Consider the following 56186-nt stretch of genomic DNA (forward strand, 5'->3'; position numbering starts at 1 on the left):
TCGTGCTCGCCACGCGCAACGCCGGGAAGGTGCGCGAGCTGCGCGGCCTGCTCTCGGGAGCGCCCGAGCTGGCGGGCGTCGAGGTGGTCGGCGTGGGCGACCTCGAGGGGGTGCCCGAGGTCGCCGAGACCGGCGTGACCTTCGAGGAGAACGCCCGGTTGAAGTCCCAGGCGGTCGCACGGGCCACGAATCTGCCTGTGGTTGCTGACGACTCGGGGCTCGTCGTGGACGTGCTGGGCGCCGCACCCGGTGTGTGGAGCGCGATGTGGTCGGGGCGCACCGGTGACGACCAGGCCAACATCGACCTGCTGCAGGCGCAGCTCGGCGACGTCGACGAGGAGCGGCTGACGGCCTTCTTCACCAGCACGGTCGTGCTGACCCTGCCCGACGGGACCGAGCGGGTCGCGACCGGACGGGTCGACGGCCGGCTCACCCGGCAGCAGCGGGGGAGCAACGGGTTCGGCTACGACCCGATCTTCCAGCTGCCCGACGGGCGCACCCTCGCCGAGCTGACCGACGCGGAGAAGAACGCGATCTCCCACCGCGGCAACGCTTTTCGCGCGTTGCTCCCCGCGCTCGTCGAGCTGCTGGGCTGATCCCCGTGGTCTGGGTGCTGGGCGGGCTCGCGGCGGGGGCGATCACGGCCGGCCTCGCCGAGCTGCTGGCCGGCCTGCTGACCCGGCTGGGCTGGGTCGGGGGCGAGCCGTCGCCGGTGCTGGCCGTGGGTGCGGCGTTCATCGACCGCACGCCGCCGTGGCTGAAGGACTTCGCGATCAGCACCTTCGGCACGCACGACAAGACCGCGCTGCTCGTGGGCATGGCCGTGGTGCTGGTCGCGGCGTGCGCGGTGGTCGGGCTGCTGCTGCGCGCCCGTCCGCAGCTGGCGCTGGTCGTGCTCGCGCTGCTCGGGGTGGTCGGCCTCGCGGCCGTGCTGACGCGCCCGGGCGCGCAGCCGCTGGACGCGGTGCCGACCGTGCTCGGAGTGGCCGCCGGGCTGGCGCTGCTGACGGGCGTACGCCGAGCGCTGGTGCGCGAACCCGTCGCCGAGTCATCAGGCGCCACAAGGCGTTCCGCGCTCACCCTGGTCGGTCTGGGCGTGGCCGGTGGGGCGCTCACCGCGCTCGGCGGTCGCGCCCTCGCGGCGGGTCAGCGCACGGTGCAGGCCGCGCGCGAGCGGTTCGTCGTGCCGCGCGTCGCGCGTCCGGTGACGGTGCCTGCGGGCGCCGAGCTGGGCGTCCCCGGCAGCACGCCGTTCGTCGTGCCGCAGCGCGACTTCTATCGCATCGACACCGCGCTGGTGGTGCCGCAGGTCGACCCCGCGACGTGGCGGCTGCGCGTGCACGGGATGGTCGACCGCACCGTCGAGATCGACTGGGAGACACTGCTGTCCAAGCCCATGCAGGAGGCGATGGTCACGCTGATGTGCGTGTCCAACGAGGTGGGCGGCGACCTCAACGGCAACGCGATCTGGACCGGCTGGCCGGTGCGCGAGCTGCTGCGCGAGGCGGGGGTGCGGCCGGGCGCCGACATGGTGCTGTCGACCAGCACCGACGGCTTCACCGCGGGCACGCCGCTGGAGGCGCTCACCGACGAGCGCAACGCGCTGATCGCGATCGCCATGAACCGCGAGCCGCTGACTCCCGAGCACGGCTTCCCGGCGCGGCTCGTCGTGCCGGGGCTGTACGGCTACGTCAGCGCGACCAAGTGGGTTACCGACCTCAAGGTCACCCGGTTCGCCGACGACGAGGGCTACTGGACGCCGCGTGGCTGGTCGGCGCGCGGCCCGGTCAAGATGTCATCGCGCATCGACGTGCCCGGCGGGGGAGACCGCATCGCGGCCGGCACGGTCGCCGTCGCCGGGGTGGCCTGGGCGCAGCACACGGGGATCCGTGCGGTGCAGGTGCGCGTCGACGACGGACCGTGGCAGGCCGCCCGGCTGGGGGCCGACGCCACGGTCGACGCCTGGCGGCAGTGGGTGTTCTCCTGGCGTGCGACGCCGGGGGAGCACACCCTCGCCGTGCGCGCCCAGGACCGCACCGGCGCCTGGCAGACCGAGGAAGAAGCGCCCCCGGCTCCCGACGGCTCCACCGGCTACCACCGGATCTACGTCGTCGTGCAGTGACCACGGAGCCCGCTGGTCGAGTAGTGGCGAGGGACGAGCCGCGTATCGAGACCGCCCGAGCCACGCTGGTCGAGTAGTGGCGAGGGACGAGCCGCGTATCGAGACCACGACGACCGATCAGCGACCCTCCGGGCTGCCTCCGGCTCGCGGTGTGTACGCGACCAGCCGCTGACCGGGTGCTGCCGCCACCTCGAGGGTGACCCAGGCGAGCTCGATCTCCCGGTCGTCGAGGAGCAGCCGCTTGCACCCGTTCGTCCGCCGGCGCACGTCGGCACCAGCCCATAGCCGGGCGAACTGGTCGCTCGCCGTGCTCAGCTCGCCGACGAGGGCGACCAGGCGCGGATGGCGTACGTCCGTGCCGCCGAGGGCGCGCAGGTTTCCCACCACTTCCTCGGCGATCTCGTCGTGGTCCAGGTAGACGTCCGTGGCGTGCTCGCCGAGGAAGAACGCCCGGGCCATGTTGTCGCCGGGGTGCAGACCGAGCGCGTCGTGCAGCCCGCGGCCGGCGTCGTTGACGGCGAGCAGGTCGAGGAACCGGTTCATCACGATGGCTGGGTGCGGCCAGGTGTCCATCAGCTCCAGCAGCTCCGCGGGGACCACGTCGGACTCGTCGGCCAGGTCGGCGCGCAGATCGGCCAGGGCGGCGAGGTGGGCGCGCGCGTCGTCGTCGAGCAGCAGCGCCCGCGACAACGACTCGACGACCGCGGGTGAGGGATGCCGGTCGCGGCCCCGCTCGAGCCGCACGAGGTACTCGACGCTGATGCCCGAGAGGGTCGCCACCTCCTCGCGGCGCAACCCGGGCGTGCGTCGCAGCCCCACCGGGCGCAGCCCGACCTGCTGCGGCTCGACGCGCTCCCGCCTGGCTCGGAGGTAGGTCCCCAGCGCGTTCTCGCTCATCGTCGTCAGCGTATGGCGATGCGCTGGGGCGTGACAGGTAGCGGCACTACCCCGGACTCGCGCGGTCTCCCGACCCTGCTGCGACGGTGCGGACAGTGGTGCCATGACGACGACATCGAGAGCACCAGACGAAGCATCGAACGCCACCGCGCCCCTGCAGGGCCGGACGGCCGTGGTCACCGGGGCGGGCACCGGAATCGGTGCAGCCACCGCGACGGCGCTCGCCGAGCGCGGCGCCCACGTGGCCGTGCTGGGCCGGCGCCTCGAGCGGCTGGCGGCGACGGCTCAGTCCTTCGACGGGCTGGTGGTGCCGGCCGACGTCACGGATCCCGACTCGATCGCCGAGGCGGCCGGTCGCGTGCGAACAGTCTGGGGGCGGGTCGACCTGGTGGTCGTGAACTCCGGCTTCATGGCCGCCGCGCCCGTCACGGAAGCCGATCCGCGAGAGTGGCGGCAGATGCTGGACGTCAACGTCGCCGGGGCGCTGGAGACGACGCGCGTCGTCGTCCCGGACCTGTTGGCGGCGGCAGCCGACGGGCACGCCACCGACCTCGTGCTCGTCAGCTCGATCGGCGCTCACCTGGCGATGCCTGATCTGAGCGCCTACTTCGCGTCGAAGGCGGCAGTGACGCAGTTCGGTCGGTGCCTGCGCGCGGAGCTGGGGCCGCAGGGGGTCCGGGTGCGGGTGGTCGAGCCGGGCAACACCGCCTCGGACCTGGGCCAGGACATGGGGAACGGCGCCGCGCGAAGCCGGCTGGTGTCGTACGTCGAGCAGGCCCCGCCCATCCCGGCGGCGTCGGTCGGCGAGGCGATCGCGTGGTCCTGCGCGCTCCCGGCTGGCGTCAACCTCGCGGCCCTGGAGGTCCTGCCGACCGTGCAGGGCTGACGAGGGAGCGGCCGTGCGCGAGGCGGGACTTGAACCCGCACGCCCAGTGGGCACCAGGACCTAAACCTGGCGCGTCTGCCGATTCCGCCACTCGCGCGCCGGGCCAGCGTACGGGGCGGGGCCCGCCCGGCCGGCGCGGCCGTGCGCCCCGGGCAGCCTCAGGCGGCGATCTTCAGCGCCTTGCTCAGCGAGGCGACGTGGCCGGTGGCCTTGATGTTGTAGCGGGCGAGCTCGACCTTGCCCTCGCCGTCGAGCACGATCGTCGACCGGATGACGCCGACCACCGTCTTCCCGTAGAGCTTCTTCTCGCCGTAGGCGCCGTACGCCTCGAGCACCTTCTTATCCGGGTCGGACAGCAGCGGATAGGTCAGCGACTCCTGCTGCACGAACTCGCTCAGCTTCTCCGGCGAGTCGGGGGAGATGCCGACCACGGCGTACCCGGCCTGCTTGAGCGGCTCGAGCGAGTCGCGGAAGTCGCAGGCCTCCTTGGTGCAGCCGGGCGTCATGGCGGCGGGGTAGAAGAAGATCACGAGGCCGCTGCCGCGGAAGTCGGCGAGCGAGACGTCGTTGCCGTCCTGGTCGGGGAGCGTGAACTCCGGTGCGGTGTCGCCGGTCTCGAGTCGTGCCATGGGGCTGCCTCTCTACGCGCTGCGGGTGTGCTGGTGCTCGCCCTGCCTACGTTAGGGTCGCACCCAGGTCACGACACGAAGGAGACACCCCATGGCCGAGCAGCGTGCCCGGACTGCCAAGGAGATCGAGGCTGATCTCGCCGCTTCGCGGAACCGTCTCGCGGGGACCATCGACGAGCTGGCGTTCCGCGCCCAGCCCAAGGAGATCGCCAAGCGGCAGACCGAGAGCCTCAAGCTCGCGGTCAACGACGCGACGCACGACCCCGACGGTGAGCTCAACAACGAGAAGGTCGCGACCGTCCTCGGTGGCGTGTCCGGCTTCCTGCTCCTCCTGGGGTTGATCCGCCGCGCCCGTGGCTGAGCCCGCGACATCCGGCGACCTGCCGGTCCGGATGCTGCACGACCGGGTGCTCGTCTCCCAGGAAGGTGAGGGAGGCGAGCGCCGCTCCGGTGGCGGCATCGTCATCCCCGCGACGGCCAGCGTCGGCCGGCGCCTCGCCTGGGCCAAGGTGGTCGCCATCGGCGCGCACGTACGCCAGGTGCGGCTCGGCGATCGCGTCCTGTTCGATCCCGAGGACCGTGCCGAGGTCGAGCTGCAGTCGCGCGACTACGTGCTGCTGCGCGAGCGCGACATCCACGCCGTCGGCGAAGAGCGCCGCGCCGACTCGGGCAACACGGGCCTGTACCTGTAAACCCGCGGGCGACGCCCCGTCCTCGCCGGTCGCTACCTCGCGTGACTGTGCAGGACACGCGGTGCCGACGAGCACACGCACCACGTGTCCTGCACAGTCACGGATCGGTTCCGGCTGCCGTGAGGTCGGCGACGAGGCGCCAGCCGTCGGAGTCGCCCTCGAGGACGGCGTACGCGCAGTTGCCGATCTCGGTCGTCTCGGCTCGCCGTCCGACGAGGCCGGCGAGCGTCGCGATCATGGCGGCGCCGTGGCTGACGACCAGGACCGCCTCTCCGCGGTGCACGTCGGTGAGCTCGTCGAGCACGCCGCGCACCCGGGCTACCACGGCCGTGCCCGCCTCGCCCTGCGGCACGCGCCGCGTCAGGTCACCGGCGCTCCACGCCTCCATCACCGGACCCACGACCTCCAGGCTCGCGGGCTGTCCGACGAGGTCGCCGAGCCCGAGCTCGGCCAGGCCCTCGCGCGCCGTCGCCTCGGTGCCGAGCGCCGCGGCCGCCAGCTCGGCGGTCTGCACCGCGCGGGCGAGGGTGCTGGAGTAGACGTGCGCGATGCGCTCGTGCCGCAGCTGCTCGCCCAGCGCGCGGGCCTGCGCCCGGCCTGCGGGGGTCAGCGTGCCGCCGTGGTCGAGGAAGCGGTCGGTCTCGTACGCCGCCTCGCCGTGCCGCGCGAGGAACACCCGCAGGGGGCACTGCAGATCGCTCACGCTCCCACCGTACGTCCGCGCCGGGGTCTCGATATGGCCGCTCGTCCTCGCGGCCTACTCGACCAGCGTGGTGCCGACGCCATCGACCAGCGTCGGCCTACTCGACCAGCGTGGTGCCGACGACCTCGTCGCGCGCCGCCACGAACGCGTCGACGCACGCCCGAACGTCGTCCTCGCTGTGCGCCGCCGACAGCTGCACGCGGATGCGTGCCTGCCCCTTCGGCACGACCGGGTAGGAGAACGCGATGACGTAGACGCCACGTTGCAGCATCGCGTCCGCGACCTGGCCGGCCTCCCGAGCGCCGTCGTCACCGGGGAACATCACCGGGACGATCGGGTGGCTGCCGGGCAGCAGCTGGAAGCCGGCCTCGGTCATCAGCGACCGGAAGAGCTCGCTGTTGCGCCGCAACGCATCCCGCTGCTCGGTCGAGGTGCTCGCCAGCTCGAGCGCCTTCAGCGAGCCCGACACCACCGACGGCGCCACCGCGTTGGAGAACAGGTACGGCCGCGACCGCTGACGCAGCAGGTCGACGATCTCCTGGCGCGCCGCGATGTACCCGCCGGACGCGCCGCCGAGCGCCTTGCCCAGCGTCCCGCTGATGATGTCGATCCGGTCGAGCACACCCGCGAGTTCCGGTGTGCCACGGCCGTTCTCGCCGACGAACCCGACCGCGTGCGAGTCGTCGACCATCACCAGCGCCCCGAACTCCTCGGCCAGGTCGCAGATCTCGGCGAGCGGGGCGTAGTAGCCGTCCATCGAGAAGACGCCGTCGGTCACGATCACCGTGCGTCGCGCGCCCCTGGCCGCCTCGAGCTGGGTGCGCAGGTCGGCCATGTCGGCGTTGGCGTAGCGGAAGCGCTTGGCCTTCGACAGGCGCACGCCGTCGATGATGCTCGCGTGGTTCAGCGCGTCGGAGATGATCGCGTCGTCGGCGCCGAACAGCACCTCGAACAGTCCGCCGTTGGCGTCGAAGCACGACGAGTAGAGGATCGCCGCCTGCTGGCCGACGAAGTCCGCCAGCCGTCGCTCGAGCTCGGTGTGCTGGGTCTGCGTGCCGCAGATGAACCGCACCGACGCCATGCCAAAACCCCACTGCTCCAACGCATCTCGCGCCGCGGCGAGCACGTCGGGGTGGTCGGCCAGGCCGAGGTAGTTGTTCGCGCAGAAGTTCAGCGCCTCGCCCGCCACGGTGCTGACGTGCGCCGCCTGCGGCGTCGTCAGCTCGCGCTCTCGCTTGAGCAGGCCGGCCTGCTCGATCTCCTCGAGCTCGCCCCGCAGGTCGTCCTTGATCGCGTACGTCATCGCCGGCTCTCCCTCGGGGTCGCGTCCTCGTCGCTCCAGTCCATGATCACCTTGCCGCACTCGCCGCTGCGCGCCGCGGCGAACGCCTGCTCCCAGTCCTCGGCGGGGAAGCGGTGGGTGATCACCGACCGCACCGCCTGCTCCAGCTCGCGCGACGAGGCGAGCATCGCGCTCATGGCGTACCAGGTGTCGTACATCTCGCGGCCGTAGATGCCCTTGATCGTGAGCATGTGCGTGATGACCTTGCTCCAGTCCACCGGGAACGGACCGGCCGGCAGCCCGAGCATCGCGATGCGCCCGCCGTGGTTCATGTTGGCGATGAGTTCGTCCACGGCAGAAGGGTTTCCGCTCATCTCGAGGGCGATGTCGAAGCCCTCGACCATGCCGAGGCTGCGCTGCGCATCGGCGATCCGCTCACGGGTCACGTTGACCACGCGGTCGGCACCGGCGGCCTTCGCGAGGTCGAGCCGGTAGTCGCTCACGTCGGTGACGACGACGTACCGAGCGCCGACGTGCTTGGCGATCGCGGCCCCCATCACGCCGATCGGGCCGGCGCCGGTCACGAGCACGTCCTCGCCGGCGATCGGGAACGACAGCGCCGTGTGCGTCGCGTTGCCGAACGGGTCGAACACGGCGCCCACGTCGAGGTCGAGGTCGTCGGGCTGCACCCACACGTTGCTCGCGGGGATCACGACGTAGTCGGCGAACGCGCCGTCGCGGTTGACGCCGAGCCCGATCGTGCGGATGCACAGGTGGCGACGGCCGGCGCGGCAGTTGCGGCAGATGCCGCACACGATGTGGCCCTCGCCGGACGCCTTCTGTCCGACCCGGACGGACACCACGTTGGCGCCGACCTCGACCACCTCGCCGTAGAACTCGTGGCCGATGATCTGCGGCGGGTCGACCGTCGCGGCGGCCCAGGAGTCCCAGGCCTCGAGGTGCAGGTCGGTGCCGCACAGGCCCGCCCGGAGCACCCGGATCTTCACGTCGTCGGGACCGCACGTCGGCTCGGGAGCATCGATCAGCTCCAGACCAGCGGCGGCGGTGGTCTTGGCAAGGGCACGCACCCGGCCAGTGTGCCGGGTGGGGTGGGCGTGACGTCGCTCACCCCTGCTGCACCGGCCCCGGGATGCCGCGGCGTACGCCCGCCCGCCCGATTTCGTCCCGTCGCCGTCTCGCTGCTAAGGTTTCCTCTCGTTGCCGCGAGGCAGCCACTTTCCGCGCCATTAGCTCAATTGGCAGAGCAGCTGACTCTTAATCAGCGGGTTCGGGGTTCGAGTCCCTGATGGCGCACCACCTGCGAGAGGCCCGGCCGACATGGCCGGGCCTCTCGCATGCGGACTACCGTCGGTCCCATGTCGCTGACCATCGGTTACAAGGCCTCCGCCGAGCAGTTCGGCCCCCGCGAGCTGGTCGACTACGCCGTCCGTGCCGAGGAGCTCGGCCTCGACAGCGTGTGGACCTCCGACCACTTCCTGCCCTGGCGGCACGAGGGCGGCCACGCTCCGTTCGCGCTGTCCTGGATGGCCGCGGTGGGGGAGCGCACCAGCCGGGTCAAGATCGGCACCAGCGTGCTGACCCCGACCTTCCGCTACAACCCCGCCGTGATCGCGCAGGCGTTCGCCACCAACGCGCTGCTCACCGACGGCCGCGTCATCCTCGGGGCCGGCACCGGTGAGGCGCTCAACGAGATCGCCGTGTCCGGGCGCGAGTGGCCCGACTTCAAGGAGCGGTTCGCGCGGCTGCGCGAGGCCGTACGTCTGATCCGCCAGCTCTGGACGCAGGACTCGGTCGACTTCGACGGCGACTACTACACGCTCGTCGGCGCGCACATCTACGACCGGCCCGAGGAGCCGGTGCCGGTCTACATCGCCGCGGGCGGGCCGCAGGTCGCGAAGTACGCCGGCCGCATGGGCGACGGCGTCATCTGCACCTCCGGCAAGGGCATGGAGCTCTACACGGACAAGCTGATGCCCGCCGTGACCGAGGGGGAGGAGCTGCGCGGGCGTGAACCCGGCACGGTGGACAGGATGATCGAGGTGAAGCTGTCGTACGACCGCGACCCGTCGGCCGCGCTGGAGAACTGTCGCTTCTGGGCGCCGCTGTCGCTGACCGCCGAGCAGAAGCACACCGTCGACTCCGCCGAGGAGATGGAGCGGCTCGCCGACGAGCTGCCCATCGAGCAGGTCGCCAAGCGCTGGATCGTCGCGTCCGACCCCGACGAGGCGGTCGCGCAGATCAAGCCGTACGTCGACGCCGGGCTCAACCACCTGGTGTTCCACGGTCCGGGCGCCGACCAGGAGCGCTTCCTCGACCAGCTCACGACCGATCTGGTGCCGCGGTTGCGGGAGCTGTGAACGATTCCACCCCAACGCGCCGGTAACCCGTGGCCTGACTCAGGGGCCCGGCGCCGATAGGTTGCCCTGCAGTGCAGTTGTCGGCGAATCAGGAGCAGGTGGCGAGCATGACCGTCCAGACCGAGCTCGAGCTCGATCGGCCCACGGAGATCCCCGAGGTCGATGCCAAGCCCGCATGGGGCGTCGCGGTGAAGCGTGCCGCGGGCAAGTTCTCCCGCGACGGGTGCACCGACATCGCGGCGATGCTCACCTACTACGGCCTGTTCTCGCTGTTCCCGGCGATCGCGGCCCTGGTGTCGCTGATCGGCGTGTTCAACGTCAACCCCGACACGATCATCCAGATCCTCGCCGACCTCACCGGCAAGCAGACCTCGGACCCGTCGTTCGAGACCCCGCGCAGCATCATCGAGCGGTTCAGCAGCAGCAGGGGCGCCGGGTTCGCCCTGGTCATCGGTGTGCTCACCGCCCTGTGGTCGGCCTCCGGCTACGTCGGCGGGTTCAGCCGCGCGATGAACCGCATCTACGACGTCACCGAGGGGCGCCCGATCTGGAAGCTGCGGCCGTGGCTCTACCTCGTCACGCTCGTCGAGATGCTGATGATCCTCGTCGTGGTGCTCGCGATGGCGCTGTCCGGCGGCGTCGCCCGCTCGATCGGCAACCAGGTCGGCGTCGGCGAGCAGGCCGTGCAGGTCTGGGACATCGTCAAGTGGCCGTTCGTCGCGTTCATCGTCGTGACGATCATCGGGCTGCTCTACTGGGCCACGCCCAACGTGCGCAAGCCGAAGCGGATGTTCTTCAGCTGGGGCGCGCTGGTGGCGTTCGTCGTGTGGGTGCTCGGCACGCTCGCCTTCGCGCTGTACGTCACGCTCTCCGCGGGCGCGACCTACCAGAAGACGTACGGCGCCTTCGCGGCCGCCGTGCTGTTCCTGTTCTGGCTGTGGCTGACCAACCTGGCCCTGCTCTTCGGCGCCGAGCTCGACGCCGAGCTGGAGCGCACGCGCCAGCTGAAGTCGGGGCTGCCCGCCGAGAACATGGTGCTGCTGCCGGTGCGTGACGAGTCGGGTCTGGAGAGCCGCGCAGAGAAGGTCGAGGAGGCCGTCGACACCGCGCACGAGCTGCGCCTGGAGTCCGGCAAGGCCGAGGAGGGCGAGATCGAGCTGGTCGGCGACACGGCCGGCGCGACGACCGCGACGGCCACCCGCCGCGGCACCAAGACCGGCGCGAGCGGCGTGCCCGCGCTGGTGACCTCCGACCGCACCGCCAAGGACGGCCTCGGCCGCCCGCAGCCGACCGCGACCCGCGACGACGAGGGGCGGCCCTCGCGCGGCGGCTCGGACGACAAGGGCAAGCGCGACCGCGACGGCGGCGCCAAGACCCAGGGGCAGGCCAAGCAGGCCCTGACCCCGGCCGAGCAGGAGGAGCAGATCATCCGCGCCCGCGGCGAGCGCCGGGAGGCCGCCCTCAAGGAGGCCTCGCACCAGCGCCGCGTGCGTGAGCGGCTCGAGGCCCAGGAGCGCAAGGCGGCCGCCGCGCGCAAGAAGGCCGAGCAGAAGCGCCAGGCGGAGCGCAAGAAGGCCCAGCAGGCCGCCCAGCCCAGCCGCGAGGAGCGCTGGGACCAGGTCGAGCAGGCCCGCTCGCAGTACGTCCCGCGCACCAGCCCCGCCCGCGACGACGTCGAGCGGCAGCGCGCCGAGCGGCGTGCCTCGTTCCGCGCCCAGCAGTCGGAGAAGGCGGCGGCGCCGCCCGCGCCGAAGCCGACCAAGGTGCCCATGCCCAGCCCGCTGCGCGACGAGGTCGAGCAGCAGCGCTACGGCCGGCGCACGTCGCACTTCGAGGCGCACCCGCCGCGCAAGCAGGAAGAGGTCCCGCTGAAGTTCCGCCGCGACCGCAAGAGCGAGTCCTAGAGCCTTCCTCGGGCTCGGCTCACGGGATCGGCGTGAGCATCCGGTGCGGGGTGCGGAGCGCGACGGCGACCGGGTCGCTGCGGCGACTGCCGTGCGGACCGTCCGCCAGACGTACGACCAGGTCGGCGACGTCGGGCACCGTCTCGCAGGTGGGGCAGTGGCCGGCGTCGTCGAGGTCGGTGCCGCAGTCGGCGTGGCTGAACACCCGGGGCGGATGGTTGCCCGACAGGTGCTGCTCGCCCCACTTGCTCAGCGCATAGATGCTCGGCCACAGCGCGCGGCCTGCGTCGGTGAGGACGTACTCCACCGCCCGGCCCTGCGGCCGCCGCTCCAGCACGCCCGCGGCCACCAGCGCGTCGAGCCGCTCGGTCAGCACCCCGCGGGAGATGTCCAGGTGCGCCAGCAGGTCGCTGAAGTGCCGCACGCCGTAGAAGCAGTCGCGCAGGATCAGCAGCGTCCAGCGCTCGCCGACGACCTCCAGCGCCCGCGCGAGGAAGCACCCCTGCTGCTCGTACCCGTTGCCCAGTGCCACGTCCTGCAATCTACCCGATAAGTCTCGTCACGAGACTCATGCCGTGGTAGACAGGTCTGGTGACAAGACCGAACAGGCCGGGAGCGTACGGCGCGGTGCTGGCCCTCGTCGTGGCCAGCACCTTCTGGTCGATGGTCGCCTACGCCGGTCCGCTCGGGAACGCGGTGACGCTGTCCGCGGCGCTCGACGCGTCGGCCGCCGGCACCACCTGGGTGCTCGCGTCGATGAGCGTGGGCCTCGCGGTCACTCTGCTCGCCGCCGGAGTGGTCGCCGACGCGCTCGGCCGCGCTCGCGTATTCGCCCTGGGCGCAATGGTTTTCGCGGGGGCCAACGTCGTGTGCGCCGTCGTCGGCAGCACCTGGCCGTTCGTCGTCGCGCGGGTGGTGGTCGGCCTCGGCGCGGCCGGGATGATCGCGACCGGGCTCGGTCTGCTCGCCGCGGCCGACGGCGACGGGCGCCACCGCTCGACGTCCGCCGTCTGGTGGAGCGCCGCGATGGGCGCCGGCATCGCGCTCGGCCCACTGCTGACCGGTGTGCTCGACCTGGCCGGGGCGTGGCGCTGGTTCTACGTCGGGCTCGCGCTCGCCGGCACGCTGCTGTACGCCCTCGCCGGCCGGGTGCTGCCCGTCGAGCCAGCCGCCGAGCGAGCCCGGCGGCTCGACCTGGTCGGGTTCACCCTGCTCACCGCGTTCCTCGCGCTGCTGGTCACCGCCATCGTGCAGGTGCGGGCGGGCGGGCCGATGCTCGCAGCCGTGCTGCTCGGCGGGTCGGTGCTGCTGCTCGTGGCCCTCGGGCTCAGCCAGCGCCGACCGCAGCGCCTGGTCGACCCGGGCATCTTCACCCACCGCCCCTTCCTCGGCGCGACGATCGCCGGCCTGGGCACCGGGCTCGGCATCATCGCCGCCTCGTCGTTCCTGTGCACCGTGCTGGTGCGGGCGGTCGGGCTGAGCACGTTCCAGGCCGCGGGGGTGCTGGCCGCGTGGTCGGGCACCAGCGCCCTGGCCGCCCTGGCGCTCGTGCGGCACGGGCCGCGCATCCCCGGCCGCGTGCAGCTGACCGCGGGGCTCGTCGGCGTCGCGGTCGGGCTGGTGCTGCTCGCCGGCGTGGGCGACCCGGTCAGCGCGTGGCGGTTCGTGCCCGGCCTCGTGGTGTGCGGCTGCGCGTCGGGGCTGCTCAACGCCGGCCTCGCCCGGCAGGCGGTCGCGACCGTGCCGGGCGGGCTCGCCGCCACCGGGACCGCCGCCAACAACACCGCCCGCTATCTCGGTGCCGCGGTCGGCATCAGCGTCGCCAGCGTCACCGCCGGCACCGACCTGCTGGCCGGCTGGAACCGGGTGGCACTGCTCGCCGCGGCCTGCTCGCTGCTCGCGGCGCTGGCCGTCGCCTGGCTCTCCCGCGGCGAGCGGGCGCCCGGGGTGGCGGGCGCACGGACCGGCACCTGGCGTACAGCAGCAGAGTGATCCATCTCGATCGGAGGAGCCATGACCGCACCCGTCCCCATCAACAACGTCGCAGGGGCGATCTGCATCAGCATCCCGACGGTGCTGCTGGTTCAGACCTTCTGGCCACGCCGATCCCGTGACGACAACAGCTCCGACGGCGAGCCCGGGGCATAGTCGCCTGCTGCACCAGTTCGACTCCGTGCCAGTGGGCGGTGAGTCGCCGCGCCCGGGGAGCAGAACGACGAACGGCGGGCCCGGTTGCGGACCCGCCGTTCGGCTTGGGGTGAGTGACGGGACTTGAACCCGCGGCCCTCGCGACCACAACGCGATGCTCTACCAGCTGAGCTACACCCACCGTGCGCCGGAACCCTCCGGCACGGGGACTGCCTCCCCACGGGGAGGCAGCGCGGACCATCCTACAGGCTCACGGGCCGTGCTCCGAACCGGCAGGTCAGGCCCCGTCCTTGGGGACGGCGTGCCGGGCCGCGACCTTCTTGGCCGAGTCGGAGTCGGGGCCGGGCAGCGGCACGAACACCGTCTCGCGGTAGTAGCGCAGCTCGGCGATCGACTCCCGGATGTCGGCCAGCGCGCGGTGCCCGCCGACCTTCTCGGGGGCGGAGAAGTAGACCCGGGGGTACCACCGGCGCGACAGCTCCTTGATCGAGGAGACGTCGACGACGCGGTAGTGCAGGTATCCCTCCAGCTCGGGCATGTCCCGCGCCAGGAAGTTGCGGTCGGTGCCGACCGTGCTGCCGCCGAGCGGCGCCTTGCCGGCCTCGGGCACGAACTCGCGGACGTACGCCAGCACCTGGGCCTGTGCCTCCTCGAGCGTGACCCCGCCGTCGAGCTGGTCCAGCAGCCCCGACCTGGTGTGCATCTCGCGCACGAAGTCGCCCATCTGCTCCAGCGCCTCGGCCGGCGGCTTGATGACCACGTCGACGCCGTCGCCCAGTTGGTTGAGCTCGAAGTCGGTGACGAGCGCGGCGACCTCGATCGTCGCGTCGCGCTCGAGGTCGAGCCCGGTCATCTCGCAGTCGATCCACACGATGCGGTCGGACTGGCTGCGGGCGGGGGGAGTCGGGGTCTGGGCAGATTCGGTCACCACGCCACTCTATGGACTGAGTTAGCCTCCGGGGCCATGGCCTGGAACGCGACCCCCGACGTGCAGCCGGGTGGCGGTGCACCCGGCGCCGGGGCACACGGGCGGGCACCGGCGTACGTGCGGTTCCGGCCGATCCTGCGCCGGCTGCTGCTCCTCGGGGTGCTGACCGTGCTGTTCGGGTTCGGCGGGCTGGGCATGCTGGCGCTGGTCGGCGCGCAGGCCGGGCTGACCGCCACGGTGCTCGGCGTGACCCTGTCGGTCGTGGTCATCGGCATCGTCGTGCCGGTCTTCCTGTGGGTCGACCGGTTCGAGGCCGAGCCGCCGGGGATGCTGCTGTTCGCCTTCCTCTGGGGCGCGTGCATCGCCACGCTGGGCGCGGCCGTGCTCAACGACATCGGGGGCTACCTGCTCGGCGCCACCGACGAGGGCAACCCGTGGGTCGCGGTCGGTGTCGCCCCCGTCGTGGAGGAGTCGCTGAAGGGCCTGGCGCCGTTGCTGCTGCTGTGGTTCCGCCGCCGCGAGATCGACGGGGTCCTCGACGGCATCGTCTACGCCGGCCTCGCCGGCTGCGGCTTCGCCTTCGTCGAGAACATCCTCTACCTCGCCAACGGCTACGCCGAGTCCGGCGAGGAGGGGCTGCTCGGCACGTTCGTGCTGCGGGTGCTGATGAGCCCGTTCGCGCACCCGATGTTCACCATCTGCACGGGCATCGGCATCGGCGTCGCCGCGACCAGCCGCTCCTGGGCGGTGCGCATCGGCGCGCCGCTGCTCGGCTGGACCTGCGCGGTCGTGCTGCACGCCCTGTGGAACGCCGGAGCCCTCGTGTCCATGCGCGGCTGGCTCGTGGCGTACGCCCTCGTCCAGGTGCCCCTGTTCGTCGCCTTCGTCTCGCTCCTGGTCTGGGCGCGCCGGCGCGAGGGGCGCACGATCGGGCGCGAGCTGGGCCCGTACGCCGACCGCGGCTGGCTCACCCACGCTGAGGTCGCAATGCTCGCCTCGATGCCCGAGCGGCGCTACGCCCGGCAGTGGGCGGGGTCGCACGGGGGTCGCCCGGCCCGCCGGCGCATGCACGACTTCCAGGACGCCGCGAGCGAGCTGGCGCTGCTGCGCGCCCGGATGAACCGGGGCCAGGTCGACGAGGGCGCGCTGCGCGAGGAGCGCACCCTGCTCGACCTCATCGGCCGGCTGCGCCAGGAGTTCCTCGGCACCGCGATCTACCGCCGCTTCGAGGTGCTCGGGCACGTCTAGAACCGGGCCGTACGCCCGCGGCCGGGTCCGTAGAATCGTCTCGGCGGGCGCTGTCCGCCCCGCCCTCGTAGCTCAGCTGGACAGAGCAAGAGCCTTCTAATCTCTAGGTCGCAGGTTCGAGTCCTGCCGGGGGCGCCCTGCTCGATCGACGCGCGCGTCGGGCCCGGCGACACACGAAGGGGTGAGTTGTGCGCCGCTCCGGCGACAGGGAATGCTGGCCCCCGTGACCGACCACCCCGACACTGCGCCCCTGGTGGACGCGGTCCGACAGCTGCGGGGGGCGGTTGCCGCGAGCTCGCTGCCGCTCCCGGTCGAGCAGGTCTCGGCCGAACGCACCAACCGCGTCGAGCTGCTCAACCAGCTCGACGACTACGTCCTCCCGCGCCTCACCTCCATCGACGCCCCGCTGCTGTGCGTGGTCGGCGGCTCGACCGGAGCCGGCAAGTCGACGCTGGTCAACTCCCTCGTCGGCGACGTCGTCAGCCGCTCCGGCGTGCTGCGCCCGACCACCCGCGCGTCGGTGCTGATCCACAACCCCGACGACACCCGGTGGTTCGCCGACCAGCGCGTGCTGCCCGGCCTGGCCCGCCTCACCGGCGCGCCCACGCAGCAGGACGACCCGGGCCAGCTGCGCCTGGTCGCCTCGCGCAACATCCCGCCGGGCCTGGCGCTGCTCGACGCCCCCGACATCGACTCGGTCGTCGAGGCCAACCGCGACCTCGCGCGGCAGCTGCTCGCGGCGGCCGACCTGTGGCTGTTCGTCACCACCGCGACCCGTTATGCCGACGCCGTGCCGTGGGGTCTGCTGCAGCAGGCCACCGAGCGCGGCACCTCGGTCGCGGTCGTGCTCAACCGGGTGCCGGTCGACGCGATGGAAGAGGTGCGCGCCGACCTCGCGGGCATGCTGATGCAGCAGGGCCTCGGCCAGTCGCCCGTCTTCGCGGTGCTCGAGAGCCGGCTGTCCGAGCAGGGGCTGCTGCCCGCCGCTGAGGTCGAGCGGATGCGCAGCTGGCTGAGCTCGCTGGCCGCCGACTCCCGCGCCCGCTCGATCGTCATCCGCCGCACGCTCGACGGCGCCCTCGACTCCCTCACCGGCCGCGCCTCCGCGCTCGCCGGCGCCGTCACGGCGCAGGAGATGGCCGCCCAGGCGCTCGCCCAGGCCGCCCACGAGCCGTACGTCCGCGCCCGCGGCGAGATCGAGGAGGGCATCAGCGACGGCTCGCTGCTGCGCGGCGAGGTGCTCGCCCGCTGGCAGGAGTTCGTCGGCACGGGCGAGTGGTTCCGCCAGCTCGACGAGGGCGTGAGCCGGGTGCGCGACAAGATCGCCTCCGTGCTGCGCGGCCGCGGACGCGCCGCGCCCGTCGAGGACCTCGGCGAGGCGCTGCACACCGGCGTCGCCGCCCTGATCGCCTCGCACGGCGAGTCGGCGGCGATGGGCGCCGCGCGCAACTGGCGCTCGCTGCCCGGCGGCAGCGAGCTGCTCGCCGACGACCGCTCGCTCGCTCAGGTGTCGCCGCAGTTCGACGAGCGCGTGCAGCGGCTCGTGCGCGAGTGGCAGGGCGACGTGCTCGAGATGGTGCGCAGCGAGGCCGGGGGGCGGCGGACCACCGCGCGGTTGCTGGCGTTCGGCATCAACGGCATCGGCGTGATGCTCATGCTCGTGGTGTTCTCGGCGACCGGCGGCATGCTGGCCGGCGCCGAGATCGGCGTCGCCGGCGGCTCGGCCATCGTGGCCCAGCGGGTCCTCGAGGCCGTCTTCGGCGACCAGGCGGTGCGCTCGCTCGCCGCCAAGGCGCGCGAGCTGCTGCTGCGCCGGGTCGACGAGGTGCTCGCCGACGAGCGCGCCCGCTACGACCAGGCGCTCGGCCGCGTCGAGCTCGACCCCGGCGCCGCCGAGCAGCTCGACCGTGCGATCTCCCAGCTGAAGGCCGTCCGATGAAGCCCCTCGACAAGCTGCGCCGCCGCCAGGCGCTCCCGGCCGTCCCGCGCGAGGAGCTGCAGCGCCGCGGCGAGGCGCTGCGCACCGCGCTCGACACCGGCGGCCTGCACTTCCCGCCCGAGACGGCCGAGCGGGTCCGGGCGGTCGAGGCCAAGGTCGGGCAGCGTACGTCGCTGGCCGGCTCCCGCACGATCGCCGCCCTCGCGGGCGCGACCGGCAGCGGCAAGTCCAGCCTGTTCAACTACCTCGTCGGCGAGCCCGTGTCGCGCATCGGCGCCCGGCGCCCCACGACGTCGGCCACCAGCGCCGCGATCTGGGGCGAGGAGCCCAGCGCCGAGGTGCTCGACTGGCTGCAGGTCGACGCGCGCCACCACGTGTCCGACCGGCTCCCGCAGGCCGACGTGCTCGACGGCCTGGTGCTGCTCGACCTGCCCGACTTCGACTCCCGGGTCACCGCGCACCGCGCCGAGGCCGACCGGGTGCTGCGCCTGGTCGACGTCTTCGTCTGGGTCACCGACCCGCAGAAGTACGCCGACGCGATCCTGCACGACGAGTACGTCCGCGAGATGGCCTCGCACGCCGGCGTGACCATCGCGGTGATGAACCAGATCGACCGGCTCAGCGAGGCCGACGCCCAGGCCACCATCGAGGACCTCACCCGTCTGTTCGGGCGCGACGGGCTCACCGACGTGCGCGTGATCGGGACGTCCGTGGTCACCCACCAGGGGCTCGACGAGCTGGTCGCGGCGCTCGGCGAGGTGGTGCAGTCGCGCAACGCGGCCGAGCACCGACTCCTCGGCGACCTGCGCGAGCAGGCACGCGCGCTGCGCGCCCAGGTCGGTGACAGCGAGCCGCGGCTGCCGAAGAAGGTCGACGGCGAGCTGGTCGTCGCGCTCGAGAAGGCCGCCGGGGTGCCGGTCGTGCTCGACGCCGTCGAGCGCGACTACCGCCGGCACGCGGTCGAGGCGACCGGGTGGCCGTTCACCCGGTGGACCACCAAGCTGCGGCCCGCGCCGCTGCGCCGGCTCGGGCTGCAGGAGCTGATGCGCGACGAGGACATCCAGGGGATGAGCCGCTCGCAGGCCCGCGCCGCGACCGGACGCTCGTCGCTGCCGGCCCCGTCACCCGCCGCGCGCGCGGCGGTGGAGGTCACGACCCGGCGGCTGGGGGAGCGGGCCAGCGAGGGCCTGCCGCCGTCGTGGGCCGCCTCGGTGCAGGACGCCGCGACCCCCGACGATCGCTCGATGGTCGACGCGCTCGACCAGGCCGTCACCTCGACGCCGCTGGAGAGCAAGCGGCCCGCGTGGTGGGGCCTCGTCGGCTTCCTGCAGTGGGTGCTCGCCGCCGTCGCGGTCGCCGGCCTGGCCTGGCTGCTGCTGCTCATGGTGCTCGGCTGGGCCCAGATCGACGTGGGGGCTCCCACCTGGGGCCCGCTGCCGATCCCGCTGCTGATGCTGGTCGGCGGGCTGCTGCTCGGGGTCACCCTCGCCGCGCTGTCGCGGTGGTTGGCCGCCCGAGCGGCCCGCCGCCGCCGCCAGGCCCTGGCCAAGGAGCTGCGCGACAAGGTCTCCGGCGTCGCCCGCTCGCACATCCTGGCCCCGGTCGACGACGTGCTCGCCCGCCACGCGCGTACCCGCGAGGCGCTCGACACCGCCGCCGCCTGACCCGCCCCTGACGCGCCACCGGGTGGATACCGACCCGCCCTGCCCGCTGTCGTACGCCCCGATGTCGGGGGTTGTGACCTGGGATCGCGGCAGCGGGCCGTCACCAGCGCCGATATCGGGGGTTGTGACGTGAGGTGGGTGCGGCGGGCTGTCACAAGCGCCGATATCGGGGGTTGTGACGTGGGGTTGGTGCGGCGGGCTGTCACCAGCGCCGATGCCGGGGGTTGTGACGTACGGACGTCGGTCGTGCACAGGCATGTCGAGCGGCCGGGCGGGATCCACAGGTCGTCCTGCGGGTCTCGCGGCCGGGGTCGCGGTCCGGCGAACCTGGGGCCCGACCCGGCTCATCCGGAGCCGCGGACCTCGAAGGCGGGCAGACATGGCCAACAACAACAAGACGTACGTCACGATCCACGGCAACCTCGTGGCCGACCCCGAGCTGCGCACGACGCGCGACGGGGCGACCTACACGACCTTCCGCGTGGCGGTGACCTCACGCCAGTTCCTGCGCGAGGAGAACCAGTTCGTCGACGCCGAGACCAGCTACTACTCGGTGACGGCGTTCGGGGCCCTGGCGGTCAACGTGCTCAACTGCGCGAAGAAGGGGCAGCCGGTGATCGTGCACGCGGCGCAGACCATCAACGAGTGGCAGACCCGTGAGGGCGAGACCCGGCACGAGGTGCGGCTGACGGCTGAGCACATGGGGCACAGCCTGCGACTCGGGCGCAGCGAGTTCCGCAAGGACACCCGGCCGATCCTCGACGCCGTGGCGGCGCAGCAGCCGCAGGTCGACGACCGCCCGGCGGAGGCGTACGACCGGTCCGAGGGCGACGACACGGTCGCCTCGTCCGGGCCGCTGGTGCCGCCGGACGAGCACGACGCCCCCGACGAGGAGCCGGCGCCCGAGCGGGCCTACGAGGTGGTCAGCGCCTCCAGCTGAGGGCGGCGCCCGCGCCGGGCGGCGGGTGGGGCGGCTCGATTCGTGGGCAGGCCCGCCGCCCCGTTAGCCTGCGGCCATGGCGGAGTTCATCTACACCATGACCAAGGCCCGCAAGGCTGTGGGCGACAAGGTCATCCTCGACGACGTGAGCATGTCGTTCTTCCCGGGCGCGAAGATCGGCGTCGTCGGTCCCAACGGCGCCGGCAAGTCCACGATCCTGAAGATCATGGCCGGCCTGGACCAGCCCTCCAACGGCGAGGCGCGGCTCACGCCGGGCTTCAGCGTCGGCATCCTGCAGCAGGAGCCGCCGCTGGACGAGACCAAGGACGTGCGCGGCAACGTCGAGGAGGGGCTCGGGCAGATCAAGAAGGACCTCGACCGGTTCAACGAGATCTCCGAGCAGATGAGCGAGCCGGACGCCGACTTCGACGCGCTGATGGCCGAGATGGGCCAGCTGCAGGAGAAGATCGACGCCGCCGACGCCTGGGACCTCGACTCCCAGCTCGAGCAGGCGATGGACGCCCTGCGCTGCCCGCCCGGTGACGCCGACGTGAGCGTGCTCTCCGGTGGTGAGCGCCGCCGGGTCGCGCTGTGCAAGCTGCTGCTGAGCAAGCCCGACCTGCTGCTGCTCGACGAGCCCACCAACCACCTCGACGCCGAGTCGGTGCAGTGGCTCGAGCAGCACCTCGCGAGCTACGCCGGCGCCGTGCTGGCCGTCACCCACGACCGGTACTTCCTCGACAACGTCGCGGGCTGGATCTGCGAGGTCGACCGCGGCCGGCTCTACCCCTACGAGGGCAACTACTCGACCTACCTGGAGAAGAAGCAGGAGCGCCTGCAGGTCCAGGGCAAGAAGGACGCCAAGCTCGCCAAGCGGCTCAAGACCGAGCTGGAGTGGGTGCGCTCCAACGCCAAGGCCCGGCAGACCAAGAGCAAGGCCCGGCTGGCCCGCTACGAGGAGATGGCCGCCGAGGCCGAGCGCACCCGCAAGCTCGACTTCGAGGAGATCCAGATCCCGGCCGGCCCGCGCCTCGGCGCCCAGGTCATCGAGGTCACCGACCTCAAGAAGGGTTTCGGCGACCGCACCCTGATCGACGGGCTGTCCTTCACCCTGCCGCGCAACGGCATCGTGGGCGTGATCGGCCCCAACGGCGTCGGCAAGACCACGCTGTTCAAGACCATCGTCGGCTTCGAGGAGCCCGACGGCGGCGACGTGAAGATCGGCGAGACGGTCAAGATCAGCTACGTCGACCAGTCCCGCGCCGGCCTCGACGCCGAGAAGTCGCTGTGGGAGGTCGTCTCCGAGGGGCTGGACTTCATCCAGGTCGGCAACGTGGAGATCCCGTCGCGGGCGTACGTCTCGCAGTTCGGCTTCAAGGGCCCGGACCAGCAGAAGAAGGCCGGCGTGCTCTCCGGTGGCGAGCGCAACCGGCTCAACCTCGCGCTGACCCTCAAGCAGGGCGGCAACCTGCTGCTGCTCGACGAGCCCACCAACGACCTCGACGTCGAGACGCTCGGCTCGCTGGAGAACGCCCTGCTGGACTTCCCGGGCTGCGCCGTGGTCATCAGCCACGACCGGTGGTTCCTCGACCGTGTCGCGACGCACATCCTCGCCTACGAGGGCGACGAGCAGAACCCGGCCAAGTGGTACTGGTTCGAGGGCAACTTCGCGGCCTACGAGGAGAACAAGGTCGAGCGGCTCGGCCAGGAGGCGGCGCGGCCGCACCGGGTGACCTACCGCCGGCTCACCCGCGACTGAGCGGGACCGGGCCGCTCGGCTCGGAGCAGCACCGTCGGAGCGGGCGTGGCCTCAGGCCGCGCCCGCTCCGCGTTCGCTCGGCATCGAGTCGTGGTCGCCGGCGCGGTGCAGCGGCGAGCCGGCGGCCCCGTCGACGGTCTTGCCGTTGACGGGGGAGGCGTCGGCGCCGTTCTCGCTCGGCATGGAGCGCAGGCCGCCGGGGATCTGCATGAGGCAGCGCACGGCCTCGCGGGCCTGCGTGCGCGCGGCCGGCCAGCTGCCCCGGCGGGCCAGCTGGGCCGAGGTGCGGGTGGCGTACACGCTGGAGTAGACCAGCGCGCGCCGGATCGTGCTCGCACGCCGGTCGGCCGGGATGTACTGACTGATCAGCTTGATCGCGGTGACCCGCTCACGGATGTTGTCGCCGGTCTTCACCCGCGCCGCGGTGTCGGACGCCGCGTGCCGCCGGTATGCGGCCAGCACCTCGTCGACGAAGACGATCGGCCCGTTGGCGGCGAGCCGGGTCCAGGCCTCCCAGTCGGCGGCGTGCGGCAGGTCGGTGCGGAAGCCGCCGAACTCGGCGTAGGCGCCGGAGCGCACGACGATGCTGGGGGCGCGCACCCGGTTGGACACCGCGAACGACTCCAGCGCCTGCGGCCACACGCCCGTGCCGTGCCGGTATCGCCGGGAGGTGCCGTGCGGGGAGCTGTCGCCGTCGATGTACTGGGTGCGGCACATGGCGCCGAGGGCCGGGGTGTCGGCCAGCGCGGCCTCCATCGCCTCGTAGAAGCCGGGCAGCACCAGGTCGTCGCCGTGCAGGATGTGCACCAGCTCGCCGTCGGCCAGCTCGAGGCAACGGTTGAAGGTGCCGATCGCGCCCAGCCGCGAGGGGTTGGGGGAGTAGCGGACCTGCTCGTGACCGAGCGCCCGGACGACCGACTCGGGGTCGTCGGTGGAGCCGTCGTCGACGACCACGATCTCGGCGTCGGGGCGGGCGCCGAGCTGGGAGACCACCTCGGGCAGGGTCTCGGCGAGATAGTCGGCGCAGTTGTGGGCGGGGATCATCACCGACCACCGCTTCGTGGGCTGAGCGGTCACGGTCGACTGGTCGGTCATGAGCTCTGGTCCCCTCCTTCGCGCCGGCCGCTGGGCCGCTGCGCACCTTCCCCACTCGGCATCGGATCTGGACGGGCCGTGCGGGGCCCCTCCAAGGGTGACATGCCGCCCTCTGGGTGCGCGACTCGGCTCGCGACTAAGGTAGCCGCGTCCAGTCCGCACCGACCCGCAGAATCGGGGAGATCGAATGAAGTTCGGGATCGCCGGCGCCGGCTTCTCCGGCGCCGTCCTTGCTCGGGAGCTCGCCGAGGCGGGGCACAGCGCCGTCGTCTACGACAGCCGTGACCACATCGCCGGGAACTGCCACACCGAGCGCGACCCCGACACCGGGATCATGATCCACCGCTACGGCCCGCACATCTTCCACACGGGCAACGAGCGGGTGTGGGACTACGTCAACGGCTTCGGCACGATGCAGCCGTACAACCACCGGGTGCGCAGCACCGTGGGCGGGCGGGTCTACCTGCTGCCGGTCAACCTGCTGACGATCAACCAGCTGTTCGGCACCACCCTGAACCCGGCCGAGGCCAAGGAGTTCATCGCCGAGCAGGCCGACGACAGCATCGACGAGCCGCGCAACTTCGAGGAGCAGGCCCTGAAGATGATGGGCCGGCGTCTCTACGAGGCGTTCTTCGAGGGCTACACCCGCAAGCAGTGGGGCCTGCCGCCCACCCAGATCCCCGCGTCGGTGCTCAAGCGGCTGCCGCTGCGCTTCAACTACGACGACTCCTACTTCAACCACCCCTACCAGGCGATCCCGCGCGACGGCTACACCGCGATCGTCGCCAACATCCTCGACCACCCCGCGATCGAGGTCCGGCTCAGCACGCCGTACACCCCGGCCGAGCACGACGACTACGACCACTCGATCTGGACCGGCCCGCTGGACGCCTGGTTCGACTACCGCCACGGCCGCCTCGGCTACCGCACCCTCGACTTCGAGGAGATCCGCGCCGAGGGCGACTTCCAGGGCTGCTCGGTGATGAACTACGGCGACCTGGACGTGCCGTTCACCCGGATCAGCGAGCACAAGCACTTCGCGCCGTGGGAGGAGCACGAGGGCACCGTCGCCTTCCGCGAGTTCTCCCGCCTCGCGGAGGAGGACGACATCCCCTACTACCCGATCCGGCTCGCCGACGACCGCACCCTGCTGGACCAGTACCTCCAGGCGGCGGCCGAGGAGCCGCGGGTCACCTTCGCCGGCCGGCTCGGCACCTACCGCTACATGGACATGGACGTCACGATCGCCGAGGCGCTGTCCGCGGCCGACCAGATCAAGTCGGCCATCGCGGGCGGCGAGAAGATCCCGGCGCTGTTCAACAACTGACGCCCCCGCGCAGACGACGTACGCCCTGGCGGGCTGCCCGCCAGGGCGTACGTGCGTCGTGGGGCGAGCACGCCCGCGCCGGCTCCGCCGGCGCGGCTCAGTCGCGCTCGTCGCGCCCGGATCGCTGCTGCGACGCCTCGATGCGCGCGAGGCGCTGGTCGATCTGGTCCAGCTGCTGCTGCAGGATCGCGAGGCCGAACATCAGGTCCGCGTTGCTCTCGGTCGAGCGCCAGCTGAGCGGCCGAAGCTGCGACAGCCGGGTGCTGTCGCGCATCCGGTTGCGGGCGTAGTTGCGGGTGAGCTCGGCGGTCTTGCGCACGCCGGAGTAGCGCAGGTGGTGCACCGCGACCAGCGCCGGGTTGTTGGTCGCCGGGCGGCCGCCGATGACCAGCTCGTAGCGCGCGTAGTTCTGCTTGGCGATCGCGGTGGACAGGCGGCGGGCGTACTCGCCCTTGTTGCCCTCGTTGAGCGCCTGGATGATCAGCGGCAGGGTGTACTGGGCGAAGATCGGCTGCACGGTCTCGTACAGCGTCTTGCGCAGGTTCTGCGGGGTGCGCCGGGAGATCCACTCCAGCTGCGAGATGACCCACGACAGCAGCGTCGTCTGGTAGGTCTCCAGCAGCCCGCGGCTCTCCAGCCAGGCGTGGATCGTGTCGTGGTGGGCGAAGATCTTGAACAGCCGCTCGTCGGCGGTCGCCATCGTCTGACCGGCGCGCGCGACGCGGTGGTAGCACAGCACCTCGGGGACGATCGCGATCGACCCGGCGCTCACCAGCGAGAACCAGTGGAACGGGTTGTCCTCGTAGAAGTAGTCGCCCACCGGGAAGCGAATCCCGTTGTCCTCCAGCAGAGAACGGCGGTAGAGCTTGCGCCACGGCACGGCGATGAAGCGCAGGAACGTCTTGGTGCCCTCGGGGTCGAGCCGGTGCAGGCCGGGGCTCACCGAGTCCCAGCGGCGGGCGTCGGCCGGCTCCTTCGGCTGACCGGTGGCGTCGTCGACCTCGGAGTACTTGCACATCGACAGGTCGGCACCGGTGTCGGCGGCCGCGCGCAGCAGCTTCTCGAACATGTCGGGCTCGGCCCAGTCGTCGCCGTCGACGAAGCCGACCCACTCGCCGCGGGCGCGCTCGAGGCCGGCGTTGGCCGCGGTGGCCACGCCGCCGGGGCTGTTCTCCCCGAGCAGGACGGGGATGAATCGGCTGTCGCGGTCGGCGTACGCCTGGATCTTCTCGGGGGTGCTGTCGGACGAGCCGTCGTCGACGACCAGCGCCTCGAAGTCGGTGATCGTCTGGGCGGCGACGCTGTCGAGGCACTGCTCGATGTAGCTCTCGATGTTGTACGCCGTGACGATGATGCTGAGCTGGGGCATGGTTCCTCGTTCTGAGTTCGTTCTCGTCAGGCCAGGGCGCGGGAGGTGATCCGGTTGGCGAGGCTGGGGTCGCGTCGCTCCCGGATGCGCATGAACTCCACGATGCTCATCCGCAGCAGGTGCGCCTGCAGGCGGTATCGGGCCTCGTCGACGACCTCGGGGGAGATGCGGCTGATGGCCCAGTCGGTCACCCGCAGCGCGAAGTCCCAGTAGTGGTGGGAGTAGCGGTTCCGCAGCTCGGGGTTGCCGGAGATCATGTCGTACGTCTCGTCCAGCGCGTCGAACAGCGCGAGGCGCTCGCGGCCCATCCGGTTGGACAGGTTGGCGCCGCCCTCGCCGACGATGTGGGTGCAGATCTGCTCGTCCAGCAGCACGAGCTTGCGGGCCAGCAGCAGCGACATCCAGTGCCCGAGGATGTCGTTGTGCACGTGCACCTCGCCGAAGCGCAGCCCGGCGTCCTGGTAGCGGTCGGTGCGCAGCACCTTGTTCCAGGGGTAGTTGGAGAAGCCGAGCAGGCGCGGGACCTCGGTGAGCGGCGCCACCCGGTCGCTCATGCCCGACATGTAGCTGCGCCAGACGACCTCGTCGAAGGAGTTCATCCCGGTGTACTCGGTGCTGTGCCCGCGGCGATAGCTGTACGGCATCATCGCCAGGTCCGCGCCGGTCGAGTCCAGCTCGGAGATCGCCGACTCCAGCGCCTCGACGTGGATCTCGTCGTCGGCGTCGAAGAAGAGGGTGTATCGGCCGGTCGCCTGCGCGAAGCCGACGTTGCGGGCGTATCCCGCGCCGTGGTTGCTCTCGAGCTCGATGACGCTGATCGCGTCGCTACCGAGCGCGCGCAGGGCGTCGGGGGAGCCGTCGGTGGAGGCGTCGTCGATCGCGACGATCTGCACCTCGCGGTTGGGCAGCGACAGGATCTGCTGGGCCAGCTCGCCGACCGTGTCGGCGGCGTTGCACATCGGGATGACGACGGTCAGGTCGGGGGTGTTCGACGCGTTCTCGGGCACAGAACTGCTTTCTCGCAGACGACGGGGCGGGTGACCGGAGGGGGCCGCTCGACAGTACCCAACGGGAGGTAGCGCTCGGGAGTCGGCGCGCCGCGCCGGCCCGGGCGATCTGCGGTGGTCGGGGCGGATCTGAGCCGGTCGGGTCCGAGGTGAACCGGTCGGGTCCGACGCGAGCCGGTCGGGTCAGGCGCGGGCGCCGCGGCGGCGCAGCCGGTGCTGCAGCCCGCTGCGCACCGAGGGCCACTCGTGCGCCAGCACCGAGTAGACGCAGGTGTCGCGCAGGTCGCCGGTCTTCTCCAGCCGGTCGGCCCGCAGCACCCCGTCGAGCCGGGCGCCGAGGCGCTCGATGGCCTGCCGGGACTGCTGGTTGGACCAGCTGGTCTCGAACCGCACGCACCGCACGCCGAGCTGCTCGAAGGCGTGGGTCATCAGCAGCAGCTTCGACTCGGGGTTGGTGCCGGTGCCGTGCGCGGACTCCCGGTTCCAGGTGTAGCCGATCGACACGCGCGGGACGTCCGGGGAGATGTCGTAGAGCGTGGTGACGCCGAGCACCTGACCGTCGCGAGGGCGTACGGCGGTGAAGGGCAGCATCGTGCCCGCGCGCTGCAGGGCAAGGCGCTGCTCGACCTGCTCGGCCATGCGCTCGGGCGGGGCGACCCCGGTGTACCACCGGTCGGCCAGGTCGCCGTCGGCGCTCGCCTCGCGCAGCCCCTCGACGTGCTCCAGCGACAGCGGCTCGAGGCGGACCAGGTCTCCGGTGAGGGTCACCGGCTGCAGCGGCAGCTCCAGGCTCATGGCGCCAGTGTGCCGTCGAGCAGCGGAACGGGGCACCCGCGGGGTGGCTACCGGACGCCTGGCGGGGTGGCCGTTATGCTCCCCGCGTGCCGCCGACCATTGCCGCCATCGTGCCGTGCTACAACGAGGAAGCGGCGGTCGGCAAGGTCGTCGCAGACCTGCGGGCCGCCGTGCCCGAGATGACGGTCTACGTCTACGACAACAACAGCACCGACGACACCGCCCGGGTGGCCGCCGAGGCCGGCGCGATCGTGCGCGCCGAGGAGCGCAAGGGCAAGGGCAACGTCGTGCGCCGCGCCTTCGCCGACATCGACGCCGACGTCTACCTCATCATCGACGGCGACGACACCTACGACGCCGCCGCGGCCCCGGAGCTGATCAAGGCCCTGCTCGACGGCCCGTACGACCACATCCTCGGGGTGCGCACCCAGGACGCCGACGTCGAGAGCGCCTACCGGCCCGGTCACGAGCTCGGCAACAAGGCGTTCAACCGGCTGGTGACGGGGCTGTTCGGCGAGCCGGTCACCGACATGCTCAGCGGATACCGCGTCTTCTCCCGGCGCTTCGTGAAGTCCTTCCCGGCGCTGTCGCGCGAGTTCGAGACCGAGACCGAGCTGGCCGTGCACTCGGCCAACCTGCGCATCCCGCAGAAGGAGGTCCCGGTCGGCTTCCGCGACCGGCCGGAGGGCAGCGAGAGCAAGCTGCGCACCTATCACGACGGATTCCGGATCCTGCGCCTCATCCTGCGCCTGGTGCAGCACGAGCGGCCGCTGCTGGCGTACGGCACCGTGAGCGCCCTGTTCACCCTCGTGGCCCTGGTGCTCGGCCTGCCGGTCGTCGTCGACTTCTTCCGCACCGGGGTGGTCGAGCGGTTCCCGACCGCGTTCCTCGCCGCCTCGGTGATGATCCTGGCGATGCTGTCGCTGGTCGTCGGGCTGATCCTCAACGGGCTGCTGCACGCGCGCCAGGAGGCCGCCCGCCTCGCCTACCTGCGCTACAGCCCCGTCGCCCGCGAGACCGCGTGAGCAGCGTCGCCGAGCCGGGGGGATCGGTGACCACCGCAGCGCGGCGGCGCTCCGCGGTCGCCGTCGTCGGCGGGCTGCTCGGCGCGGCGGCGGTCTTCGTGCGCCCCCCGGGCACGAGCCCGGACGACCAGACGATCGGGACCGTCTCGATCACCACGGCGATCGTCGCGGTCGCCCTCGTGGTCGCCGGGCGCTGGCTGATCGGCGTCGTGCGGCCGCGCGTCTGGCGGCCGGCCCTGGCGCTGGGCGGCCTGTTCGCGCTGCTCGCGATCGTCGGCGACCTCATCGGCGGCGCCGAGCCGCAGCCCCTGTCCGACCTGACCCGGGTGCAGACCGCCCTGCTGCCCGTACGCCTGCTCGGCCTGGCCTGGATCTTCGCCGCCGTGCTCGCGGGCGTCTTCGAGGGGACCCTGCGCCAGCGCGACGCCACCGTGGTGAACGGGGCGGGGCGGCCCGGCGCGTTCCTGGCCGCGCTGCGCTCCGGCGCGTCGCGCCGGCCGGTGTGGCTGCTGTTCGCGGCGCTCGTGCTCGTGCGCGTCCCGGCGCTGGTCGTGTGGTTCCCCGGCGTCGTGCCGTTCGACACCTTCCGCAGCTACGCCCAGGTGCGCGGCACCGCCCCGTGGACGTCGTACGAGCCCGTCGGGCACACCGCGCTGGTGTGGGCGTACGAGCAGGTCGGCTCCGCGCTCTCGCTCGGCGACGTCGGCAAGGTCGCGATCGCCGTGATCGTGCAGATCGTCGCGATGGCCGCGGCCTGCACGTTCATGCTCGTGCGGATGGCCCGCTGGGGGGTGCACCGGTTCGTCTTCTGGGGGTCGCTCGCCTGGGTGGCGCTGTCGCCGGTCTTCGGGCTGTTCTCGGTGATCCAGGTCAAGGACGTGCCGTTCGCCCTCGCCGCGCTCGTGTTCTGCGTCGCCGTCGCCGAGGTGACCGTGCACGACTCCACCCGCGGCGAGCGCTGGCCGTGGGTGGTCATGGCGCTCGCCGGTGTGGCCACGATCCTGTTGCGCAACAACGGGATCCACGTGGTCGCGCTCACGCTCGTCGTGCTGGTCGTCGCGCTGCGCGGGCTCCGCAAGCCGCTGCTGGCGGTGCTCGCTGCGTGCCTCGTGGGCTACGCCGCCTACACCGGCCCGGTCTACTCCGCGCTGGGCATCGGGGAGTCGCGCCAGGTCGAGATGTTCTCCGCCCCGATCCAGCAGGTCGCGCGCATCGCGCTGGCGCACGGCGACGAGCTGGACGCCACCGACCGGCAGTGGATCGCCGACAACTTCGACGGCATGACGCCGGCCGAGCTCGGCGACGCCTACGACGAGGGGGTCTCCGACCCGCCCAAGGAGGCGGCGCTGTTCTCCTGGGACGACCACACCACCGGGGAGTTCGTCGCCGGGTGGGCCCGGCTGGTCCGGCAGTACCCCGAGACCGCCGTCGAGGCCTCGATCGCCGCCACCGTCGGGTACTGGGCCCCCGACGCACCGCTGCGCGACGTGTTCTACACCTGGTCGCGCAACGACATCCGCGACATCCACCTGGAGATCCCGTGGGGACCGCAGCCGCCCGGGCTGCGCAAGGAGCTCGTCGACGCCTCGCTGCTCAGCACCAACCCCGAGGACACCCGGCGCGGCATGACCACCAACCCCGGCTTCATGGGCCCGCAGTTCCGCACCCTCCCGGTGGTCGGCCAGGTGATCTCGCCGGGGCTGACCGTCTGGGTGTGGGTGACCTCGATCGTGGGGGTCGCGCTGCTCGGCCGGCGCCGCCGCTGGGCGGTCATGGTGCCCGCGGCCGTGCTCTTCCTGACCCTGCTTGCGAGCCCGGTGTCGGGGTCGCTGCGCTACTCGCTGCTGCTGTTCGCGGCGCTCCCGCTGGCCGTCGCGATGATCAGCACGCCGCCGCGCGTCAGGCCGGACGCCGAGCCCGCAGCCAGAACCGACGCTGCGTGAGCGCGATCTCGCCGCCCGCGCTGCGTTCGTGCAGCTCCAGCAGCGCGTCGGCGTAACCGTCCACCGAGAAGTCCTCCGGCACCTGCCACGGCACCCGCTGCAGGTAGGCCACGAGCGCGGCCACGTCGACGAACCGGTACGCGCCGGTGAACTCCTCGCCGTCGACCACGCGCAGACCCGCCGCCTCCGCGTCGGCGACGAACCCGTCGTACGTCACCGTCGGCTCCTCGGGCTCGGCACCCAGCAGCGCGTGCAGCTCCGGCAGCTCGCCGCTTCCGACCTGCTGGGTGAGCAGCACCCCGCCCGGGGCGAGCACCCGCGCGACCTCGCGCGGGCTGTACGCCTCGTGCCGGTTGAGCACCAGGTCGAACCGGCCCTCGGGGAAGGGCATGGGCGCCGAGTCGGGATCGTGGTCGGGCGCACCGAAGTCGGTCACCTGGATCCCGTGCGGTTCCAACGTCTTTCGGGCGACCGGCACGTTGGGCGGCCACCCCTCGGTGGCGACGACGTCGGCCGGCAGCAGCGCGCGGAAACGCAGCAGGTGCTCGCCGCCGCCGGTGCCCATGTCGAGCACGTGCTGCGCTGCGCCCAGCGCCTCGCCCCAGATCGCGTCCAGATCCCACGGTGGCGGGTCGGCCCACATCCGCCCGTCGAGCGCGGAGAAGTCCCAGCCCTCGGGCTGCTCACTCTCCTCGGCTCGCCAGCGCGCCAGGAGCTCCTCGCGAGCCCCGGTCACGAGTCCTTCACGCGCAGCATGCCCTCCTGGGCGACCGTGGCGACCAGCGTGCCGTCGGAGGCGAACATCTTGCCGATGCCGAGACCGCGTCCGCCCGAGGCCGACGGCGACTCCTGCTGGTAGAGCACCCAGTCGTCGACCCGCACCGGGCGGTGGAACCACATCGCGTGATCCAGGCTCGCCGCGCGCAGCCGCGGGTCGGACCACGCCATCCGGTGCCGACGCAGCACCGCCTCGAGCAGGGTGTAGTCGGAGGCGTACGCCAGGGCCGCCGCGTGCAGCAGCGGGTCGTCGGGCATCTGGTCGCGCACCTTCAGCCAGACGTTCTGGTTGGCCGCGGCCTGCTGGCCCGGCGCGAGGTAGATCGAGTTCTCGACGTGCCGCACGTCGACCGCTCGGCGGTAGGCCCAGTGGCGCGCGACGGGGTGGTCGATGTCACCGATCTCCTGGGCGACCGTCGGCAGCCGCTCGGGGTCGGGCGCGGCGGGCATCGCGGCCTGGTGGTCGAGACCCCCGGCCGCCTCCTGGAAGGACAGGATCATCGACATGATGACCTTGCCGTTCTGCAGGGCGTGCACCCGACGGGCCGAGAACGAGCGGCCGTCGCGCATCCGCTCCACCGCGAACCGGATCGGCTGCATCGAGTCGCCGGCCCGCAGGAAGTACCCGTGCAGCGAGTGCACGTGGCGGCTGCCGGTGCCGTCCTGGAGCCCTTCGACCGTCCGCCCGGCCGCCACGACGCACTGCGCCAGCACCTGACCGCCGAACACGCGCCCGTGCGGCTGCGGCTGGCTGCGGCCGACGAAGATGTCGACGTGGTCGCTGCCGAGGTCGACCGGGTTGTCCTCGCCGGGTGCGGACTCGACGGTGATCGTCGACTGTCCGGCCTCTTGCAGGTCGAGGACGTCGAGCAGGTCGGCGACCGGATCGCCCTCGGGCAGGGGGGTGTCAGGACTCACGCGGTGGACTCTAGTGCGGCACCTGGCTGTTCGCGTCCCGAGCACCGCGGCCTCCCGGCATGTGGCCCTTGCCATGATGAGCGGTATGCCGAACCGCCCGTACTACGTCGACGTCCCGCTCCGCTGGTCCGACATGGACGCCCTGCGCCACGTGAACAACGTGCAGATCGTCCGCCTGCTCGAGGAGGCGCGCGTCGCCGCCCTGCGCGAGTGGTTCCGCGACAGCGAGGGGGAGTCGCACCGCCCGGCCCTGCTGATCGCGCGCCAGGAGATCGACTACGTCGCGCAGCTGCACTACCGCCCCGAACCGGTCGTCGTCGCGATCTGGGTGTCGAAGATCAGCGGCGCCTCGTTCGACATCTCCTACGAGGTGCGCGACTCCCGCGACGACGACTCGCCCGTCTTTGCCGCCGCCGAGAGCACCCAGGTCGTGTTCGACATGGAAACTCAACGGCCGCAACGCATCTCGGCTGAGGACAAGGCCTATCTCGAGCGGGTCAGCGGTGACCCCGTCGAGCTGAAGCGTCGACCCGTCGGCCACCTGTGAACGCACCCGAGCTGCACCTGGGTGACGCCGAGACGGTCGCCGACCTGACGACGTACGTCGGGCGCGCGCGGGTGCTCGACCCCGACGGCGCCGTACGCCTGCAGGCCTCCGCGCGCACGCTCGCGGTGTGGGTGGGCGTGCTGCGGGGGAGGGGCCTGACCGGGGAGGGCACGGTGCTCGGGCTGCGGGTGCTCCCGCTGGCCGCCGACGCCGAGGTCGACGAGATCGTGCCGCTCGCAGGGGTCTCCGACCGTCTCGCACGCGGACTCGCGGGCGGCACCCGGCTGCCGGTGCCGCCGACCACCGTGCGCGCCGGGTGGGCGGCGGTGTCGCCGCCGCGCTCGGGGTGGCAGCCGCTCGGCGAGGTGAGCACGACCGTGCTGGCCCAGGCCGCCCGTGACGGCATCGCCGAGGTCGCCCAGGGCGTACCCGACGGGGCCGGCAGCGCCGCGGTCGACCAGCTGCGCGCGCGGGTGTGGGGCAGGGCGCTGCCCACCGGTGGCGGCCCCGACGGGCTCCCGGCAGGTGTCGCGCTCGGCGCCCACGCCCTCGGCTTCCTGGTCGGCGACACCGCCCGGGTGTTCGCCGCCGGCCGCTGGTTCCGACTGAGCACCCCCGCCGGCCACGTCCTCGTCCGCTGAGCCTTCTCCTGCCCCTCCCTCCCGGGCATGAAACCGGGTTACGTGCGTTTGACCCTGATCGATCAAGGTCAAACGCACGTAACCCGGTTTCATGCGGGGAAGGGGGCGGTGGGTCAGGCCGTGAACCACACCGCCGTGTCGGACGGGACCCGGGTGCCGTCGAGGGCGCCCGAGGCCACCAGCACCTGCGCGCCGTCGGGCAGGTCGACCGGGTCGGTGCCGAGGTTGGCGACGACCTGCACCCGGGCCTCGCGGGCGTCGTTGACCATGCGCACGACGTCGCCGGTCGACTCCTCCAGCAGCAGCGACCCCTGACCCATGCTGAGCTCGCGGCGCACCTGCAGCATCCGCCGGTACAGCTCCAGCGTCGACCCGGGCACCCCGGCCTGCTGGTCGGCGGCCAGCGCCCGGTAGCTCTCCGGCTGCGGCAGCCAGGTCTGCTCGCTCGGGCCGAAGCCCAGGCCCGGCCGGTCGGCCTCCCACGGCATCGGCACGCGGCAGCCGTCCCGCCCCTTCTCGGTGTGCCCGCTGCGCTCCCAGGTCGGGTCCTGGCGCACCTCGTCGGGCATCGTCGTGTGGTCGGGGAGCCCGAGCTCCTCGCCCTGATAGATGTACGCCCCGCCCGGCAGCGCGAGCATGAGCGTCGTCGCCGCGCGGGCTCGGCGCAGACCCAGCTCGGTGTCGGGCTGGGGGTCCTCGGCACCGATGCCGTTCGGTCGCGGCTGGTCGATCGGCAGCCCGAGCCGGGAGGCGTGCCGCACGACGTCGTGGTTGGACAGCACCCACGTCGTCGGGGCGCCCACCGAGTCGTTGGCGGCGTAGGACGCCCGGATGACCTCGCGCAGCTTGTCGGCGTGCCAGTGGGTCTCGAGGAAGTCGAAGTTGAACGCCTGGTGGAACTCGGTCTCGCGGACGTACCGCGCGGCCCGCTCGACCGGGGTCACCCACGCCTCCGCGCACATGATGCGGTCGCCCGCGGAGTCACCGGTCTCGTTGTAGGAGTTGAGGATCCGGCGCCAGGACTCGTACACCTCGTGCACGCCGTCCTGGTCCCACATCGGGGGACGGCGGTCGGTGCTCTCGCCCTTGAGGCCGGCACCCAGCAGGTGCAGCTCGGCGTCCCAGTCGGGCAGGCCCGCCTCCTTGATGAGGCCGTGCGCGACGTCGACCCGGAAGCCGTCGACGCCGAGGTCGAGCCAGAAGCGCAGGATCGACTCGAACTCCTCGCGCACCTCCGGCAGCTCCCAGTTGAGGTCGGGCTGCTTGGGGTCGAACAGGTGGAGGTACCACTGGCCGGGGGAGCCGTCGGGCTCGGTGACCCGGGTCCAGGCGCGGCCGCCGAAGACGCTCTCCCAGTTGTTCGGCGGCTCGGAGCCGTCCGGGCCCTTCCCGTCGCGGAACATGTAGCGCTCGCGCTCCGGCGACCCCGGCGCGGCGGCGAGCGCCGCGCGGAACCACTCGTGCTCGTCGGAGGTGTGGTTGGGCACCAGGTCGACGATCACTCGCAGGCCCAGCTCGTGCGCGCGGGCCACCATGGCCTTGGCGTCCTCGAGCCGGCCGAACAGCGGGTCGACCGCGCGGTAGTCGGAGACGTCGTACCCCGCGTCGGCCTGGGGCGAGGCGTAGAAGGGGGAGAGCCACACCGCGTCGACGCCGAGGTCACGCAGGTAGGGCAGGCGTGAGGTGATGCCGACCAGGTCGCCCATGCCGTCGCCGTCGTGGTCGGCGAACGAGCGCGGATAGATCTGGTAGATCACGGCGCTGCGCCACCACGCGTCGGCGTGGCGGCTCCCGTCGTGGACCAGCTGTGCGGCCGGTGCGGTCGAGGTCGGGGTGGTGGGGTTCTGCGTCACGGGCAACCAGTCTGGGGCAGACCGGGCCCGGGACGAAAACGTTTCAGCCCGTGGGCTCTTCGTGCCGGTTGACGAGCATGTACGCCGCGCGCGTCAGGTAGTCGCGCAGCGCCGCGTCGTGCGCCTCGTCCAGGTCGAGCGTGTCGACCGCGTTCATCATGTGCAGCAGCCACCGGTCGCGCATGTCGGGCGTGACGGCGAACGGCACGTGCCGCATCCGCAGCCGCGGGTGACCGCGCTGCTCGGAGTAGGTCTTCGGGCCGCCCCAGTACTGCTCGAGGAACATCCGCAGCCGGACCTCGGCCGGCCCGAGGTCCTCCTCGGGGTAGAGCGCGCGCAGCGGCGGGTCGCTCGCGACCCCGCGGTAGAACTCGCGCACCAGCTGCACGAACGTCTCGTGCCCGCCGACCTCGTCGTAGAAGGTGTTGCTCACACCCTCGATCCTCTCAGGCGCGCCCGCGCCCTCAGGCACCCGTGCCGCCGACCGGGGGCGGGCCGTACGGCGTGAGGGCCGGTCCGCGGATGCCGGCCGCGTCGAGCGCGACCTTGCTGCGCTCGCGCAGCTCGCGCGAGACCGAGAAGTTCTCGTTGGGTGCGCACTTGGCGATGATCCGCATCGTCATCACGCCGCCGCTCACCGACTCGACACCGGCGACCTCGGGTTCCTCGAGAAGCCTTTCGTCCCAAGGGGATTCGTCACGGATGTGCACGGTCACCGTGCGCAGGACCGCCAGCACCTTCTCCACGGGCTGGTCGTAGGCGACGGGGATGTCGACCAGCGCGGTCGACCAGCCCTGCGAACGGTTGCCGATGCGGATGATCTCGCCGTTGCGGATGTACCAGATCACCCCGTTGGCGTCGCGCAGGCGCGTCACCCGCAGCGTGACCTCCTCGACCGTCCCGATCGCCTCGCCGGTGTCGATGACGTCACCGACGCCGTACTGGTCCTCCAGGATCATGAACACGCCGGACAGGAAGTCCTTGACCAGGCTCTGCGCGCCGAAGCCGAGGGCGACGCCGCCGACGCCGGCGGAGGCCATGAGCGGCCCGAGCGGCACCCCGAGCGTGGCCAGCACCGTGAGCACCGCGATGGTGCTGAGCACGATCGTCGTCGCCGACTTCAGCACCGACCCCATCGTCGCAGCCCGCTGCCGGCGCCGCTCCTCGTCGAGCCCGGTGGCCTCGCGCAGCATCCGGGTCGCCCGGCCGCCCTCGCCGGTGCGCTGCTCCATCGCGCTCACCGCCTTGTCGATCGCGCGGTGGACGAGCCAGCGGGCGACCATGGTCAGGGCGAGGACGAGCACGATGGTGAGCGGGGCGCCGGCGAACCACGTCCCGACCTGGTCCCAGGTCAGGTCGCCGACCGCCTGGGGGAGCGCGGCGAGCGTCAGGGCGAAAGACATGGCCCACATCCTCTCGTGCGCCGGGTGCTGGGCAGTGAGACAGTAGGGGCGACCTCGCCTCACCCGTGCCCGAAAGCAGGACTTGCCGGTGCCTTCTGCCCCCAGCTCGACCCTCCAGGACCTGGCGCACGCGCATGACATCGCCACGGAGTACTGGGACTGGAAGGGCAACCACGTCAAGGTCAGCGACGACACGCTGCGCAGCGTCCTCGCCGCGCTCGACGTGCCCGCCGAGGGCGACGAGCAGGTCGCGCAGGCGATGGCCCGCAAGCGCGACGAGGCGTGGCGGCGCACGCTGCCCCCGGTCGTCGTGCTGCGCGAGGGCTGGACCCCGTGGGTCGCCGTGCACGTGCCCGACGGCGCCGAGATCAGCGCCGTGGTGCGGCTCGAGGACGGCACCGAGCGAGGGGTCACCTTCCCCGACAACCCGGTCCAGCCGCGCGACGTCGACGGCGCCCGGCTGGCCGAGATCACCGTCGAGCTGCCCGGCGACCTGCCGCTCGGCTACCACGAGCTGGTCGTCACCCGCGAGACCAGCGGCGGCTTCGCCCGCTGCCCGGTGATCGTGACCCCCGAGCGGGTCGCGCTGCCCGAGGCGGTGCGCTCCTCCCCGGCGTGGGGCCTGATGACCCAGCTGTACTCCGTGCGCTCCGAGCAGTCCTGGGGCATCGGCGACGCGGCCGACCTCGCCGAGCTGGGGTCGTGGGGCGCGCGGCAGGGCGCCGACTTCGTGCTGGTCAACCCGATGCACGCCGCCGAGCCGGTCCCGACGATGGAGCCCTCGCCCTACCTGCCGACGACCCGGCGCTTCCTCAACCCGATGTACATCCGCGTCGAGGAGGTGCCCGAGATGGGGTACCTGTCCTCGGCCGAGCACCAGATGATCGAGTGGCACGGCGACGACGCGCGCCGCCTCAACGGCCTGGCCGACCTCGACCGCGACAGCAGCTGGGAGGCCAAGCAGGCCGCGCTGCGCATCGTCTTCCGGCAGCGGCGCACCCAGCGTCGGCACCGCGACTTCGAGGAGTTCTGCGAGCGGGCCGGGCAGGGCCTGGTCGACTACGCCACCTGGTGCGCGATCGTCGTCGACCGCGGGCTGCCGTGGTCCGACTGGCCCGAGGCGCTGCAGGACCCGCGCAGCCCCGAGACCGCCGCGGAGCGCCAGCGCCTCGCCGACGAGGTCGAGTTCCACAGCTGGCTGCAGTGGATCGTGCAGCGGCAGTTCGCCGACGCCCAGCGCGAGCTGACCGCGGCCGGCATGTCCGTCGGCGTCGTCCACGACCTGGCCGTGGGCGTGCACCCGGGCGGGTCCGACTCCTGGGCGCTCGCCGACGTGCTGGCCGGCGGGGTGCGCGTCGGGGCCCCGCCGGACGACTACAACGCGGCCGGTCAGAACTGGAGCCAGCCGCCGTGGCGACCCGACCGCCTGGCCGAGCAGGCGTACGCCCCCTATCGCGACATGCTGCGCACCTTGCTGCAGCTGTCGGGCGGGCTGCGCGTCGACCACATCATCGGGCTGTTCCGGCTGTGGTGGATCCCGCTCGGGAAGTCGGCGACCGAGGGCACGTACGTCCGCTACGACCACGAGGCGCTCGTCGGGATCCTCGCGCTCGAGGCGCACCGCGCCGGCGCGATCGTCATCGGCGAGGACCTCGGCACGGTCGAGGACTGGGTGCGCGACTACCTCACCGAGCGGGGTCTGCTCGGCACCTCGATCCTGTGGTTCGAGCGCAAGGACGGCTCGGCCCCGCGCGCGCCCGAGACCTATCGCGAGCTGTGCCTGGCGTCGGTGACCACGCACGACCTGCCGCCCACCGCCGGATACCTGCAGGGCGAGCACATCACGGTGCGCGACGAGCTGGGGCTGCTGCCCGACAGCCTCGAGGAGACGATGGTCGAGGACGAGCGCCAGCGCGAGGCGGTGCTGAGCGACCTGCGCTCGCGCGGCCTCATCGGCGAGCAGGCGACGGTCGAGGAGCAGGTCAACGCCCTCTACCGCTACCTCACGTTCAGCCCCGCCCGGCTGCTCGGCGTCGCCGTGCCCGACCTGGTCGGCGACGTGCGCACGATCAACCAGCCCGGCACCGACGAGGAGTACCCCAACTGGCGGCTGCCGCTGGCCAACGCCGACCGCGAGCCGCTGATGCTCGAGGACGTCATGGTCAGCCGTCGCGCCAAGCGGTTGATCCGCGCCGTCGGCAGCCGCCGCTGACGCGCACGCCCCGCCCCCGCCGTACGCCCTCGGCCCCGCCCGCGGACGTCGCGGACGGGGCCGATGGCTGGGTCAGCCGGGGACGGCCGAGGCCGGCTCAGGCGTCGCGCTGGGCGTCGCAGGCCTGCGCCTGCACCGCGCGCAGCACGCCGTCGCGGTTCTCCGCGACCAGGCGCCGCGCCCCGGCCGGGACCGCCGGGTCGCTGTCGAGCCAGGTCTGCGACGCGTCGGCCAGCTGCTGGTCGGCGAGCGACCCCGGATACATCAGCACCGTGACGTCGCCGGCGGTCGAGCTGGTGAGCTCGCGCCACACCGGCGTGAGCGCCTCGTGGTAGCGCGCGACGTAGGGCTGCAGCAGCGAACGGTCGTGCGCGACCTGGAAGCCGTGGGCGGTCGCGCGCCGGGTCTGGTTGGGCGTGGTCGGGTCCAGCGCCCGCTGCCAGGCCTCGTCCTTCGCCTCGGCGGTGGGCCGGGCCGCGAGGGCGCGCGCCGCCCGCTCGGCGCCGGTCGAGGTGCGGTCGCGCTGCAGCTCGGCGTCGATGTCGGCGGCCTGTGCGACACCGGCCGCGGCCAGCGAGGTCAGCAGGGTCCAGCGCATCTCGGTGTCGACCGCGAGCCCCGGCAGCGGGTCCTCGCCGGAGAGCCAGCCGCGCACGACCGCGGCGTGCTCGTCGCTGCCGGCCTGCCCGGCGAACGCCTGCACCAGCTGCAGCTGGGCGTCGCTGCCCGGCTCGGCGGACCGGGCCAGGTCGAGCAGGCCCGCGGCGAACCGCCCGCGCGTGGTGTCGCGGTGCTGCGGCGCGACGAAGCGCGAGGCGGCCAGCGTGGCGTGCTGCAGCAGCGTGCGCACCAGGTTGGAGTCGGTCTCGCCGGGCAGCGTCGCCAGCGCCAGGTCGACGAAGTCGCGCGCCGGCAGCTCGGCGTCGCGCGTCATGTCCCACGCGGCGCCGACGAGGATCGCGCGGGGGAGCGGGTCGACGAAGCCGCGCGGGTTGGCCAGCGCCGTCGCGAGCGACTCACCGTCCAGGCGCACCTTGGCGTAGGCCAGGTCGTCGTCGTTGACCAGCACCAGGTCGCCGCGGCGCATCCCGACCAGCGCGGGCACCTCGGTGCGCTCGCCGTCCACGTCGGCCTCGACCCGCTCGCGCCGGACGAGCCGGCCGCCGTCGAGGTCGTACAGGCCGATCGCGAGGCGGTGCGGCCGCAGCGTCGGGTAGTCCGCAGGAGCGGTCTGCTCGACGGCGAACGAGGTGATGACGCCGTCGGCGTCGGTCTCGATCAGCGGGCGCAGCGTGTTGACGCCGGCGGTCTCCAGCCACAGCTGCGACCAGGTGCTCAGGTCGCGGCCGCTGGTGGCCTCCAGCTCGGTCAGCAGGTCGGCCAGGCGGGTGTTGCCCCACGCGTGCTTGGCGAAGTACGCGCGCAGCCCGGCCTCGAACGGCTCGCGCCCGACGTACGCCACGAGCTGCTTGAGCACGGACGCGCCCTTGGCGTAGGTGATCCCGTCGAAGTTCTCCTCGACCGACTCCAGGTCCACCATGTCGGCGGCGATGGGGTGGGTCGAGGACAGCTGGTCCTGGTTGTAGGCCCACGCCTTCTCACCCATCGCGAAGGTGGTCCAGCCGGTCTCCCAGCGGGTCGCCTCGGCCTGGCTGGTGATCGCGGCCCACTCGGCGAACGACTCGTTGAGCCACAGGTCGTCCCACCAGCGCATCGTCACGAGGTTGCCGAACCACATGTGCGCCAGCTCGTGCAGGATCGTGCCCGCCCGACGCTCGACGACCGCCTCGGGCACCTTGGCGCGGAAGACGTACACCTCGGAGAAGGTCACGCAGCCGGCGTTCTCCATCGCGCCGGCGTTGTACTCCGGGGTGAAGATCTGGTCGTACTTCGCGAACGGGTAGGGCGCGTCGAAGTGCTCCTCGAAGAACGCGAAGCCCTGCTTGGTCACCTCGAAGATGTTCTCCGGGTCGAGGAACTCCCGCAGCGAGCGGCGGCAGAACAGCCCGAGCGGCACCACGCCGGCCCGCGTGCTGACCTCGTCGCGCACGACGTCGTACGGCCCCGCCACCAGCGCGGTGATGTAGCAGCTGATCCGCGGGGTCGGCTCGAACGCCCACGTCGCGACCGGCGCGGACTCGCCGCGCTCGTTGGTCCAGGACCCCTCGGCCGGGGTCGGCTCGGGCGTCGGCTGGTTGCTGAGCATCGTCCACGCGGCCGGGGCGGTGACGGTGAAGGCGAACGTGGCCTTTAGGTCGGGCTGCTCGAAGACGGGGAACATGCGCCGGCAGTCGGCCACCTCGAACTGGGTGTAGAGGTAGACCTCCTGGTCGGTCGGGTCGACCATCCGGTGCAGGCCCTCGCCGGTGTTCATGTAGCGGCCGGTGCCGGTCACGACCAGCGTGTTCTCGGCGGCCAGGCCAGGCAGCCGGACGCGGCTGTCGGCGAAGTGCTCGGCCGGGTCCAGCGAGGTGCCGTTGAGCACGATCTCCTCGACGCTGTCGCCGATGAAGTCGATGAAGGTCTCGGCGCCGGGCTCGGTCGCGGTGAACCTGACCTCGCTGCGGGTGCGGAAGGTCTCCGGGCCGGTGGTCAGGTCGAGCGAGACGGAGTAGGACTCCACCTCGATCAGCTGGGACCTGGCCTGGGCCTCGTCGCGGGTGAGGTTCTGTCCGGGCACGACGGCTCCTTCGCGCGTCAGGGGTGGAAGCGGCCTCATCGTGGCACAGGGCCGGGTGGCAGGATGAGCGGGTGACGACTTCACCGAGCTCCACCAGCAGCGGCCGCACGTCGGCCGAGATGTTCTTCGACCCGCTGTGCCCGTGGGCCTGGATGACCTCCCGCTGGCTGATCGAGGCCGCGAAGGTGCGCGACCTCGACATCACCTGGACGGTCATGAGCCTCTCGGTGCTCAACGAGGGACGTGACCTCGACGAGAAGTACCGCGCGCTCATGGACCGCGGCTGGGGCCCGGTCCGGGTGCTCGTCAAGGCCGCCCAGGACCACGGCCCGGAGGTGCTGGGCGACCTCTACACCGCGATCGGCACCCGCCGCCACCCCGGTGGCCGCGGCGGTGACGACGCCGACATGAAGGCGGTCGTCGAGGAGTCGCTGGCCGAGGTCGGGCTCCCGGCCGAGCTCATCGAGGTCTGGGAGAACGTCCCGGGCGACGACGTCGACAAGGCGCTGCGGGCCAGCCACCAGCGCGCCATCGACCTGGTGGGCGACGACGTCGGCACCCCCGTGGTCGCCGTGGAGGGCGTCGCCTTCTTCGGCCCCGTGGTCACCCCGGCGCCCAAGGGCGAGGCCGCGGGACGGCTCTGGGACGGCTGCCTGCTCGTCGCCGGGACGCCCGGCTTCTACGAGCTCAAGCGCAGCCGCGACGCCGAGCCCGACTTCAGCTGAGGGGCGGGCCGATGCGCGTTCACGTCGGTGGCGACCACGCCGCCTTCGAGCTGCAGCAGCACCTGGTGACCTGGCTCGCCGAGCAGGGCCACGAGGTCATCGACCACGGGCCGACCGAGCTCGACCCGCAGGACGACTACCCGGTCTACGTCCTGCGCGCCGCCGAGGCGGTGCGCGACGACCCGGGGTCGCTCGGCATCGTGCTGGGCGGGTCGGGCAACGGTGAGCAGATGGCCGCCAACAAGGTCGAGGGCATCCGCGCCGCGCTGTGCTCCACGGTCGAGCTGGCCCGGCTGTCGCGGGAGCACAACGACGCCCAGGTGCTCTCCATCGGCGGCCGCTTCACCGCCCCCGAGCTGGCCGAGGAGATGGTCGCGACCTTCCTCGGCACGCCGTTCACCGGGGAGGCGCGTCACCAGCGCCGCATCGACATGGTGCGGGCGTACGAGGCCGACGGCACCCTGCCGCCGCTGTCCTGACCGACCGGCTCGCTCCGCCCGTACGCCCGTGCGGGTGGAGCGCGGGCCCTTATACCCGCCTCGAATGCATAGGGTCGGGAAAGCATGCTTAAAGGGTTGGTAAAGACCTCACGGATCGACGCCCTCGCGTCGCTACGTTGCCCGCGTGAGCATCGATCTGACGGCCCGGGCCCGTCGCACCCGCCACGCGGTTGCGACGTCGAGCCTGCCCGAGCCGTTCCAGGCGGGCCTGCGCCGCGAGCGTTGGCTCACCACGCTCCTGCTCGTGCTCACCGCGCTGATGACGCTCGCGTTCGTGCTGCGCCCGGTCAGCCTGACCCTCGCGCCGGTCGTGCCGCTCGTCGTGGCGGCGGGGCTGTTCCTGCACGCCGCGCGGATGTACGTCGTCTTCGCCGCCGTCGCGGCCGGGATGCTCGTCACCTCGCTCAACGCACCGGCGCCGCCGGTGACGCTCGCGGCCATCGCCGTCGTCATGCTGCTGATGCTCGCCGTCGAGCGCCGGCGGATGCGCGCGGGCATCCCGCAGGAGGTCGGCGTCAGCATCCTCACCGACCTGCGCGCCCAGCTCGAGCGCCAGGCGCAGGTCGGCGACGACCTGCCCGCCGGCTGGCACCTCGACAGCAGCGTCCGGGCGGCGCACGGCGAGGCGCTGTCGGGCGACTTCCTGCTCACCCACCGCTCCGAGGACGACCTGCTCGAGGTGCTGCTGGTCGACGTCGCCGGCAAGGGCCTGCAGACCGGCACCCGCTCGCTCATGCTCAGCGGCGCCTTCTCCGGGCTGCTCGGCTCGACCCCGCCCGAGGGTCTGCTCGCCGCCGCCAACCGCTACCTCGTCCGGCAGAGCTGGCCCGACGGCTATGCCACGGCCGTGCACCTCGCACTCGACCTGCGCACCGGCGACTACTCGCTCGCCAGCGCCGGCCACCCGGCCGCGATGCACCACCACGCCGGCGCCGGGCGCTGGCAGGAGCGCAGCGACGCCCGCGGCGTGATGCTCGGCGTGCTCGACTCCGGGCTGGTGAGCTACGAGCGGGTCAGCGGCCGGCTCGAGCGCGGCGATGCGCTGCTGCTCTACTCGGACGGCATGATCGAGAGCCCCGAGCTGGACCTGGGGCAGGGGATGGACCGGATGCTCGGCGCGGCCGACCGGGTCGTCGCCTGCGAGCCGGGCGCGGGGGAGGCGGCGCAGATCTGCGACTTCGCCTGCGCCGGCGAGGACGACGACCGCACCACGGTGCTGCTGCGCCGCGAGTGAGAGTGCGAGGGAGAGCCGGCGAGGTGCCGGTCCCTGCGGGAGCCGGCGAGGGCGTACGGCGGGACGGGAAAGGGCCGGGGCGTGCGCCCCGGCCCTTCGTGATGTCAGCGGCAGTGCTTACTGCTGCTGGCCGCCGTCCTGCTGCTGCCCGTCCTGCTGCTGGCCGGCGTCCTGCTGTGCGTCACCGCCGAGGCGCTCGTTGGCGAAGTCCTGACCCTGGTCGACCTTGTCGGCGTACTGGCCGCCGGTCTTCTCGTCGATGAAGTCGCCGCCCTTCTCGACACCCTGGGACACCTTGTCCGGGTTGTTGCCGAGGGCGTCCTTGGCGTTGTCCATCAGACCCATGGAGATCACTCCTGTTGTTGGGGGCACACATTGCAGCCGGCCGGTCCCGGCCGGCGTCGCCCAACCTACGCACGCGTCTACCGCCGGGACAAGGGTGGAGTCGGACTGCTCCGGCGCAGCGGGTACGATTGCCGCCGCACTGCGGATCGGCCGCCGACGGGCTCGGCCGGCACGAACGGGTGCACGCGGGTGTAGCTCAATGGTAGAGCCCCAGTCTTCCAAACTGGCTACGCGAGTTCGATTCTCGTCACCCGCTCCAGGTCTCGGCCACCCCTTGCGACCGTGACTCGAGGGGGACACGACGGGGTATGGCGCAGCTTGGTAGCGCGTCCGCTTTGGGAGCGGAAGGCCGCCGGTTCGAATCCGGCTACCCCGACCGTTAGCATGGGCGCTCGTGCTGCGCCCGGACTGACGCGCGCGCAAGCCGCAAGATCCCCGCGATCCGAAGCATCGATCCCAAGCAATCTGGAGTGCAGGCAGTGAAGAGTGCCGTCGAGAACCTCAACCCGACCCGCGTCAAGCTGAGCGTCGAGGTCCCCTACGACGAGCTCAAGCCGAGCCTCGACGAGGCCTACGCCGCGATCGGCCAGCAGATCCAGATCCCCGGCTTCCGCAAGGGCAAGGTCCCGGCGCGGATCATCGACCAGCGCGTCGGCCGCGAGGCCGTGCTGCAGGAGGCCATCAACGAGGCGCTGCCGGAGTTCTTCGGCAAGGCCGTCGACGAGCACGACCTGCAGCCGCTCGGCCAGCCCGAGGTGGAGATCACCGAGGTGCCCACCGACGAGAGCTCGGAGCTGAAGTTCACCGTCGAGGTCGACACCCGCCCCGAGATCACCCTGCCCGACTTCTCCGCCATCTCCGTCGAGGTCGACCCGCTCGAGGTCTCCGACGACGACGTCGAGGAGGGCCTGACGACCCTGCGCGAGCGTTTCGGCACCCTCGTCGGCGTCGAGCGCCCGGCCGCCCAGGGCGACTTCGTCTCCATCGACCTGACCGCCAAGGTCGGCGACCAGGAGGTCGACTCGGTCAACGGCGTGTCCTACGAGGTCGGCAGCGGCAACATGCTCCCCGGCATGGACGAGGCCATCGAGGGCCTGTCGGCCGGCGAGAGCAAGGAGTTCACCGCTCCGCTGGCCGGTGGCGACTTCGAGGGCCAGGACGCCGACTGCGTCGTCACGGTCGTCTCCGTCAAGGAGCGTCAGCTGCCCGAGCTCGACGACGACTTCGCCCAGCTGGCCTCCGAGCACGACACCATCGACGAGCTCAAGACCGAGGTGCGCGAGCAGGTCGAGCAGCGCAAGAAGTTCGAGCAGGGCATCCAGGCTCGCGACAAGGTGCTCGACCAGCTGCTCGACACCGTCGAGATCGGCGTGCCCGAGTCGATCGTCAAGGCCGAGGTCGACTCCCACCTCGAGGGCGAGAACCGCATGGACGACGACGAGCACCGCGGCGAGGTCGACGAGAGCACCCGGCGTGCGCTGAAGACCCAGTTCCTGCTCGACGAGATCGTCAAGCGCGACGAGGTCCAGGTGTCGCAGGAGGAGCTCATCGAGTACCTCATCATGAGCGCCCAGCAGTACGGCATGGACCCGAACCAGTTCGCCCAGGCCCTCGACAGCCAGGGCCAGGTGCCCGCCGTCATGGGTGAGGTCGCGCGGCGCAAGGCGCTGTCGACCGTGCTGGAGCAGGTCGCCGTGACCGACACCAACGGCCAGACCGTCGACCTCGGCGAGCTCGACGTCGAGGACGAGGCCGACGACGACGTCGCCGACGACGAGGCTCAGCCGGCCGACGACGACGCCGCGACCGCCGAGGCGACCGACGCCGACGCCACCGCCGGTGACGACGACGCGACCGACGCGGAGACGACCAAGGCCTGACCCCGAGCAGGCGAGACGTAAGGCCCCGGTGCGCACGGCGTACCGGGGCCTTCGCACGTGCCGACGCCCTCCGGTCGACCGCGCGATTGCGCCGTGGGCGAACACCGCCCGGGGCCGGGAGTTTCGCGCGCAGCCGTGACGTTAGGGTCCGGTGAAGAGGTCACCTGAGCCGCCAGGGACGGCGGCACGAGGAGATGGAGACGCAGTGACATCGATGGAGACCCAGCGCCCGGTCGCGGGGCTGGACGACCAGATCTACAACCGCCTGCTCAAGGAACGCATCATCTTCCTGGGCTCCGACGTGCGCGACGACAACGCCAACGCGATCTGCGCGCAGCTGCTTCTCCTGGCGGCGGAGGACCCCGAGAAGGACATCTGGCTCTACATCAACAGCCCGGGCGGATCGGTCACCGCCGGCATGGCGATCTTCGACACGATGCAGTGGGTGCCCAACGACGTGGCGACCGTGGCCATGGGTCTCGCGGCCAGCATGGGCCAGTTCCTGCTGTCGGCCGGTGCCCCCGGCAAGCGCTACGCCACGCCGCACGCGCGGATCATGATGCACCAGCCGCTGGGTGGCATCCAGGGCACGGCGTCCGACGTCAAGACCCAGGCCGAGCAGCTGCTGTTCATCAAGAAGCAGATGGCCGAGCTCATCGCCGAGCACACGGGTCAGTCGATCGAGCAGATCGAGGCCGACTCCGACCGTGACCGGTGGTTCAGCGCGACCGAGGCCAAGGAGTACGGCTTCGTCGACCACGTCTTCGAGCGCTCCACCGACCGCACCGACGCCACCGACGACGTCGACGCCGACGACGTCCGCAAGTGAGGAACGACATGACCAACCTGTACGACCACGCCGAAGGTCGCTATCGCGGCCCGCAGCCGACGAGTCGCTACATCCTCCCGCAGTTCGAGGAGCGCACCTCCTACGGCATGAAGCGGACCGACCCCTACACCAAGCTGTTCGAGGACCGGATCATCTTCCTCGGGGTGCAGGTCGACGACGCCTCGGCCGACGACATCATCGCCCAGCTGATCGTGCTGGAGAGCCAGGACCCCGACCGCGACATCCTGATGTACATCAACAGCCCGGGCGGTTCGTTCACGGCGCTGACCGCGATCTACGACACCATGCAGTACATCCGCCCCGACGTGCAGACGTTCGTCGTCGGGCAGGCCGCCTCCGCGGCCGCGGTGCTGCTCGGTGCCGGCGCGCCCGGCAAGCGGTTCGCCCTGCCGAACTCGCGCATCCTCATCCACCAGCCGGCGATGGAGGGTGCGGGCGGTCAGGCGTCCGACGTCGAGATCCAGGCCAACGAGATCTTCCGCATGCGCGAGTGGCTCGAGGAGACCCTGGCTCAGCACACCGGCCGCACCAAGGAGCAGGTCGAGCAGGACATCGAGCGAGACAAGATCCTCACGGCCGAGCAGGCCAAGGAGTACGGCCTCGTCGACCAGGTGCTCACCAGCCGCAAGGCATCCTTCGAGGACTGATTCCGCTCGTAGCGGACACGCCTGGCGCGGCGTGGAGCACGCCGGGTGTGATGGGTTTCAATGGGAGTCCGGTCGCTCTCGTGGCGACCGGGCTTCCCCACATCGGGGTAGCAGCCAGCCAGGCAGCACGAGCAAGCACAGCACGAGCACGGCACCACACTCGTACTTCAGGAGGACGACGCACATGTCACGCATCGGAGACGGCGGCGACCTGCTGAAGTGCTCCTTCTGCGGCAAGTCGCAGAAGCAGGTCAAGAAGCTCATCGCCGGCCCCGGGGTCTACATCTGCGACGAGTGCATCGACCTGTGCAACGAGATCATCGAGGAGGAGCTCGCCGAGTCCTCCGAGCTGGGGCTGGACCACCTGCCCAAGCCGCGCGAGATCTACGAGTTCCTCGAGCAGTACGTCGTCGGCCAGGACATCGCCAAGCGCGCCCTGGCCGTGGCGGTCTACAACCACTACAAGCGCATCCAGGCCGCCGAGAAGCCGGCGAAGAAGGATGCCGAGTCGATCGAGATCGCCAAGTCCAACATCCTGCTGATCGGCCCCACCGGCTGCGGCAAGACCTACCTGGCGCAGACGCTGGCGAAGATGCTCAACGTGCCGTTCGCGATCGCCGACGCCACCGCGCTCACCGAGGCCGGCTATGTCGGTGAGGACGTCGAGAACATCCTGCTCAAGCTGATCCAGGCGGCCGACTTCGACGTGAAGAAGGCCGAGACCGGGATCATCTACATCGACGAGATCGACAAGGTCGCCCGCAAGAGCGAGAACCCCTCGATCACCCGCGACGTGTCCGGCGAGGGCGTGCAGCAGGCGCTGCTGAAGATCCTCGAGGGCACCACGGCGTCGGTGCCGCCGCAGGGCGGGCGCAAGCACCCGCACCAGGAGTTCATCCAGATCGACACCACCAACGTGCTGTTCATCGTGGGTGGCGCGTTCGCGGGTCTGGAGAAGCTCATCGAGCAGCGCTCCGGCAAGCAGGGTCTGGGCTTCGGCTCCGAGCTGCGCGCGGCCAAGGAGGCCGCCGAGCACTTCGACGACGTGCTGCCCGAGGACCTGATGAAGTTCGGGCTGATCCCCGAGTTCATCGGCCGGCTCCCGGTCATCACGACCGTCGCGCCGCTCGACCGCGAGGGCCTGGTCTCGATCCTCACCGAGCCGCGCAACGCCCTGGTCAAGCAGTACGAGAAGATGTTCGAGATCGACGGCGTCGAGCTGGAGTTCACCGAGGACGCCGTCGGCGCCGTCGCCGAGCAGGCGATGCTGCGCGGCACCGGCGCCCGCGGCCTGCGCGCGATCATGGAGGAGGTCCTCCTCCCGGTGATGTTCGACGTCCCGAGCGACGACGACATCGCCCGCGTGGTCGTGACCCGCGAGGTCGTGCTCGACAACGTCAACCCCACGATCGTGCGCCGCGAGCAGCCGCAGGCCCGGAAGCGTACGCAGCGCAAGGAATCCGCCTGACCCCAGGTGGTCGAAACGGGCTTCCCCAGCTGGTCGAGCGTCGCCCTGAGTAGCGCGAGGGACGAGACACCCCCAAGGTGGTCGAGTAGGCCGGAGCGAAGCGGAGGCCGTATCGAGACCCGTCGGCTCGCTCTGTGGTCACCGAACGGCGCCTGGAAGCGGTGAGCGGGTGCCTGGTTGGCCGGCCTGGCGGCTCGCGGTGGTGACGTTCCTGACAGAGCCTGACGTTGTTGACACGGACTGGCGTTGTTGACAGACGTGCGTGCTGTAGCAGCACTTTGTGTCAACAACGCGGGGTCGTGTCGAGATCGTGGGGTCGTGTCAGGACCGTCCCCGTCCGCGACCACTCTGGTGCCGTACGCCGTCGGCGACTCGCGAATCCGACGTCACTACAGGCGTACTCACGCCTCCCGGCGCCTTTCGGTCACCACGAGCAGGTCACCTGGTCTCGATACGGCCTCGCCCAGCGGCTCGCCCTACTCGACCACCGTGGTGGGTGACCTGGTCTCGATACGGCCTGCGCTAGCGCTCCGGCCTACTCGACCAGCGTGGTGGGTGACCTGGTCTCGATACGGCCTGCGCTAGCGCTCCGGCCTACTCGACCAGCGTGGTGGGTGACCTGGTCTCGATACGGCCTGCGCTAGCGCTCCGGCCTACTCGACCAGCGTGGTGGGTGACTTGGTCTCGATACGGCCTCCACTAGCGCTCCGGCCTACTCGACCAGCGTGGTGGGTGACTTGGCCTCGATACGGCCTGCGCTAGCGCTCCGCCCTACTCGACCAGCGTGGTTGGGTGACCTGGTCTCGATGCCGCCTCCGCTAGCGCTCGACCGCCTTGGGGGCGGGGGTCTCTGGGGGTGGGTCGGCGCGGACCAGGCGGGGGAGGGCCAGGGTCGTGGCGGCGACGGCGGCGAGGCCGAGGACGGTGAACGCCTCCAGCCGCAGGTCGCCGACGGCAAGGCCGCGGGTGAGCAGCCAGACGGCGGCGGGGGTGATCGCGACCAGGGCTACCCGGCGCACGTAGCGCCGCAGCACCACCGGCGCCGGCGGCGGGCCGTCGGGAGCGGCGTTGAGCAGCGCCTGCACCGCGAAGATCACCAGCAGCGCGCACGCCGCCGGGATGCTCCAGGCGCTCAGCGGGTCGGGCTGGGCGAACCACCAGACCAGGGGCGAGGCCGGCACCAGCAGCTGCGCGGGCATGCTGGCGGGCAGCACCAGGACCACACCGAACAGGGCGAGCCAGGCGAGGGCGTACCACGAGGGGGAGCCGGCCACGGTGAGCAGGACCAGGAAGACGGTGCCGGCCAGCAGCAGCCAGACCTCGAGCAGCAGCGCGCTCCGGTGGGCGGTGCGCAGCCGGTCAGCGACCTGCTCGGCCCACCTCATCGGGCCCTCACCCGCGGGCGGGGACGGGCGCTTAGCTGGCGCAGCACCTGGTCGAGCGAGCCGGGTCCGCGCCACGGCACGACGGGCAGCCCGAGGCGGCGGATCCGGTCGATCTCCAGCCCGCGCTCCAGCTGCCGCAGCCGCCAGGCGAGACCGACCAGCGGGTCGTCGGAGCGGCCGATGCGGGCGTCCGGAGGCAGGCAGTCGACCACGATCACGCTGTGCCCGTGCGCGGCCAGCCGCAGCACGAAGCCGGTGTGCTCCTCGTCGACGAGCGGCGTGAGCACGATGACGAGCGCGCCGGGGCCCGCGCGCAACGGACGCGGCCGGCGGGTACGTCTGCCGAGCCCGGCCACGTCGACGTGCACCCGGCTGAGCGTGTCCAGGATGCGGCGGTGCTGGCGCAGGCCCACCCCGAGCGCGACGTGCAGCGGGTCGGGTGCGTGCACGGTCAGCTCGACCCGTTCACCGCGGCGCAGCAGGTGCTGGGCCAGCGCCGCCGCGGCCCGCACGCCCCGGTCGAGCGAGCTGGCCGCGCCGTCGACGCCCTCGCTGGTGCCGACGTCGACCGAGGCGTCGAGCACGAGGTGGACCTCGGCGTCCTCCTCGGCATAGGTCGTGCGCACGTGCAGCTCACCGGTGCGCGCCGACACCGGCCAGTGGATGCGCCGCAGCCGGTCGCCCGCCTGGAACGGCCGTATGTCGGCGAACTCGCTCCCGTCGCCGCGGCGCCGACTGCGGTTCTGCCCGACGAGACCCTGGGGGTGCGGCGTCGTGGCGTCGAGGTCGAACAGCAGCGCACCGGGCGTCACCTGCAGGGTGGGCGGAGTCACGTCGATGGGGCCGAATCGATAAGCGTTCCAAGGGGATACGGCGGTCACCGCGGTGCCACCGAGGCGCTGAGCGCCCCACCGCAGCGCGCGGACGGTGATGTCCTGCCGCGCCGTGTCACCGTCCACCGGCGTGACGATCTCGCCGAACGGCGGGTCGGTGTCGAGGAACCGTCGGCCCTCGACGGTGGTGACCACCTGGTCGGCGTCGCCCACGTCGGTCAGCTCCATCGACCAGCGCGCCGACCCGCCCTCGTGCAGCACGGCCGGCTGCAGCTCGACGGTCAGCCGGGGCGCGCGCGTGGGGCGGGTGGCCAGCGACCACGCGAGCACGACGACGAACGGGGTGGCCAGCACGAGCAGGTCGACCCGACGGGTCAGGGCAGCGGCCGCGCCGGCCAGCACCGCCGTCGCCAGCGCCTGCAGCAGCGTCGGGGTCGGACGCCAGCGCTGGATCGCCGTGCGCGACGCCGTGACGTCACGCCGGTAGCCGAGCGGCCCCGTCTGGCTCATGCCGACGCTTCACCCGCGTCGACGGTCGGCGGCGCGGGCACCTCGCCGACCAGGCCGCGGATCGCGGAGGTCGTGGTGTGCTCGCTCATCCACAGCTCCGGCCGCAGGCTCACCCGGTGGGCCAGCACCGGCACGGCGACGGCCTTGACGTCTTCGGGCACGACGTAGTCGCGGCCGCGCAGCACCGCGATCGCCCGGGCCATGAGCATCAGGGCGAGCGAGCCGCGCGGCGAGGATCCCAGCTGCAGCAGCGGGTGCTCACGGGTGGCCGCGGCGAGCCGCACGCAGTAGTCGATGACCGTCGGCTCGACGTCGACCTGCTCGACGGTGCGCTGCAGCGCCAGCAGCTGCTCGGCGTCGAGCAGCGCCGGCAGCGCGGTCTCCTCCTGACGGCGCCGGACGCGCCGGCGCAGCACGTCGGACTCCTCCTCGAGCGTCGGGTAGCCGAACGACACCCTCGTGAGGAACCGGTCGAGCTGGGCCTCGGGGAGGGGGTAAGTCCCTTCGTACTCAACGGGATTCGCGGTCGCGACGACGTGGAACGGCCGCGGCAGCGGGAAGGTGGTGCCCTCGACGGTGACCTGCCGCTCCTGCATCGCCTCGAGCAGTGCCGACTGCGTCTTCGGCGGGGTGCGGTTGATCTCGTCGGCGAGCAGCAGCCCGGTGAACAGCGGACCCTCGCGGAAGTCGAACTCGCGGCGCGACTGGTCGAAGACGTACGACCCGGTCAGGTCCGCGGGCAGCAGGTCGGGGGTGAACTGGGCGCGGGTGAAGCGCAGCCCGAGCGTCTGGGCGATCGAGCGCGCGGCGAGGGTCTTGCCCAGGCCGGGGAAGTCCTCGAGCAGCACGTGCCCGCCGGCCAGGATGGTCGCGAGCACCAGCTCGAGCGGGCGTCGCTTGCCCACGACCACCTGCTCGACCTGGTCGAGCACTGCTCCGGCCGTACGACTGGTGCTGGCGATGTCTGGTGTGTTCACAGGTCCTCGATCCGGGTGAGCAGGGTGTGCAGGCGGTCGGGCGGGACGATCGGGGCGGGGTCGGCGCGCAGGTAGGCGGCCAGGTCGCCGGGCAGCGACGAGGGCTCGCGCCACGACTCGGGGCCGGCGCGCTGCGCCACCGCACGGCGCAGCAGGTCCTGCACCTGGGCGGCGGCCGGCCGGCTCGGCGAGCCGTCCGTGGGCTGCTGGCCGGCCATCTCGACGAGCCGGCGGGTGCCCGTGACCTGCCACTCGGTGCGGGTGCGGGTGGGCGCGGGATGCCAACCGCGCCAGTCGGGCCGGGCGATCTCGTCGTCGCCGAGGTCGCCCAGCAGCCACACCAGCGCGAACAGCACGGTGAGCGACAGCAGCACGCCCGGCCACGACGGGGAGGTGTACAGCCACGCGAGCAGCGCGGTGAGCGCCACCCAGGTGACCAGCAGCGTGAGCACCCGGTTGCGCCACTGCATGCGCCGGGTGATCACGACGGCTCCCGCGCGGCGACGGGCAGAGTCGCGTGGACCCGGCGCAGGGCGACCTCGGCGCGCTCGCGGTCGGCGTCGTTGAGCGGGTGCTGCGAGAAGCGCGCCTCGCGGTAGAGCCCGGCGATCGTGCGCAGCGCGTCGGGGTCGACCGCGAGGTCGTCGAGCACGCGGACGGTCAGCTCCGACGAGGTCTCCGAGGGGCGCCGGGTCACCCCAGCCGCCGCGACCGACTGCTGCAGGGTGACCCACGCGCGCACGATCGCCTCGCGCGGCTCGCCCTCGCGCAGCGCGGCGAAGTGGCTCGCGGCGTCGCGGTGCAGCTGCTCGGGCAGGCTGGGCGGGGGCTCCACCGGCGTCGACTCCGGCGCGCGACGGCGGCTGCGCAGCACCCGGACGACGGCTGCGGTCAGCAGGAGCAGCAGGAAGACGGCGACGACGGCCACGACCCCGGTGAGCGCCATCCCCATCCAGGCCATCGGGGGCCCGGACGCCGCGGTCGGGCTGACCGACGCGGTCGGCGCCGTCGAGGTCGCGGGCGGCGGTTGCAGGGTCGCGCTCGGGAGCGCCCGGTCGCTGGAGGCCGGTTGCACGACGGGGGCTCCGTGCGTGGTCGCGAGCATCAGCGCGACGATGACGAGCGCGGCGGCCGCGGCGACGACCGTGCTGCGCGTCGACACCCCGCGCAGCCGTTCCCCCATGACGAGCGACTCTAACCGCGCGCGGCGGCCGAGGCGTGCAACTGCGCACCCCGCCACGGACCGGCCGCACCCGCAAGGGGGTGGTGCGTGGGGCGTACGTGCGGGTGGGATGTGGGGGCCCCACCCCAGACACAGGAGGATTCGTGGACATCACCGAGGAGATCCAGCGCCAGCACGACGAGCAGCGGCACGCGTTCGCCCTGCTCGAGGAGTGGCCGCGCGACGACACCGACGGCCTCGCCGCGGTGTGGGGGCGGCTGGCGATCCTGCTGGAGAACCACGCCGAGGCGGAGGAGCGCTACTTCTACCCGGAGCTGCTCAAGCTCGGCACCGGTGCGGGCGATGCGCCCGACGTCGAGGAGGAGGCCGAGGACGCGGTCCACGACCACAACAACATCCGCAAGGCGATCCGGCGCGCGCGCCGGGCCAAGACCGGGTCGAAGGCGTGGTGGACGGCGGTGACCGACTGCAACGTCGCCAACAGCACGCACATGGCCGAGGAGGAGCGGCAGGACCTCGCCGACTTCCGGCAGCAGGCGAGCCTGGAGCTGCGGCACGAGATCGCGGTGAAGTTCCTGCGCTACGAGGCGATCAAGGGGGCGACTGGCGAGGCGCCGGTGGACAAGGACCCCGAGGAGTTCATCGAGAAGCACAAGAAGAAGGGCCCGGTCGCCAAGGCGAAGAAGTCGGCCGGACGCCAGCGCAAGTCGGTGCAGGGGAGCGAGACGGAGTAGTCGCCCGGCACGGTCCACCCGCCCGGCATCGAACGACGGCGGCACAGGTCGTACGACGGCGGACCACGTAATAGGTGGGCCGCCGTCGTCGTACGTGGGCCGCCGTCGTCGTCGGCGGGCGGGGTCAGGCCGTCGGCTGCTTGGGCGGGGGCGGGGTCAGGCCGTGGGCTGCTTGGGCGGGGGCGGGACCAGCTCGGCGTCGCGGATGGCCAGCTCGTCGCCGGTGGCGTAGTCGAGCCCGACGATCTTGCCGGCGGCGCGCAGGTCGGCCTCGGCCGCGCGCACCAGCTCCAGCTCGGCGTCGGGGGCGGCGAGCGTCATCGAGGACACCTCCGCGCGCATGCCGAGCTTGGCGTCGGACTTGGCCCGGCGCACCCCGGCCAGCGCCCGGCCGACGGTGTCGAGCAGCGCCGGGTCACCCTCGTGGTCCAGCTCGTCGGTCGTGGGCCACGACTGCCGGTGGACCGACCCCTCCTGCCACCACGACCAAACCTCCTCGGTGGAGTAGGGCAGGAACGGCGCGAGCAGCCGCAGCAGCACCCCGAGCGCCAGGCGCAGCGTCGCCCGCGCGCTCGCGGCCGCCTCGTCACCCTGGCCGCCGTAGGCGCGGTCCTTGACCAGCTCGATGTAGTCGTCGCAGAACGTCCAGAAGAACGTCTCGGTCAGCTCCAGGCTGCGGGTGTAGTCCCACGTCTCGTAGCTGCGGGTCGCGTCGTCGACGACCTGGCGCAGACCGGCGATCACCGACCGGTCCAGCGGGTGGGTGATCTGCGCGCGCAGGTCGCCCTCGACCTCGCCCATGGTCAGCGCGAACTTGCTCGCGTTGAGCACCTTCATCGCCAGGCGACGGCCGACCTTCATCTGGCCGGTGTCGTAGGCCGCGTCCATGCCGAGCCGGCCCGAGGCCGCCCAGTAGCGCACGGCGTCGGCGCCGAACTGGCGGATGACGTCCTCGGGGGTCTCGGCGTTGCCCTTGGACTTCGACATCTTCTTGCGGTCGGGGTCGAGGATCCAGCCGCTGATCGCGGCGCCGGTCCACGGCACCGTGCCGTGCTCGAAGCTGCTGCGCACCACCGTCGCGAACAGCCAGGTGCGGATGATGTCGTGGCCCTGCGGGCGCAGGTCCATCGGGAAGATCTTCGCGAACAGCTCGGGGTCGTTGCGCTCGCCCGCGTCGCTCGCGAGCTCCCAGCCGCTCACGATC

Annotated in this window: 52 protein-coding genes and 6 tRNA genes (2 of these 58 only partly in view); 32 read left to right on the top strand and 26 right to left on the bottom strand. The window is 72.1% G+C overall.

Going from position 1 to position 56186, the window contains the following annotated elements; translation table 11 throughout:
• Both rdgB and FB554_RS03500 read left to right on the top strand, forming a co-directional pair.
• On the top strand, positions 1–596 hold the 3' portion of the coding sequence (rdgB, locus tag FB554_RS03495; RefSeq protein WP_142004657.1) for an RdgB/HAM1 family non-canonical purine NTP pyrophosphatase. 13 nt of this gene lie to the left of the window's left edge; the window shows 596 of its 609 coding nt (coding positions 14–609); its start codon lies off the left edge, out of view; the stop codon is at positions 594–596.
• A gap of 5 nt (positions 597–601) precedes the next feature.
• Positions 602–2122 (top strand): molybdopterin-dependent oxidoreductase, encoded by a 1521-nt coding sequence (locus FB554_RS03500; RefSeq protein ID WP_236022250.1) that lies wholly within the window; start codon positions 602–604, stop codon positions 2120–2122.
• 117 nt (positions 2123–2239) lie between these two features.
• Here the strand turns inward: FB554_RS03500 and FB554_RS03505 are convergent, their stop codons facing one another.
• Positions 2240–3019 carry a helix-turn-helix transcriptional regulator gene (locus FB554_RS03505; protein ID WP_142004658.1) on the bottom strand — a complete coding sequence of 260 codons (780 nt, stop codon included), beginning with the start codon at positions 3017–3019 and terminating at the stop codon, positions 2240–2242.
• A gap of 103 nt (positions 3020–3122) precedes the next feature.
• On the opposite strand from FB554_RS03505, the gene FB554_RS03510 reads away from it, so the two are divergent.
• Complete coding sequence (locus FB554_RS03510; RefSeq protein WP_142004659.1) at positions 3123–3905, top strand: SDR family oxidoreductase; 783 nt, start codon at positions 3123–3125, stop codon at positions 3903–3905.
• A gap of 14 nt (positions 3906–3919) precedes the next feature.
• On the opposite strand, the gene FB554_RS03515 is transcribed toward FB554_RS03510, so the two are convergent.
• A tRNA-Leu gene (locus FB554_RS03515) sits at positions 3920–4002 on the bottom strand.
• A 61-nt stretch (positions 4003–4063) separates the two neighbouring features.
• Positions 4064–4534 carry a thioredoxin-dependent thiol peroxidase gene (gene bcp, locus FB554_RS03520; RefSeq protein WP_142004660.1) on the bottom strand — a complete coding sequence of 157 codons (471 nt, stop codon included), beginning with the start codon at positions 4532–4534 and terminating at the stop codon, positions 4064–4066.
• A gap of 91 nt (positions 4535–4625) precedes the next feature.
• Here bcp and FB554_RS03525 point away from each other — a divergent pair, with 91 nt between their 5' ends.
• Both FB554_RS03525 and FB554_RS03530 read left to right on the top strand, forming a co-directional pair.
• Positions 4626–4895, top strand: coding sequence for a DUF3618 domain-containing protein (locus tag FB554_RS03525; protein WP_142004661.1), 270 nt, complete (start codon positions 4626–4628; stop codon positions 4893–4895).
• A 31-nt stretch (positions 4896–4926) separates the two neighbouring features.
• On the top strand, positions 4927–5226 hold the full coding sequence (locus tag FB554_RS03530; RefSeq protein ID WP_142007403.1) for a GroES family chaperonin: 300 nt from the start codon (positions 4927–4929) through the stop codon (positions 5224–5226).
• Between the two features lie 97 nt (positions 5227–5323).
• Here the strand turns inward: FB554_RS03530 and FB554_RS03535 are convergent, their stop codons facing one another.
• From FB554_RS03535 to tdh, 3 genes are all read right to left on the bottom strand, one after another.
• A complete protein-coding gene (locus FB554_RS03535; protein ID WP_170206768.1) occupies positions 5324–5929 on the bottom strand; it encodes a histidine phosphatase family protein in 606 nt (201 codons plus the stop codon).
• A gap of 97 nt (positions 5930–6026) precedes the next feature.
• On the bottom strand, positions 6027–7232 hold the full coding sequence (locus FB554_RS03540) for a glycine C-acetyltransferase (RefSeq protein WP_142004663.1): 1206 nt from the start codon (positions 7230–7232) through the stop codon (positions 6027–6029).
• Positions 7229–8299 carry an L-threonine 3-dehydrogenase gene (gene tdh / locus FB554_RS03545; protein WP_142004664.1) on the bottom strand — a complete coding sequence of 357 codons (1071 nt, stop codon included), beginning with the start codon at positions 8297–8299 and terminating at the stop codon, positions 7229–7231. Before tdh ends, FB554_RS03540 begins: the two co-directional genes overlap by 4 nt.
• A 153-nt stretch (positions 8300–8452) precedes the next feature.
• Between tdh and FB554_RS03550 the strand changes: the two genes are divergently transcribed.
• From FB554_RS03550 to FB554_RS17780, 3 genes are all read left to right on the top strand, one after another.
• Positions 8453–8528, top strand: a tRNA-Lys gene (locus FB554_RS03550).
• A gap of 59 nt (positions 8529–8587) precedes the next feature.
• A complete protein-coding gene (gene fgd, locus FB554_RS03555) occupies positions 8588–9589 on the top strand; it encodes a glucose-6-phosphate dehydrogenase (coenzyme-F420) (protein ID WP_142004665.1) in 1002 nt (333 codons plus the stop codon).
• Between the two features lie 107 nt (positions 9590–9696).
• The gene (locus FB554_RS17780) at positions 9697–11493 is read left to right on the top strand and encodes a YihY/virulence factor BrkB family protein (protein ID WP_142004666.1); all 1797 of its coding nucleotides are present in this window, start codon (positions 9697–9699) and stop codon (positions 11491–11493) included.
• 19 nt (positions 11494–11512) lie between these two features.
• Here the strand turns inward: FB554_RS17780 and FB554_RS03565 are convergent, their stop codons facing one another.
• Positions 11513–12025 carry a winged helix-turn-helix transcriptional regulator gene (locus FB554_RS03565; protein WP_142004667.1) on the bottom strand — a complete coding sequence of 171 codons (513 nt, stop codon included), beginning with the start codon at positions 12023–12025 and terminating at the stop codon, positions 11513–11515.
• A gap of 59 nt (positions 12026–12084) precedes the next feature.
• Here FB554_RS03565 and FB554_RS03570 point away from each other — a divergent pair, with 59 nt between their 5' ends.
• Positions 12085–13485, top strand: coding sequence for an MFS transporter (locus tag FB554_RS03570; protein ID WP_142004668.1), 1401 nt, complete (start codon positions 12085–12087; stop codon positions 13483–13485).
• A 21-nt stretch (positions 13486–13506) separates the two neighbouring features.
• The gene (locus FB554_RS17785; protein ID WP_268885471.1) at positions 13507–13641 is read left to right on the top strand and encodes a hypothetical protein; all 135 of its coding nucleotides are present in this window, start codon (positions 13507–13509) and stop codon (positions 13639–13641) included.
• Between the two features lie 105 nt (positions 13642–13746).
• Here FB554_RS17785 and FB554_RS03575 read toward each other — a convergent pair.
• Both FB554_RS03575 and orn read right to left on the bottom strand, forming a co-directional pair.
• Positions 13747–13822: transfer RNA gene (locus FB554_RS03575), tRNA-His, on the bottom strand.
• A gap of 96 nt (positions 13823–13918) precedes the next feature.
• On the bottom strand, positions 13919–14494 hold the full coding sequence (gene orn, locus FB554_RS03580; protein WP_211344641.1) for an oligoribonuclease: 576 nt from the start codon (positions 14492–14494) through the stop codon (positions 13919–13921).
• A 111-nt stretch (positions 14495–14605) separates the two neighbouring features.
• Here orn and FB554_RS03585 point away from each other — a divergent pair, with 111 nt between their 5' ends.
• The 6 genes from FB554_RS03585 (at position 14606) to ettA (ending at position 22119) form a co-directional block, all read left to right on the top strand.
• A complete protein-coding gene (locus FB554_RS03585) occupies positions 14606–15817 on the top strand; it encodes a PrsW family intramembrane metalloprotease (protein WP_236022251.1) in 1212 nt (403 codons plus the stop codon).
• Between the two features lie 61 nt (positions 15818–15878).
• A tRNA-Arg gene (locus FB554_RS03590) sits at positions 15879–15952 on the top strand.
• Between the two features lie 88 nt (positions 15953–16040).
• Positions 16041–17756: a dynamin family protein gene (locus tag FB554_RS03595; protein ID WP_338070550.1), complete on the top strand. Its 1716-nt coding sequence runs from the start codon at positions 16041–16043 to the stop codon at positions 17754–17756.
• The gene (locus tag FB554_RS03600) at positions 17753–19420 is read left to right on the top strand and encodes a GTPase (protein ID WP_142004670.1); all 1668 of its coding nucleotides are present in this window, start codon (positions 17753–17755) and stop codon (positions 19418–19420) included. Before FB554_RS03595 ends, FB554_RS03600 begins: the two co-directional genes overlap by 4 nt.
• A 379-nt stretch (positions 19421–19799) precedes the next feature.
• A complete protein-coding gene (locus FB554_RS03605) occupies positions 19800–20360 on the top strand; it encodes a single-stranded DNA-binding protein (protein WP_170206769.1) in 561 nt (186 codons plus the stop codon).
• A 76-nt stretch (positions 20361–20436) separates the two neighbouring features.
• Positions 20437–22119, top strand: a complete 1683-nt coding sequence (ettA, locus tag FB554_RS03610) for an energy-dependent translational throttle protein EttA (protein WP_142004672.1) — start codon at positions 20437–20439, stop codon at positions 22117–22119.
• Positions 22120–22170: 51 nt separating this feature from the next.
• Here the strand turns inward: ettA and FB554_RS03615 are convergent, their stop codons facing one another.
• The gene (locus FB554_RS03615) at positions 22171–23214 is read right to left on the bottom strand and encodes a glycosyltransferase family 2 protein (protein ID WP_142004673.1); all 1044 of its coding nucleotides are present in this window, start codon (positions 23212–23214) and stop codon (positions 22171–22173) included.
• Positions 23215–23401: 187 nt separating this feature from the next.
• On the opposite strand from FB554_RS03615, the gene glf reads away from it, so the two are divergent.
• Positions 23402–24541, top strand: coding sequence for a UDP-galactopyranose mutase (glf, locus tag FB554_RS03620; protein ID WP_142004674.1), 1140 nt, complete (start codon positions 23402–23404; stop codon positions 24539–24541).
• A 97-nt stretch (positions 24542–24638) separates the two neighbouring features.
• Here the strand turns inward: glf and FB554_RS03625 are convergent, their stop codons facing one another.
• The 3 genes from FB554_RS03625 to FB554_RS03635 form a co-directional block, all read right to left on the bottom strand.
• Positions 24639–25910, bottom strand: coding sequence for a glycosyltransferase family 2 protein (locus FB554_RS03625; protein ID WP_142004675.1), 1272 nt, complete (start codon positions 25908–25910; stop codon positions 24639–24641).
• A 26-nt stretch (positions 25911–25936) separates the two neighbouring features.
• Positions 25937–26917, bottom strand: coding sequence for a glycosyltransferase family 2 protein (locus FB554_RS03630; protein WP_142004676.1), 981 nt, complete (start codon positions 26915–26917; stop codon positions 25937–25939).
• A gap of 183 nt (positions 26918–27100) precedes the next feature.
• On the bottom strand, positions 27101–27712 hold the full coding sequence (locus FB554_RS03635; RefSeq protein WP_211344523.1) for a GNAT family N-acetyltransferase: 612 nt from the start codon (positions 27710–27712) through the stop codon (positions 27101–27103).
• 86 nt (positions 27713–27798) lie between these two features.
• Between FB554_RS03635 and FB554_RS03640 the strand changes: the two genes are divergently transcribed.
• Positions 27799–28737: a glycosyltransferase family 2 protein gene (locus tag FB554_RS03640; RefSeq protein ID WP_142004677.1), complete on the top strand. Its 939-nt coding sequence runs from the start codon at positions 27799–27801 to the stop codon at positions 28735–28737.
• Positions 28734–30680, top strand: a complete 1947-nt coding sequence (locus tag FB554_RS03645; protein ID WP_142004678.1) for a DUF6020 family protein — start codon at positions 28734–28736, stop codon at positions 30678–30680. The genes FB554_RS03640 and FB554_RS03645 overlap by 4 nt, the downstream gene beginning before the upstream one ends.
• On the opposite strand, the gene FB554_RS03650 is transcribed toward FB554_RS03645, so the two are convergent.
• On the bottom strand, positions 30637–31416 hold the full coding sequence (locus FB554_RS03650) for a class I SAM-dependent methyltransferase (protein WP_236022252.1): 780 nt from the start codon (positions 31414–31416) through the stop codon (positions 30637–30639). The two genes, FB554_RS03645 and FB554_RS03650, sit on opposite strands and share 44 nt — an antisense overlap.
• Positions 31413–32375: an acyl-CoA thioesterase gene (locus FB554_RS03655; protein ID WP_236022253.1), complete on the bottom strand. Its 963-nt coding sequence runs from the start codon at positions 32373–32375 to the stop codon at positions 31413–31415. Before FB554_RS03655 ends, FB554_RS03650 begins: the two co-directional genes overlap by 4 nt.
• A gap of 85 nt (positions 32376–32460) precedes the next feature.
• Between FB554_RS03655 and FB554_RS03660 the strand changes: the two genes are divergently transcribed.
• Together FB554_RS03660 and FB554_RS03665 are read left to right on the top strand one after the other, a co-directional pair.
• Entirely contained in the window at positions 32461–32922 is a 462-nt protein-coding gene (locus FB554_RS03660) for an acyl-CoA thioesterase (RefSeq protein WP_142004680.1), read from the top strand.
• Positions 32919–33563, top strand: coding sequence for a DUF8185 domain-containing protein (locus tag FB554_RS03665; protein ID WP_142004681.1), 645 nt, complete (start codon positions 32919–32921; stop codon positions 33561–33563). The genes FB554_RS03660 and FB554_RS03665 overlap by 4 nt, the downstream gene beginning before the upstream one ends.
• Positions 33564–33676: 113 nt before the next feature.
• On the opposite strand, the gene FB554_RS03670 is transcribed toward FB554_RS03665, so the two are convergent.
• Genes FB554_RS03670 through FB554_RS03680 form a run of 3 tightly spaced genes read right to left on the bottom strand, consistent with a single transcriptional unit; the run spans position 33677 to position 36819 of the window.
• Positions 33677–35416, bottom strand: coding sequence for a glycoside hydrolase family 13 protein (locus FB554_RS03670; RefSeq protein ID WP_420809458.1), 1740 nt, complete (start codon positions 35414–35416; stop codon positions 33677–33679).
• A 43-nt stretch (positions 35417–35459) separates the two neighbouring features.
• Positions 35460–35849, bottom strand: a complete 390-nt coding sequence (locus FB554_RS03675) for a globin (protein ID WP_142004682.1) — start codon at positions 35847–35849, stop codon at positions 35460–35462.
• A gap of 31 nt (positions 35850–35880) precedes the next feature.
• Positions 35881–36819 carry a mechanosensitive ion channel family protein gene (locus FB554_RS03680; RefSeq protein WP_142004683.1) on the bottom strand — a complete coding sequence of 313 codons (939 nt, stop codon included), beginning with the start codon at positions 36817–36819 and terminating at the stop codon, positions 35881–35883.
• Between the two features lie 88 nt (positions 36820–36907).
• On the opposite strand from FB554_RS03680, the gene malQ reads away from it, so the two are divergent.
• Positions 36908–39031: a 4-alpha-glucanotransferase gene (gene malQ / locus FB554_RS03685; RefSeq protein WP_338070551.1), complete on the top strand. Its 2124-nt coding sequence runs from the start codon at positions 36908–36910 to the stop codon at positions 39029–39031.
• Between the two features lie 97 nt (positions 39032–39128).
• Here the strand turns inward: malQ and pepN are convergent, their stop codons facing one another.
• Positions 39129–41711, bottom strand: a complete 2583-nt coding sequence (gene pepN / locus FB554_RS03690) for an aminopeptidase N (RefSeq protein WP_142004685.1) — start codon at positions 41709–41711, stop codon at positions 39129–39131.
• A gap of 119 nt (positions 41712–41830) precedes the next feature.
• On the opposite strand from pepN, the gene FB554_RS03695 reads away from it, so the two are divergent.
• The 3 genes from FB554_RS03695 to FB554_RS03705 all read left to right on the top strand — a co-directional run bounded on the left by FB554_RS03695 (position 41831) and on the right by FB554_RS03705 (position 44170).
• Positions 41831–42436, top strand: a complete 606-nt coding sequence (locus FB554_RS03695; protein WP_142007409.1) for a mycothiol-dependent nitroreductase Rv2466c family protein — start codon at positions 41831–41833, stop codon at positions 42434–42436.
• Between the two features lie 11 nt (positions 42437–42447).
• On the top strand, positions 42448–42915 hold the full coding sequence (locus tag FB554_RS03700) for a ribose-5-phosphate isomerase (RefSeq protein ID WP_142004686.1): 468 nt from the start codon (positions 42448–42450) through the stop codon (positions 42913–42915).
• Between the two features lie 145 nt (positions 42916–43060).
• Positions 43061–44170: a PP2C family protein-serine/threonine phosphatase gene (locus FB554_RS03705; RefSeq protein ID WP_142004687.1), complete on the top strand. Its 1110-nt coding sequence runs from the start codon at positions 43061–43063 to the stop codon at positions 44168–44170.
• 117 nt (positions 44171–44287) lie between these two features.
• Here the strand turns inward: FB554_RS03705 and FB554_RS03710 are convergent, their stop codons facing one another.
• On the bottom strand, positions 44288–44515 hold the full coding sequence (locus FB554_RS03710; protein ID WP_142004688.1) for an antitoxin: 228 nt from the start codon (positions 44513–44515) through the stop codon (positions 44288–44290).
• A 185-nt stretch (positions 44516–44700) separates the two neighbouring features.
• Between FB554_RS03710 and FB554_RS03715 the strand changes: the two genes are divergently transcribed.
• The 6 genes from FB554_RS03715 (at position 44701) to clpX (ending at position 49360) form a co-directional block, all read left to right on the top strand.
• Positions 44701–44774 (top strand) — tRNA-Gly (locus tag FB554_RS03715).
• A 43-nt stretch (positions 44775–44817) separates the two neighbouring features.
• Positions 44818–44891, top strand: a tRNA-Pro gene (locus FB554_RS03720).
• 103 nt (positions 44892–44994) lie between these two features.
• Positions 44995–46395, top strand: coding sequence for a trigger factor (gene tig / locus FB554_RS03725; RefSeq protein WP_142004689.1), 1401 nt, complete (start codon positions 44995–44997; stop codon positions 46393–46395).
• 214 nt (positions 46396–46609) lie between these two features.
• Complete coding sequence (locus FB554_RS03730; RefSeq protein ID WP_142007410.1) at positions 46610–47224, top strand: ATP-dependent Clp protease proteolytic subunit; 615 nt, start codon at positions 46610–46612, stop codon at positions 47222–47224.
• Positions 47225–47232: 8 nt separating this feature from the next.
• Positions 47233–47892 (top strand): ATP-dependent Clp protease proteolytic subunit, encoded by a 660-nt coding sequence (locus FB554_RS03735; protein ID WP_142004690.1) that lies wholly within the window; start codon positions 47233–47235, stop codon positions 47890–47892.
• Positions 47893–48076: 184 nt separating this feature from the next.
• Positions 48077–49360: an ATP-dependent Clp protease ATP-binding subunit ClpX gene (gene clpX / locus FB554_RS03740; RefSeq protein WP_142004691.1), complete on the top strand. Its 1284-nt coding sequence runs from the start codon at positions 48077–48079 to the stop codon at positions 49358–49360.
• 818 nt (positions 49361–50178) lie between these two features.
• On the opposite strand, the gene FB554_RS03745 is transcribed toward clpX, so the two are convergent.
• From FB554_RS03745 to FB554_RS03765, 5 genes are read right to left on the bottom strand one after another with little or no spacing between them, the layout of a single operon-like run.
• Positions 50179–50745 carry a hypothetical protein gene (locus FB554_RS03745; RefSeq protein WP_142004692.1) on the bottom strand — a complete coding sequence of 189 codons (567 nt, stop codon included), beginning with the start codon at positions 50743–50745 and terminating at the stop codon, positions 50179–50181.
• Positions 50742–52088 carry a DUF58 domain-containing protein gene (locus tag FB554_RS03750; RefSeq protein WP_142004693.1) on the bottom strand — a complete coding sequence of 449 codons (1347 nt, stop codon included), beginning with the start codon at positions 52086–52088 and terminating at the stop codon, positions 50742–50744. Before FB554_RS03750 ends, FB554_RS03745 begins: the two co-directional genes overlap by 4 nt.
• A complete protein-coding gene (locus FB554_RS03755) occupies positions 52085–53065 on the bottom strand; it encodes an AAA family ATPase (protein WP_142004694.1) in 981 nt (326 codons plus the stop codon). Before FB554_RS03755 ends, FB554_RS03750 begins: the two co-directional genes overlap by 4 nt.
• Positions 53062–53550, bottom strand: coding sequence for a hypothetical protein (locus FB554_RS03760; RefSeq protein ID WP_142004695.1), 489 nt, complete (start codon positions 53548–53550; stop codon positions 53062–53064). Before FB554_RS03760 ends, FB554_RS03755 begins: the two co-directional genes overlap by 4 nt.
• Positions 53547–54248, bottom strand: coding sequence for a DUF4129 domain-containing protein (locus FB554_RS03765; protein WP_142004696.1), 702 nt, complete (start codon positions 54246–54248; stop codon positions 53547–53549). The genes FB554_RS03760 and FB554_RS03765 overlap by 4 nt, the downstream gene beginning before the upstream one ends.
• A 143-nt stretch (positions 54249–54391) precedes the next feature.
• On the opposite strand from FB554_RS03765, the gene FB554_RS03770 reads away from it, so the two are divergent.
• Positions 54392–54982, top strand: a complete 591-nt coding sequence (locus FB554_RS03770) for a hemerythrin domain-containing protein (protein ID WP_142004697.1) — start codon at positions 54392–54394, stop codon at positions 54980–54982.
• 156 nt (positions 54983–55138) lie between these two features.
• Here FB554_RS03770 and valS read toward each other — a convergent pair whose 3' ends face one another.
• Positions 55139–56186: the 3' end of a valine--tRNA ligase gene (valS, locus tag FB554_RS03775; protein ID WP_142004698.1), read on the bottom strand. The gene runs 1598 nt beyond the window's last position; 1048 of the gene's 2646 nt are visible here — the last part of the coding sequence; its start codon lies off the right edge, out of view; it ends in the stop codon at positions 55139–55141.

This window comes from Barrientosiimonas humi, assembly GCF_006716095.1.
Classification (GTDB): Bacteria; Actinomycetota; Actinomycetes; order Actinomycetales; family Dermatophilaceae; genus Barrientosiimonas; species Barrientosiimonas humi.

Bases quoted from the DNA above. Each gene is read 5' to 3' on its own strand.
- FB554_RS03505 (WP_142004658.1), bottom strand. From the start codon at position 3,019: ATGAGCGAGAACGCGCTGGGGACCTACCTCCGAGCCAGGCGGGAGCGC.
- FB554_RS03510 (WP_142004659.1), top strand. From the start codon at position 3,123: ATGACGACGACATCGAGAGCACCAGACGAAGCATCGAACGCCACCGCG.
- bcp (WP_142004660.1), bottom strand. From the start codon at position 4,534: ATGGCACGACTCGAGACCGGCGACACCGCACCGGAGTTCACGCTCCCC.
- FB554_RS03525 (WP_142004661.1), top strand. From the start codon at position 4,626: ATGGCCGAGCAGCGTGCCCGGACTGCCAAGGAGATCGAGGCTGATCTC.
- FB554_RS03530 (WP_142007403.1), top strand. From the start codon at position 4,927: ATGCTGCACGACCGGGTGCTCGTCTCCCAGGAAGGTGAGGGAGGCGAG.
- FB554_RS03540 (WP_142004663.1), bottom strand. From the start codon at position 7,232: ATGACGTACGCGATCAAGGACGACCTGCGGGGCGAGCTCGAGGAGATC.
- fgd (WP_142004665.1), top strand. From the start codon at position 8,588: ATGTCGCTGACCATCGGTTACAAGGCCTCCGCCGAGCAGTTCGGCCCC.
- FB554_RS17780 (WP_142004666.1), top strand. From the start codon at position 9,697: ATGACCGTCCAGACCGAGCTCGAGCTCGATCGGCCCACGGAGATCCCC.
- FB554_RS17785 (WP_268885471.1), top strand. From the start codon at position 13,507: ATGACCGCACCCGTCCCCATCAACAACGTCGCAGGGGCGATCTGCATC.
- orn (WP_211344641.1), bottom strand. From the start codon at position 14,494: ATGACCGGGCTCGACCTCGAGCGCGACGCGACGATCGAGGTCGCCGCG.
- FB554_RS03585 (WP_236022251.1), top strand. From the start codon at position 14,606: ATGGCCTGGAACGCGACCCCCGACGTGCAGCCGGGTGGCGGTGCACCC.
- FB554_RS03600 (WP_142004670.1), top strand. From the start codon at position 17,753: ATGAAGCCCCTCGACAAGCTGCGCCGCCGCCAGGCGCTCCCGGCCGTC.
- FB554_RS03605 (WP_170206769.1), top strand. From the start codon at position 19,800: ATGGCCAACAACAACAAGACGTACGTCACGATCCACGGCAACCTCGTG.
- ettA (WP_142004672.1), top strand. From the start codon at position 20,437: ATGGCGGAGTTCATCTACACCATGACCAAGGCCCGCAAGGCTGTGGGC.
- FB554_RS03615 (WP_142004673.1), bottom strand. From the start codon at position 23,214: ATGACCGACCAGTCGACCGTGACCGCTCAGCCCACGAAGCGGTGGTCG.
- glf (WP_142004674.1), top strand. From the start codon at position 23,402: ATGAAGTTCGGGATCGCCGGCGCCGGCTTCTCCGGCGCCGTCCTTGCT.
- FB554_RS03625 (WP_142004675.1), bottom strand. From the start codon at position 25,910: ATGCCCCAGCTCAGCATCATCGTCACGGCGTACAACATCGAGAGCTAC.
- FB554_RS03635 (WP_211344523.1), bottom strand. From the start codon at position 27,712: ATGAGCCTGGAGCTGCCGCTGCAGCCGGTGACCCTCACCGGAGACCTG.
- FB554_RS03660 (WP_142004680.1), top strand. From the start codon at position 32,461: ATGCCGAACCGCCCGTACTACGTCGACGTCCCGCTCCGCTGGTCCGAC.
- FB554_RS03680 (WP_142004683.1), bottom strand. From the start codon at position 36,819: ATGTCTTTCGCCCTGACGCTCGCCGCGCTCCCCCAGGCGGTCGGCGAC.
- FB554_RS03695 (WP_142007409.1), top strand. From the start codon at position 41,831: ATGTTCTTCGACCCGCTGTGCCCGTGGGCCTGGATGACCTCCCGCTGG.
- FB554_RS03700 (WP_142004686.1), top strand. From the start codon at position 42,448: ATGCGCGTTCACGTCGGTGGCGACCACGCCGCCTTCGAGCTGCAGCAG.
- FB554_RS03710 (WP_142004688.1), bottom strand. From the start codon at position 44,515: ATGGGTCTGATGGACAACGCCAAGGACGCCCTCGGCAACAACCCGGAC.
- FB554_RS03730 (WP_142007410.1), top strand. From the start codon at position 46,610: ATGGAGACCCAGCGCCCGGTCGCGGGGCTGGACGACCAGATCTACAAC.
- FB554_RS03735 (WP_142004690.1), top strand. From the start codon at position 47,233: ATGACCAACCTGTACGACCACGCCGAAGGTCGCTATCGCGGCCCGCAG.
- clpX (WP_142004691.1), top strand. From the start codon at position 48,077: ATGTCACGCATCGGAGACGGCGGCGACCTGCTGAAGTGCTCCTTCTGC.
- FB554_RS03745 (WP_142004692.1), bottom strand. From the start codon at position 50,745: ATGAGGTGGGCCGAGCAGGTCGCTGACCGGCTGCGCACCGCCCACCGG.
- FB554_RS03750 (WP_142004693.1), bottom strand. From the start codon at position 52,088: ATGAGCCAGACGGGGCCGCTCGGCTACCGGCGTGACGTCACGGCGTCG.
- FB554_RS03765 (WP_142004696.1), bottom strand. From the start codon at position 54,248: ATGGGGGAACGGCTGCGCGGGGTGTCGACGCGCAGCACGGTCGTCGCC.